We start from the raw sequence: 56,617 nt of genomic DNA, 5'->3' as shown, positions 1-56,617 counted from the left end.
GGCTGGCGATGTTTTGCCTCATTTTGCTGCTGGTGATGGCGGTGTGGTGCATTGCCGGGCCGTTTTATTCGCCGTGGCGCGATGATGCCACCGATGCGCTGATGATCAACAAAGCGCCGAATGCGGAGCACTGGCTGGGGACCGACTTCCTCGGCCGTGATGTCTATACGCGGCTGCTGCTGGCGGGACGCATCTCACTGATTATCGGCATGCTGACCATGTTGTTGTCCGTGACGCTTGGCTATCTGATGGGCGCGGTGTCCGGCTATCTCGGGGGCATCACCGATAAAATCATTATGCGATTTGCCGATCTGGTGATGACCATTCCGAGCCTGCCGCTGCTGATCGTGATGGGGGCAATGTTGTCTGAACTGGATTTCTCACCGGACTCCCGGGTGTACATGGTGATCGTGATGCTCAGTCTGCTGGAGTGGCCGAAACTGGCGCGCCTGGTGCGCGGGCAGATCCTCTCCCTGCGCGAACGTGATTTTATGCTGGCGACCCGGGTTCTCGGGCTGTCCTCGCGGCGACGCCTGTTCGGACATCTGCTGCCAAATACCGTGCCGATTCTGGTGGTCATGGCCACGATGGCGGTGGCGAATGCCATCCTCAGCGAATCCGCCCTCAGTTATCTCGGGCTGGGCGTGGTGCCACCGACCCCGTCATGGGGAAACATGATGGATGCCGCCAACAGCCTGATCGATTTCCAGCGCCGTCCGTGGTTATGGATGCCGCCGGGCGTGGCGATTTTTATTACGGTGATTGCCATTAACGTGCTGGGCGATGGCCTGCGTGACGCGCTCGATCCCAAAATGAAACGGAGCAAAAAATGACGCAACCGTTGATCCGTTTTAATCAGCTTTCCCTTTCCTTCGCCAGCGATCAGGGCCGTGTCCGCGCCGTGCAGGATGTCACTTTTGACGTTCAGGCCGGGCAAACCGTCGGGGTTGTCGGCGAATCCGGCTGTGGCAAAAGTGTCACGGCAATGTCGCTGATGGGATTATTACCCCCGCAGGCCGCCCGTATCGATGGCGGTGAAATCCTGTTTCAGGGACGTGACCTGCTTAAACTGCGCCCATCCCGGATGGCGGATTTGCGCGGTAACCAGCTGGCGATGATTTTTCAGGAGCCGATGACGGCGCTCAATCCGGTGCTGACCATTGGCGAACAGCTGGTCGAGCCGCTGATCCGCCACCGCGGTGAATCCGCGAAAGCCGCGTGGTCGCATGCGACGCAGATGATCACGGAAGTCGGGCTGGCGCGGGCAGAAAGCCTGATGACCAGTTATCCGCACCAGCTTTCCGGCGGGATGTTGCAGCGCATCATGATCGCGATGGCGCTGAGCTGTAAGCCGCAGTTACTGATTGCGGACGAGCCGACCACCGCACTGGATGTCACCGTGCAGGCGCAAATCTTGCGTTTACTGCGCGACCAGGCGCAGCAACATCATATGGCGCTGATGCTGATCACCCACGATTTGGGGGTGATCGCACAGATGGCGGACCACGTGGTGGTGATGTACGCCGGTAAGATTGTCGAGCAGGGTGCGACAGCGGAAGTGCTGCGCAACCCGCTGCATCCTTATACTCAGGGGCTTATCGCCTCCAGACCGACCCCCGGAGAACGCCGTCGCCGCTTATATTCCATCCCCGGTCAGGTACCGGATCTGGCCGCGCTGCCGCCGTACTGTGCGTTTACCGAACGTTGTGCCCGCGCCACCGACCGGTGCCGTCAGGGGATCCCGCCGCTGGAAGGGCAATACCGACAGGCGGCGTGTTTTTACAGCGGACTGAGTCCGGCGGGTGAGATCAATGACAGGGAGTTACAGCCATGAACGCTGACTATCTGATTGAAGTGGACGGCCTGAAAAAGTATTTCCCGATCCGCGACGGCGTGTTCGGACAGGAAACCGGACAACTGCGTGCCGTGGATGGCGTCAGTTTTAACATCCGCAAAGGCACCATATTCGGGCTGGTGGGCGAATCCGGCAGCGGGAAAACCACCGTCGGGCGCACGCTGCTGGGGCTGTATGACAAAACGGCGGGCAGGGTGATGTTTCGCGGTGAAGACCTGCATGGCCTGAAGCCGAAACAACTGAAAGCATTGCGTCCGAAAATCCAGCTGGTGTTTCAGGATCCGTACAGTTCGCTGAACCCGCGTATCCGCATTGGCGATGCCATCGGCGAAGCGATGCTGGAACATAAGCTGTGTACGCGGGCGCAGCTCCACGGCAAAGTGACGGAAGTGATGAAGATCTGCGGCCTGTCGCCGCTGCATTACAACCGCTTTCCCCATGAGTTTTCCGGCGGACAGCGCCAGCGTATCGGCATTGCCCGTGCGCTGATCCTGCAACCAGATTTTATTATTGCGGACGAACCGATTTCCGCGCTGGACGTGTCGATCCAGGCGCAAATCATCAATTTGTTCTCGGATTTACGTGACGATCATGGCGTGACATTTCTGTTTATCTCGCACGATCTCGGCGTGGTGGAGCATCTTTGTGATGACGTGGCGGTGATGTATCTCGGCCAGTTAGTGGAAACGGCCAGCCGCGATGCGTTATTCCAACGGCCCCTGCATCCGTATACGCAGGCGCTGCTGGCGGCGGTACCCACGCTGGATCCTGACAGTGAACCGGTGGCGATGGTCAGCGGGGAAATCCCGGATCCGTCAAAACCGCCTGCCGGATGCCGGTTCCACACCCGTTGTCCTCAGGCCACGGCGCGCTGTCGGGCGGAAATCCCGTTACTGCGTGATATTGAACCCGGGCACCGCGTGGCCTGTCATCTGGTTTAACCCCCTCACCGCCGGATTCAGTCTTCCAGGATCCGGCGGGCCTCCATCTGCATTTTCTGCCCGATGCTTTTGGTCACGTCGATCACTTTCTGCGTGGCCGGAGATAAAAACGCGCCTTCCAGCCAGGTGATCCCGACGCGCCGTTCCATCACTAACTGATCGTTATCGATACGGACCAGCCGCGAGATAAACTCCTCTTCGACCAGAATGTTCTCGGATAAAAAGCTCAGTAATCCGCTTTTGGCGATCAGCCCCGGCACAGACGCCAGCGAGCTGATTTCGACTTTGACGTCGGGCGCCGGACAGTGATTCTCATAGAACATCTTGTCCAGCCACTGGCGCATCGACACTGTTTTTGCCGGTAAAATCCAGCCGTAACGGCTGAGTTCGCGCAGGCTGGCCGGTTTGCCCGCCAGCGGATGATCGCTCGACGCGGCAACAATCACCCGGTCGGCGGTCACCGGTAACTGCACCACCGGGCTGTCGTAATTCACCAGCGGCCCGATGATCACATCGATGGCATGGCGTTCCAGCAGGGCGAACAGCACGTCATTCATGCCGATCTGGATTTCCAGTTTCATGTTCGGCACCTGCGATTGCAGCATTTTGCAGATTTCAGGCAGTAAGAACTGCGTCGCAGAACCTGAGACGCCCACGCGAACGATCCCGCCCGCGCCGCTGCTCAGTTCATTCATGATCTCGCCGATTTCGAGATAGGCACTTTGCAGCGACAGACCGCGCTGATAAAGCACGCGTCCCGCTTCGGTCAGCTCAAGCCCGCGACCTGCCCGTTTGAACAGTTTGATGTTCAGTTCTTTCTCAAGACGGGTGATAGATTTCGAAAGTGCAGGCTGAGTTATATTTAAATTTTGTGACGCAAGTCTCAAATTCATCATCTGCGCAGCGGTGACGAAATAGTCTAAGTCTCTGTTATTTAACATTGATTCCTGAAATTCATCGATTAGGTAATAAAATATAGTAGAAGGCATGAAAGGCAGGGTCAATAATCTCGCGATCTTCACGGCGGCCCGGGCGTCATCGCGAAGACAACGCCAGCGAATTCACCTGTTTTAAGTAAAATAAGAAACTAAGTGCATCTATGAAAATTGTTAATTTCACCATCAATAAAGACCAGACCAAAAGCTTCGGCATCTTTCAGGCAGAGGGCATCATTGATGTCGGATACCATGCGGGATGCCGTGACATTAACGAATTCATGGCACGCCATTCGCTTGAGGAACTGCACCGCTATGTCGGGCTTCCGGCGGATCTTCAACTGAACGACATCACTTTCCTGCCGGTGATTGACCGTCCGGGGAAAATTTTCGGTGTGGGCATGAACTACGCGGAAAAACGTAAAGAATTTAATGAAACCAGCGATGCGCCGACATTGTTTGTTCGCTTCGCGGATTCCCAGGTGGGCCACAATGGCACCATTATCAAACCGGCCTCTTCTGAGCAGTTTGATTATGAAGGGGAACTGGCGATTGTGATTGGTCGTACAGGCCGCAATATTTCAGCCGACGATGCGCTGGATTATGTCGCCGGTTACAGCTGCTATATGGATGGCTCGGTGCGCGACTGGCAGCATAAATGGTATACCGCCGGTAAGAACTGGCCTTCCACCGGCGCGTTTGGCCCGTGGATGGTGACGCCGGATGAAGTGGGTGACCCGCAAAATCTGAGCATCAAAACCTGGCTGAACGACCGTCTGGTGCAGGACGATACGACCGCCAGCATGATCCACACTATTCCGCAGATGATCGCTTACATCAGCACCTTTACCCAGCTTTCGCCGGGCGACGTGATCATGACCGGCTCACCGGGCGGCGTCGGTAAAACCCGCGTACCGCCATTGTTCCTGCATGAGAATGACAAGATTGAAGTGGAAATCGAAAATATCGGGCGGCTGACCAACCTTATTCAGAACGCACCGCTGTCTGAGATAACACATTCCAGAACAGCGGCCTGATCCCTTAACGAACCGCATCCACCAAAGGCACCGTTTCTCCGGTGCCTTTATTTTTAACGACCATCAGATAGGTCAGGGTGAATGACAGCCCGAGCGACAGTATCACGCCCATCACAATGTAGATGAAATACGGACCGATGTAGGCGGGCAGGCTGAAAATGCTCGACAGAATATAGCCATACAAGCGCACTCCAAAGAAGGCGATAAATGCCGAGGCCACGGAGCTGCTGAGGGTGGTGGCAATAAACGCTTTTTTGTAGCGCGTCAGTACGCCGAACAGCGCCGGTTCGGTGATCCCCAGCAAGCCGGAAATTGCCGCAGACAACACCACAGATTTCTGTTCGCGGGTTTTAACGTGGAAGTAAATCGCAAAGGTCGAACCGGCAATCGCCATGTTGGCCATAAACATCATCGGCATCAGCATATCCCAGCCCTGATCGGTGAAGTTCTGCAACGCAATCGGCGTCATCGCATGATGCATACCGGTGAGGATCGCCACCGGGCGGATCGCGCCGACAATAAATCCGGCAAAGACCGATGACACGTCGAACAATCCCTGAATGCCGAACGCCAGCAACTTACCGAGATAAATTCCTGCCGGACCAATCAGCGTCAGCGACACCAGCGCCGCAATAAACAAGGTCAGCGTGGGGGTAAATACCGTTTTCAGCACTTCCGGCATGATTTTATCCACCCAGCGGTGGATGTAACTCAGCGCCAGCACGGAGAAAATCACCGGGATCACGCTGGCCGAATAGTTGAAGACAGACACCGGCAGTACATCCATAAAATACAGCGCGGTGGGCGCTCCGGCGGTATGACTGGCGAGTGCTTTCGCGGCGTCCATCAGCGTCGGGTACATCAGGCAGGCGGCGACAGCAGCGGCCAGATACTCATTGGTTTTGAAGATCCTCGCTGCGGATACCGCGAGGAAAAACGGCAGGAAGTAAAACACGCCGCTGGCGATCAAATCGATGATCATTACCGTTTCGCTTTTCGACGAAATCACCTTTAAGGCAATTAATCCGGCCAGCAAGCCTTTGATCATCCCCGCGCCGGCAATGGCCGGAACGATCGGGCCGAACACGCCGGAGACGGTATCCATGAACATCGATACCAGGCTTTTTCGTCCTTTTGTGGAAACATTTCCTGTTGCTGTTTCTGAAACACCGGACACCGGATCAAGCTGCGACACGATCGCCTCGTACCAGACATTCACTTTCGGGCCGATGATGATCTGCACCTGATCACTCTGGCTTTGCGCACCGAGAACGCCGGGCAGATTTTTAATCTCATCCCAGGCCACTTTATTTTCATCGCGCAAATCGAAACGCAGACGGGTCATGCAATGCCAGACTTTATTAATATTCTCCGCACCACCCACCAGTTTTATCACTGATTGCATTATTTCTGTATTCACCCTGAACCCCGCTACGACCCGTTAATTATTCATTGTCAGATGGAAGGGGAGTGTAATGACGCCCATTTTTAAAAACAAACCAATAAAATAGGATCTGCGTCACAAATCTTCACTGACAGGCCGTGTTTAAAGGCGTGGAGGTTAAATTGGTCTGTTTTTGGTGAAGAATACGACCTGCTTTTAAACCAAAATAAAGTCATGAAATTAAGGTTTACAAGCAGGATAAAAATACGGTGAAATAACCGCAATACGAATATTCCCGCCGTCTTTTTTTTGAAAAGGCATCACGGTTTTTATTAAGGATGAATATGCAGCCTGCGCTGATTACCAATATCGAATGCCAGATAACCCGCCCCGATCGCCATAATTTAGTGGTGGTCAGAATTGAAACCGATCGTGGTGTTTTTGGTCTGGGCTGCGCAACGTTCCAGCAGCGCCCGCTGGCGGTCAAACTGATGGTCGATGAATATCTCAAACCGCTGTTAACGGGGCGCGATGCGAATCACATTGAAGATCTCTGGCAACTGATGATGGTAAACGCCTACTGGCGTAACGGGCCGGTGATCAATAACGCGATTGCGGGCATCGATATGGCGTTGTGGGATATTAAAGGCAAGCTGGCGAATATGCCGCTGTATCATTTGTTTGGCGGTAAATCGAAGGATGCGGTTACTGCCTACAGCCATGCGGCGGGCGAAACGCTGGAAGATCTTTATGGCGAAGTGGATCGTTTGCTGGCCGAAGGTTACCGCCATATCCGCTGCCAGCTGGGTTTTTATGGCGGCAATGCGCGTGATTTTCACAGTACCCGCGAACCGACGGCGGGGGCGTATTACGATCAGGACCAGTACATCGACAACACGCTGGCGATGTTCAAAGCGCTGCGTGAAAAATACGGCAATCAGTTCCATATTTTGCACGACGTTCACGAACGGTTGTTCCCGCAGCAGGCGGTACAGTTTGCCAAAGCCGTCGAACAATACCGGCCCTATTTTATTGAAGACATTCTGCCGCCGGATCAGAACGAATGGCTGGCGCAGATCCGCAGTCAGACCGCCGTGCCGCTGGCGACCGGCGAACTCTTCAATAATCCGGCGGAATGGAAAGATCTGATTATCAACCGTCGGATCGACTTTATCCGCTGCCACGTTTCGCAAATCGGTGGCATCACCCCGGCGCTGAAACTGGCGCATTTCTGCCAGAGTTTCGGTGTACGTCTCGCGTGGCACTGCCCGCCGGACATGACGCCGATTGGTGCGGCAGTGAACACGCACCTGAATATTCATCTGCACAATGCGGCGATCCAGGAGTTCGTGGCATATCCCGCCAATACGCAGCAGGTCTTTCCGGGCGCACAGGCACCGGAGAACGGCTATTTTTATCCGGGAGAAGAAGCGGGGATCGGTGTGGGCTTTAACAGCCAGGCCGCCGCAGAATTTCCGGTGGTGTACAGGCCGCACGAATGGACGCAAAGCCGCCTGCCCGACGGCGTGATCCACACGCCTTAAGTCTGGCGAAAGGCCAGATTGTCCTGATTAAACGGGATGACGTAGGTGCAGGAATAATCGATATCGATGATGTCGCTGAACGCATAAACCTTGCCGCCCTGCAAAATGCCTCTGTTGGTAATGTGCATGGCGGCAATGCCTTTTTTACACCTCAGAATTTGCGCCTGTTCCTTGCTGACCGTTACCGCCTGATAACGGGTGAGGGAGTGCGAAATCACATAGCCTTTGCTCAGTACATATTGCTGGATCGAATGCTCAATGGTTTTCTGGCTCAGATCGCCAAACTCCCGTGCCGGCATACGGGAATATTCAATCTGCACATTGCGCAGATTAATCCGCCGCAAGCGGGTGAACGCCCAGATAAAGTCGTCGGTGCTTAAACCGAATACCTGTTGTTCCTCTTTATCTGGCCGGCGCTTGTGCAATTCGAGCATTTTGAAACTGATTTCAGCGAATTTTTTCTCGGTCACAGAGTTGTAAATCAGCGGATTGCTGCTGACGCCCGCATTGATGTAAATGCCCGAACCCTGCACGATATGCACAGCTCCGATACTGACCAGCTTTTCCAGTGCCTTACGCACGGTAAAGCGCGAAACCCCGTATTCTTCCGCCAGCTGGCGCTCCGGAGGTAACTTCTCCGGCACCGAACCGCTGTTCTGATAAATCTTGCTCAGTAAATCCTGAGCGATAAATTCGCTTTTTTTCATGAGGTTTCATCCGTGCGTGGAACAGGCATTTGAGCATGAGGAGGCGGTAGTGGGCAAATTACAGCGTATAAACTGTATTTATATTTTACAGCTTTCAGGCTGTATTTTGATTTTACAGCTTTTAGGGTGTATTTTGATTTTACAGAGCATCATCGTATGGAACATTCGCTTCTGTGTTATCCCCTGATAGGGATATGCTGATATTATCCGCCAGGGAGGATAATATGAACATTACTTCTGCAAAAATGCTTGCCAATGCGCTGCGCAATGAGCGAAAAAAGCGCAAACTTAGCCAGAGTAAAACGGCTGAGACCATTGGCATGAAGCAGTCTACGGTTTCTGAGTTTGAAAATTATCCGGACGGCACCCGTCTTGAAACACTGTTTAAATTATTGGCGGCGCTGGATTTAGAGCTACAGATCACGCCAAGGGATAGCAATCCGCAGGAAAAGTTTACCTGAGATCAGGAGTGGTAATATATGGATAAGTTAACGCTCGCATTAAATGGCATTGCTGTCGGAATCCTGGAAAAAGGCGGCAGTGGTGAAATGTCATTTATTTATCATCAAAGCTGGCTCGATCGCCCCGGAGCCCGCGCCATTTCATTATCATTACCTCTGCATGCAGATAAATTCCGTGGCGCAGAGGTATACAACTTTTTTGACAATCTTCTGCCGCCACCAAAGAGCCCGTTGGTTGGCACCAGCGCGGGCGATCTTATTTAGAAAATTCAACTTCTTCCTCCCTGAAGGTAACTTCATAATGACTTCGTTATTTCATGGATAGCAGTTTTTCGTAATTAGGATAAATATACGGAATTTTTTCGGTACTCCCATCAGGATAAATCGCTGAAAAATCTCTATCCTCTGTTTGTTCAGGCGGAATGAGCGTAACAACTTTTGTTAAATGAATATTCGGTTCAATAAATATTTTCTGCGTATCATGGAGCTTATATCGCCTTCTCCATTTTTCATATCCTGTTTCACCGCCAAAAAACTCCAGGCTAATATCATTCTCATCCAGATGAGTCACCACCGGAAAAAAATCCGTTTTTAAATGAAGATCACCCCTGGCTTCCTTCGCTTTACCGGTACCATAACCATCGCTAAATCCATAATCATCGAAATCGAAAATATAACTAGTCGCAAAAACATTTTTTCCGTGCACCAAAGGGTTAGTACCAGCAATCCTAAAACTGACCTTGATAGAATTAAGCTGCCACTGGCATGGCCCGCCGCCATCAATGGCAATCCGTTGCTGTCTGATATCACTGTTTGCCCGCGGGATGAATGCCTGCATGAAACCGTTATATCCGCGAATTTCATAGGCTTCATTACTCGAGTTATAGCTTTTAGTCTTGCACCGTTCAGAACGGTAAAGCATTTGCAATGGCAATAGTGTAATGCCTTCAGGAACCCTGACGGCTATGGTCACGCGCCGGGCATTTTCCGGCGGTGACAGCGTCTGGTCTGTTTTGCCATAACAGGCGGAAAGCAAAAATACTGTCGGCATCAACAGGGCTGTTTTATTTAGAAAATTCAACTTCTTCCTCCCTGAAGGTAACTTCATAATGACTTCGTTATTTCATGGATAGCAGTTTTTCGTAATCAGGAAAAATATGAGGGACCTGTTCGCTACTACCATCAGGATATGTTGCTGTTAAATTCCCAGGTCGTATAACTGGAGGATTCAATACAACTACTTTATTGAATCTAATTATTGGTTCAATGTTGATGTTTTGGGTTTTATTTAGTCTATATCGCCGTTTTAAATGTTCATATTCTGTATTCCCGCCAAAGAGTGTTAAATCCACTTCATTATCAATATGATGAGTAATCATGGGGAAAAACACGGTCTCCAAATCAAGATTGCCATTCATTTCTTTTGCTCTTCCTGTGCCATAGCCATCACTGAGACCGTAATCATCAAAATCAAAAATATAATTATTTTCAATAACCTGTTTTCCTTTCACTAAAGGGCTTGCAGAACTCAGCATAAAACTTACTCGTATGGAATTAAGTTGCCACTGGCATGAGCCGCCGCCATCAATGGCGATATGTGTCCGCCAGATATTGCTGCTTTCTTGCTGATCGTATTGTTTTTCAAAATCGTTATAACCGGGAATATCATGAGGCTCATTACTCGAGTTATAACGCACTGTTTTGCATTTATCTGAACGGTAAAGAACTTCCATTGGTAAAAGAACGGTATCTGCCGGAAGCGTGAAGACCACGTCGACCCACTTTGCATTCTGAGGTGGCGACAGAGTGCGGTCGGGAGTGTTATCACAGCCATAAAGCAGCACGATAAAGGATATAACCGCATAATTCTTATTTAGAAAATTCAACTTCTTCCTCCCTGAAGGTAACTTCATAATAAATTTTTTATTTTATAAATAACAGTTTTTCGTAATCTGGTTTTGTATGTATAGCTTTTCCAGTACTGCCATCAGGATAAGTTGCGACCGTGTTTCCTGGTGGTGGATTTGGAGTTTCGAGAATTACAGGTTTATCCATATGTATTATTGGCTCAATATAAATCCTATTGGTGTTAGATGATTTGTAACGGCGTGTCCATTGCTCGTAATCTGTATCACCACCGAAAAACTGTAATGACGTACTTTTGAATAAGTTATTTATAAATATCATCGGAAAAAAGTTAGTTTTTAAATCAAGGTCGCCACTAACCTCTTTTGCTCTTCCTGTTCCATAACCATCACTGAATCCATAATCATCAAAATCGAAGATATAATTAGTAGCGAAAACCTCTTTTCCTTTAACGAGAGGATTGCCATCAGCAATCTTAAAACTGACTTTAATGGAATTAAGCTGCCACTGACATGGCCCGCCGCCATCAATGGCAATCCGCTGCTGTCTGATATCACTGTTTTCCTGCGGGGGGAATGCCTGCATAAAACCGTTATATCCGCGAATTTCGTAGGCTTCATTACTCGAGTTGTAGCTTTTAGTCTTGCACCGTTCAGAACGGTAAAGCATTTGCAATGGCAACAGTGTAATGCCCTCAGGAACCCTGACGGCTATGGTTACTCGCCGGGCATTTTCCGGCGGTGACAGCGTCTGATCTGTTTTGCCATAACAGGCGGAAAGCAAAAATACTGTCGGCAGCAACAGGGCTGTTTTATTTAGAAAATTCAACTTCTTCCTCCGTAACTGCAGCAAAACGTAGCAGGGCATTTTTGCCCACCTCTTCTGAGCGGGTGCGGGTTAGTGCCACAGGCAACATATCCTGAAGTGCTATAAATTCCTGGTTGCGCTGTACTTCATCCTGATTAGCACTTCCTTTGGCAGTTGCTTCAATCTCCTGCCTGAACTCAGCCCGCTTCTCCTTCCGGTCCATCTCAAGATCCGGATTTGCCAGCTCAAGTACCTGATTATGGATATAGGGCAGGTAGCGGTGTGCCATAGAATGGCTGGAAGGGTTACTCAAAAGTCCGTCCAGTTCGGGATTAGTGTTTCTGGGGAAGGTTTTTCTTAGGTTAACGGTATCCAGACACCCGATAAACTTCGCCTGATGTTCGCCGGTGGCTTTAAGGCATTCTTCATTCAGTGAGGGCACCAGAAAGAGTTTCACCGACTGCTTATGGCAGGTGCTCACCACGCTGGGTGCCGGATTATCACTGCCTCCGCCGCCTATCCACGGCACATTCTGATGACGTGATTGCATTACGCACTGCTGAGCCTGGAAAAATATCACCGTATTACCTTGATGCCAGTAGGGATCTTTTTTACCGGCAATTCCTGTGGACTGAAAAGCCAGGTCGCGAACAGCCACCCCCAACCCGGCTACCGTTGTCAACGACCAGTCGAAGCCGAGTTTGTCGCCCAGCGGTCCCCATTTCTCATAGAAAATATTGTCTAAATCGGCATCGGGAGGAATTTGGGCGACTGAATCATTATCATTGACGTGGCGGTAGTGAGTTACTGCGTCCAGCCTGAGCACTGCCGCACGGGTGAAGGTGCGTGGCATGCCGTAGGTATACAGAATAGGGTGGCTGTTCTTCATCTCGGCAGCATAGGTTAATGCCAGCGCACCACCGAGACTATGGCCGCAAATAAATAGTGTTTTCTCCGTCTCTGCTAATACTCCCTTAACTGCATCCAATTGAATGCCAAATTTCTGTTTTGCTAATTCATAAGCTTCCAAAAAACCGCCGTGAATATTACCTACACCACCAAGTTCTGGCAGACATTTTTTGGGCGCAAAGGAGATATCTGTCAGAGCGTTAAGCAGGCTGTCAGTACCGCACCATGCAACGATTATGTGCTTGCCGCATTCAACCGTGAATAACCGGGTATCGCCTTTTGGCTGTTCCCCTTCAGTCGTATTTAAATAAACGGCTTTGAGATAACGTTCCCGGAAAGGTACATCTACGGCCAGTGTATGGTAATAAGACGGAAATTCGGCAAACTGCGGGATTGCAGACAGATCCAGGCATTTTTGCCCGAAAAAGTATGCCACGGCTTTATTCTCTTTTTCTGCCGAATAGGCGAGGTCAGCCATAATGCCGAGGTTGAGGCTGTTGGCAAGGTCAAACGCGGTGGTGTCATGCAGTGCCAGTACCCACGCCCGGAACGGACAGATTTCAATGACGTGCCGCTGCTTTAGCGCCTGACACGCTATCTCTGTGCCTTTCAGCGAACGCCCTTGCTGAAAATGAAACTCCGGTGGCTCCTTCTCCTCCCAGCCTTCAATGTGAGGCAACTGATCGCAAAGTTCACCGATGGTCACGTAATGGTGGATATGTCCTGCGGCCTCGGCTTTTTTCTGTACGTCAGATCGCCAGCTTTTATCTCGCGTTTCCCGACGAAAGGCATTTTTGCTCACCGGCTGGCTGTTAGGATTGCGCCGAAGTCCCAGCGGGCGCTGCTCCATTTCGTCGGCCAGCTGCTGCGCATCTGCTTTTACGTCGACCGTTATCCAGGACAAATCGTCGAACCTGACCAGTCCCTGGCTGTCTGTCACTCCGGCAGGGGGATTAGGTGGTGGTGTGGGATCGTAGTGGTGATTACTATATTTTTTCCACATCGCGACGTCTTGCGCGGATGCCAGCGGATGGTATTCCAGTGTGACCTTCAGTCCGGTAACGGGGAGATTATTCTCATCGACGAATTGCAGTTCCAGCCAGAATCTGGGGGTTTCGCCGCGGCAGTAAACAACTTTACCTTTGGGTGCAATACTGGTGATAACGCTGTTGTCTCCGATGATTTCCATGCCAATTCCTTTTGGTTAACAGGGGTAATGGCGACATGATACTCGCCATCATCCTTAACCAAAATTTTTTGTTTAGTATGTTTTAACATTATTGTCGTGGAGACAGGAACATCACCAGAGGTATCAGCAGATTACGTTTAACAAAAAAGCCCGCCGGTCTGCACCGGCGGGCTTTTCATTTACTGCTAAATCTTACTTCTCGTCAGGCAGTGCGTAGGCAATCACGTAGTCGCCGCGTTCTGCGGACTGACGTGCGCCACCGGCGCTGATGATGATGTACTGTTTACCGGTTTTCGGTGAAACGTAGGTCATCGGGCCAGACTGGCTGCCGACCGGCAGACGGGATTTCCAGATTTCTTTACCGGTTGCGGTATCGAACGCACGCAGATAGAAATCCTGCGTACCGGCGAAGAACAGCAGGCCGGATTGCGTTGACAGGCTCGCGCCCAGTGTTGGCATACCGACTTCCATTGGCATGCGCATTTTGATGCCCAGCGGACCGGTGTCTTTCACCGTTCCGACCGGCACCTGCCAGACGATTTTACCGGTTTTCAGGTTAACCGCAGACATGGTACCGAACGGGGGTTTCTGGCACGGAATGCCCAGCGGAGACAGGAAACGCTCGCGGACTGCGCCGTACGGCGTACCGTCCATCGGCACCATCCCCATCTCGATACCGCTTGCGCCGGTCGGAACCTGTGCACGCGGCACCATGTAGTTCGCCAGACCCAGACGCATATCATTCACGAACATGATGGCGTTGTTCGGGTCAACCGAGACGCTGCCCCAGTTCATGCCGCCCAGAGAACCCGGGAATTGCAGGGAACGATCCAGACCCGGAGGCGTGTAAACGCCTTGGTGACGCATACCTTTAAACTCGATGCGGCACAGCAGCTGATCCATTGGTGTCGCGCCCCACATATCAGACTCTTTCAGCGTCTGGTTGCCGATGTTTGGCATACCGACAGAGAAAGGCTGCGTTTTGGAGTAGCGTTCACCAGGGACGTTACCCTGCGGTACTTCACGGTTTTCGACTTTCGCGACCGGCTGGCCGGTTTCGCGGTTCAGCATGAAGATCATGCCTTGTTTGGAGGTCTGCACCAGAACCGGCGTGCTGCCACCTTTACCGTCCGGCAGGTCATACAGCAGCGGCTGAGACGGCAGGTCGAAGTCCCACAGGTCGTGATGCGTGGTCTGGAAGGTCCAGCGGACTTTACCAGTGGCCACGTCTACCGCAACAACAGAAGAACTGTATTTGTCATCCAGCTCGGTACGTGTGCCGCCGAAGAAGTCCGGCGTCGCGTTACCGGTTGGCATGTAAATCAGACCCAGTTTTGGATCGTATGACATTGCCGACCAGACGTTTGGCGTACCACGGGTGTAGGTCTGACCTTCCGGTGGCAGTTTGGTGATGTTCGGGTTACCCGGATCCCAGGCCCACATCAGTTCGCCGGTGTGCACGTCAAATGCACGTACCACACCCGGAGGTTCGCCGGTGGAGAAGTTATCCGCTACGCGACCGCCAACGACAACCACGTTACCCGCGACCAGCGGGGTAGAGGTTTGCTGGTAGTAGCCAGGTTTCACTTCGCCCATGCCGACTTTCAGATCAACCACGCCGTTGTCACCGAAATCAGCACAAGGCTTGCCGGTGTCAGCGTTGATGGCGATCAGACGCGCATCGATGGTTGGCAGGAACAGACGACGTTCGCAGGTGCCGCTGACGGTACCGCCGGTCGCAGCAGGCGTTTGCGGAGCATTAGTGGCTGGCGCGGCAGCTTCTGAGGCTGCGTTCGGGCTTGCCGGCTCAGCAGCAGGTACGGCGGCAGGTTGTGCCGCGGGTGCCTGTGGCGCGGCGCTGTTCTCGTAATAGCCCAGACCACGGCAACGCTGCCAGTTAGGCGCGGTGGAGTTGGAATCGTAAGACCACAGCTTTTTGCCGTCATCAACGTTCAGGGCGATCACTTTGCTGTATGCGGTACACACAAACAGCTTGTCACCGATTTGCAGCGGGGTGTTCTGATCTTCAGCGCCGGAGCCGTTGCTCTGCGGGATATCGCCGGTATGGGCAGTCCACGCAACCTGAAGTTTATCCACGTTGGATTTGTTGATCTGATCCAGTGCAGCAAAACGGTCGCCTGCGGTGGTGTTACCCCAGTTTTCCCAGTTCTTCTGCTCAGCACCTTTGTCTACCGGTTTCACCGGCACCTGATCGTTGTCGGCGCTGATGATTGGCGTTGGCACGAAGGTGTTACCGAAAGCAGCAATCAGCGCGACAGCCAGGACAGCCGCCAGCGAGAAGCTTGGCCCTTTACGCGCCACCAGACCTGCACGTGCTTTCAGCAGCGGATAAGCCAAAGCGACCAGAAACGCCAGCACGCCGAAGGTGAACAGGCGGGAGAACAGCGGCCAGAACGTGAAGCCCGCGTCCCAGACAGCCCAGATAACAGAAAGCACAAAGGCCACGGCATACAGCCAGGCACCTGAAGGCTTACCTTTGAAAATTAAAACGGCGGAAACGATGAGCGCCAGACCCATCAGCAGGAAGTAAACACTTCCTCCCAATGTCGCCAGATACGCGCCACCGATACCGAGTGTCAGACCGATGACGACCATCAGCGCACTCAGCAGCCAGAGGAGCCAGGTCCACTTGCTATTTGTTGTTGGCATGATTTATCTCACTGCATAGTTGTAGAGAACTGTTGATGAAAAGCTGGTAACACTTAATGACCACCCGTTATTAAATGAACCAAATAGAACAATTTCGCGCAAATAGTAATACTTCTCATCGAGGTTGTGAATGTGTAACGAAGAGTTTGAAATTAGGTAAATTATTATAGATTAGATTAATCTTTATGCAGGGAATTTTTATGCGTTGATTTTAAAGAATAAAATAAAGTGTGTTATTCAATATATTAATGATTTTTAGATTATATATACGTTTTTTATCTAATAAGTCGCACTTAACATCCACGCCCTTTTTTGCATAAAAGCAGGAATGTCACATTTTGGACTCACTGGTACGATTTGCGCGAACCTGACGGGGCGTTTTACAGATAGCCTTCGATTAATGTCTTCATTTCACGGGTGATATGTTCCACCAGACGGCTTTTGGGGATCTGCGGCGGGAAGACGGCGAGATAAGCAATACTTATGTCTGGCGTAAAAGGTTTGAGCACGATGTCGCTTTTGTGGCTGCGTGCGGTGATGAAATCGACCACGCCGATCCCCAGATTATTGCCCGCCATCACACAGCAGTTATGCAGCGAGGTTTCGATCGGGTTATTCATATAAAGGTCGAGACGGCTCATCACCTGGTCGAGTTGTTCACGCAGCGGCGTTTTGCGTCCGGGAATAATCGGCCGGTAACGTGTCAGATCCATCGCCGTGACCACGTCCTGTTTCGCCAGCGGATGACGCGGCGACATCACGGCCACGGCATTCGCCCGCGCCAGCATCTCCGCTTCCAGCCCTTTCACATCCGGCTTGCCGAAAATAAAACCCACGTCGTACTGATTGCCGGTCACCACATCGGTGATGTGCGTGGTGCTTTCGATATCCAGAAACAGCGAAATATCGCCAATACTCTCGATCAGCGGCGGCAGAATGTGTTCGACGCACAACGCGGAGAGCGCCGCCACGGTGCCAATACGCAATACGCTGCCTTTGGAATGGCGGATTTCATCGGCGATACGTGAAATATGTTCAAGTCCGAGGTACAAACGCTCGACTTCACGGTACAACTTGATGGCATCATCACGCGGGATCAGCCCGCGTCCGTCACGGTCAAACAGCTTCAGATCGACGGCATATTCGAAGTCACGGATCAGCCGGCTGACCGCGGGCTGCGTGATGTTCATCATATTTGCCGCTGCGGTGATACTGCCGGTGAGGATCACCTTATGAAAGGCTTCGACCTGTCTTGGATTAATTTTCATAATATATCCTCAAAATCCATAACATTTGTTTATGGATGTAACACAAAATACAATTTTCAATTCAGAAGTCCACCCCCTAGACTCGAATTCACGATCTGACACACATTGCCTGAAAATCTAAAAAAATTAAGGGTTAAATGCATGAGAAAGTCCGTTCTGGCAGGAGTGCTTTCACCGGCACTGGCCACTTTTTTCGTTTTATCTTCCCCCTCTGTGCAGGCCGCTGATCTGAATATCGGCCTGGCTGCCTCAACGACGTCAATGGATCCGCAGTTTTACGTCGGCGGTGCCAACAGCGCGATGGCGCGTAACATCTTCGACGGACTGGTGAATCAGGATGAAAAACAACATATTACGCCTGCCCTCGCCGTGTCATGGAAAGTCATTAATGACACCACCTGGGAATTCGCCCTGCGCCCCGGTGTGAAATTCCACGACGGCAGCGATTTCACCGCCAAAGACGTGATTGCCAGCGTGAAGCGCGTGGCGCTGGCCTCGAAAAACAGCCCGAGTGCTTATACGCCGTACGTTAACGATATTGCTGACGTCACCGAAGTGAATCCGCTGACGGTGAGAATTGTCACCAAAGCGCCCACACCTTTATTGCTGAACAACTTAAGCCGCGTCGCGATATTACCGGCGCGTCTGGAAACGGTAGGATCGCCAACCCTTAATGAAGGGAAAGATGTCATCGGCACCGGCCCGTTCAAATTTGTCAGCTGGACGCCCGACGATAATGTGGTGCTGGCGCGCAACGACCAGTACTGGGGCGGGAAAGCGCAATGGGATAAGGTCACGCTGCGTGTGTTCAAAAACCCGAGTGCCCGCGTGGCCGCCATGCGTTCCGGCGACGTGGATTTGATTGAAAGCGTGCCGACGGCAGACGGACGGGATCTGGGCAAACAAACCAGCCTGCATCTGGAATCCGTGGCCGGTAACCGCATTTTGTATTTACACCCGGATCAGGACCGCGATGCGTCGCCGTTCGCCAAAGGGCCGGACGGCAGCAATCCGCTGAAAAAACGTGAAGTGCGTGAGGCGATGTCGCTGGCGATAAACCGTCAGGCGATTGTGGATCGCATTATGGACGGGCAGGGCGTACCGGCGTCGCAGCTGGTGCCGAAAGGCTACTTTGGTTACACGCCGTCGATTGCCGCACCGGTGTACGATCCGGCGAAAGCCAGACAGTTGCTGGCGCAGGCCGGTTATCCGGACGGTTTTACGCTGACGTTCCATGCGTCGAACGACCGTTATCCGAACGATTCTAAAATTGCGCAGGCGCTCGGCCAGATGTTCAGCCGTGTCGGCATCAAAACGGATGTCGTGACCATGCCGGGCAGCGTGTATTTCTCACGGGCGTCTAAACGCGATTTCAGCCTGATCATGGGCGGCGCGGCGATTGAAACCGGGGAAGCCTCCGGCGTGCTGGGACCGTTGCTCGAAACCTTCGGGCCGAACGGCGGACAGGGCAATCGCGGGCGTTACTCGAACCCTGAATTTGATAAAACGCTGGCACAGGCGCGGGAAACCCTCGACGACGGCCAGCGTGAGAAGTTGCTGCAACACGCCACAGAGATTGCGATGAAAGACGAAGGCACGATCCCGTTGCTGTTCCTTTCCTACACCTGGGCGATGAAGACACCTTATACCTACGTTGGCCGCTCCGACGGCTACACGTTGCCGTACTTTGTGCATGAGAAACAATAAGTCGCGCAGAGTGCATACCGAACCAAGGCGGGAATAGAGCACCAACACCAGGGTTGTTCTAAGAAAAGAGAGAGAAGCTATGACTTCTTTTAGCGGTGTGTATCCCTATCTGGTTTCGCCGGTCACCCCCGGCGGCCAGATAGACAAACCGGTGCTAACCGCACTGGTTGAACATCTGATTAACAGCGGCGTGCAGGGTCTGACGCCACTCGGCAGTACAGGTGAATTTGCATACCTCAGTGCAGAACAGCGCACAGAGGTGGTCAGAACTGTCGTCGAAGCCGCACGGGGGCGCGTTCCGGTTATTGCCGGAGTGGCGGCCACCACCATTCAGGACGCTGTGGCGCAAACCGCTCGCTACGTCGCTCTGGGTGTCGACGGTATTCTGGCGATACTTGAGGCCTACTTCCCGGTGCCCGAACAGGGCGTCGAGGATTATTTCCGTGCCATCGCGACCGCCGCAGGCAAACTGCCGGTCGTGCTGTACACCAATCCGCAGTTCCAGCGTTCGGATCTCAGCCTGCCGGTCATCGAGCGGCTGAGCCACGTGGAAAATATTAACTATATTAAAGATGCCTCGACCAATACCGGCCGGTTGCTGTCGATCATTGAACGCACGCAGGGACGGATGCAGGTGTTTGCCGCATCGGCGCATATCCCGGCCTGCGTGATGCTGATTGGCGGCGTGGGCTGGATGGCCGGTCCGGCCTGTATTGTGCCGAAGCAAAGTCTGGCGCTGTATGAAGCTGCAAAACAAGGCGACTGGAAGAAAGCGATGGAGTTGCAGCGTCCGCTGTGGCGCATCAACGAAATCTTCGCCAAATACTCTATCGCCGGGTGCATCAAGGCGGCGCTGCAATTACAGGGCTTTGAGGTTGGCGATCCGCTGCCGCCGCAGGTGCCGCTCAACGACGCCGCGCGTCAGGAAATCGCTGACGTTTTACGATCTGTGGGGGCGCTGTGAAAACCATACCGGTGATCATTGACTGCGATCCGGGCATTGACGATGCCATCGCGCTGCTCAGCGCGTTCGTCGCACCGCAACTGAATATCCTCGGCATCTGCACCGTATGCGGTAATCAGCCGCTGGCGAATACCACCCGCAATGCGCTGCAAATCACCGAGCTGGGTTACCGGCTGGATATCCCGGTGTTTGCCGGTTGCCACCAGCCGCTGTTGCGCGCGCCGATCCACGGCCAGTTCCACGGCGAGAACGGTCTGGGCAATACGGCCTTTCCCGCGCCGCAAAAACAGGCCGAATCCCTTCACGCCGTTAACTTTCTGATCCGAAGTTGCGAACAGGCCGCAGAGAATAATCAGCCCCTGACGTTGTGCGTGCTCGGACCGCTGACCAATCTGGCGACGGCGCTGCGCATGAAACCGGGCATTGCCGCCGGTATCGGTCGCGTGGTGCTGATGGGCGGCGCATACCGTGAAGCGGGCAACCGCACCATGACCTCCGAATTCAACATGCTGGCCGATCCGCACGCTGCGCATGTGGTGTTTTCTTCAGATCTGAACATTACCGTGTTGCCGCTCGATGCCACGCATCAGGTGATCCTGACGCCGGAACATGTGGCGAAATTCATCAAAGTCTCAGGACGGATTTCCGCGCAGTTAGGCGAGCTAATGGCGTTCTGGGATCGCAACGACGTCCGCCGTTACGGTTCACGCGGCGGGCCACTGCACGATCCGCTGGTGATGGCTTACGTGCTGGCACCGGAACTGTTTGGCAGCGAAAAAGCGCGGGTGTTTGTCGAACATGACAGCGAGTTGTGTATGGGACAAACCGTCGCCGACTGGTACGGCAAGTCTGGGCAGACGCCCAATGTCGATATCGTCACGCGCGTGGATGCCACTAAAGTCTTCACGCTGTTTTACGAACTGCTTTCACGTTATGCCGGGAAATGATCTTATGAGCCAGCGCATCATTATTGATACCGATCCCGGCGTTGATGACGCCATCGCCCTGTGGCTGGCGCTGGCCTCGCCGGAACTGGACGTCCTTGGCGTCACCGTGGTGGCCGGCAATGTGGCGCTGAAAGATACCGTGCGAAACGCCTGCAAAATTGTCGCGTTATCCGGCAAGACCGGCACGCCGGTGTTTGCCGGTGCGCCGGGACCGCTGGTGCGTGAACAGGTTTACGGCAAATACGCCCACATCGGCGCGTTTAACGATGAACTGGTGCCGGACAGCCATCTGCAACCCCAGGCGGAACACGCGGTGGATTTTCTGGTGCGCACCTTACGACAGGCCGCAGAAGACAACGATCCGGTCACGGTCTGCGTGATTGGCCCGATGACCAATATCGCGCTGGCGCTGGGTATGCATCCTGACGTGGCCCGCGGCATTAAACACATCGTGACCATGAGCTGCGCGTTTACTGCCCTCGGACACCGCGTCCCCTGGGCAGAATTCAACGTCTATGCCGATCCGCACGCGGCGGAAAAAGTGTTTAACAGCGGCGTGCCGCTGGTGATCATGCCGCTGGATCTGACCTTTCAGGCGCTGATTGGCGCGGATGATATCGAGGCACTGAAACAGGACGGCGGCCTGCCGGGCAAGGCCATAGCCGCCTTACTGAACGCGTTTGACCGCAGTGATCTCAACCGTTTTGGCCGTGAAGGCGGGCCGGTTCATGATGCGGCGACCATTGCGTGGCTGTTGCAGCCGGGATTGTTCTCCGGTCAGCCCGCCCGCGTCGGGGTGGCGGTATCCGGCAACACCGCCGGATACACCTACGCTGATTTCTGGCACAAACTGGCGACGCCGCCCAATGCGATGGTCATGCAGACCGTCGATGAATACGGCTTCTTCAGCCTGCTGCGCCGCGTGCTGTCCCGTTATGGCGATGCGCAGGCATGAGCCGTTACCTGCTGGGACGTTGCGGACAGACACTGCTGACGTTGTTCGTGATGTCGCTGCTGGTGTTTGGCGGCGTGTATCTGGTCGGCAATCCGGTGGATTTGCTGCTCAGTACCTCCGCGACGCCCGCTGAGCGCCTGAGCGTGATCCAGTCTTTTGGCCTCGATAAACCGGTGTGGGAGCAATACGGCCTGTTTGTGGTCAACGCGCTGCACGGCGATATGGGCAGCTCCTTTATCTACAATCAGCCCGCGCTGCACCTGATTTTTCAGCGAATGCCCGCGACGCTCGAACTGGCGCTGGTGGCCTTTGTCCTGGCGCTGGTGATTGGCATTCCGCTTGGCGTCTATGCCGGTCTGCGCCCTGACGGCGTGTTATCGAAGTCGATCATGACCGTCTCGATTTTAGGCTTCAGCCTGCCGACGTTCTGGATTGGTCTGATGATGATCATGCTGTTCAGTGTGAAACTCGGTGTGCTTCCGGCGTCCGGACGCGGCGCGACGGTGGAGGTTTTCGGCGTCCCGCTCAGCCTGTTTACCGCCGACGGCCTCGCGCATCTCATTCTCCCCGCTTTCAATCTGGCGCTGTTTAAAATCTCGCTGATCATCCGCCTGACCCGCGCCGGTGTGCTCGAATGTCTGCAACAGGATTTCATTCGTTTTGCCCGCGCCAAAGGCTTATCCGAAAGCCGCATCGTGCTGGTTCACGTATTGAAAAATACCCTGATCCCGCTGATTACCGTTATCGGCCTGGAACTTGGCTCGCTGATCGCCTTCGCCGTGGTGACCGAAACCATTTACGCCTGGCCGGGGATGGGCAAACTGATCATTGATTCCATCGCCGTGCTCGACCGCCCGGTGATCCTGGCGTATCTGATGATCACCGTGGTGATGTTCAGCCTGATTAACCTGCTGGTGGATGTGCTGTATGTGCTGGTCGATCCGCGTGTGCGGCTGGGGGGCGAACACTGATGGCGTCTGATTCCGTTCACTCGCGTACCGCCGTGCAGGGTAAACCGCACTCCGCGTTTTACCAGACCGTGCGGGCGTTGCTGCGTAACAAATTCTCACTGTGCGGCCTGATCATTTTAGGCATCGCCATTGTGCTGGCAGTGCTCGCGCCGTGGATTTCGCCGCAAAACCCTTACGATTTATCACAGCTCGATATCATGGATGGCCGCCTGACACCGGGCACCGCCAGTATGAGCGGCATGACCTATTGGCTCGGAACCGACGATCAGGGGCGCGACTTGCTGAGCGCCATTTTGTACGGCACCCGCACCAGCCTGCTGGTTGGCGTCTCCAGCGCGCTGATCGCGCTGACGATTGGTGCGGCAGCCGGGCTTATCAGCGCCTACGCGGGCGGCAAAACCGATGCGCTGATCATGCGCATTGTTGATATCCAGCTGAGTTTCCCGCCGATCCTGATTGCGCTGATTTTGCTGGCGGTGCTCGGGCAGGGCGTCGACAAAATCATTCTGGCGCTGGTGGTGACGCAATGGGCGTATTACGCGCGCACCATTCGCGGCTCGGCGCTGCTCGAACGCCGCCGCAGCTACGTGGACGCCGCGCGCAGCATGGCGCTGTCGAACCCGCGCATTCTGTTCCGTCATATTCTGCCCAACTGCCTGCCGCCGCTGATTGTGGTGGCGACCATGCGCATTGCCTACGCCATCATGCTGGAAGCCACGCTGTCGTTTCTCGGCATCGGTTTGCCGGTCACCGAACCTTCGCTCGGCCTGCTGATCGCCAACGGCTTTGATTACCTGATGTCCGGCGACTACTGGATCAGCGTCTTCCCCGGCATCACGCTGCTGGTGCTGATTGTGGCAATTAACTTAGTCGGTGACGCCCTGCGCGACATCCTCAACCCGCGCAATAAGGATTGATGATGCAAAATCCGGTGTTACAGGTCGATAAACTCAATACCGCGTTTTCCGTGGAAGGCGAATGGCTGAACGTGGTGCGGGATCTTTCCTTCTCGATTGGCCCGAAAGAGACGCTGGCGCTGGTGGGTGAATCCGGTTCCGGCAAAAGTGTCACGGCGATGTCTGTCATGCGTTTGCTGGATGAAAAGCACACCCGCTATTCCGGCCGCATTCAGTTTGACGGTCAGGATCTACTCAGCCTCAACCGTTCGCAGATGCAAAGCATTCGCGGCAACCGCATCGGCATGATTTTTCAGGAGCCGATGACCAGCCTGAATCCGGTGCTGAAAATCGGCGTACAAATCACCGAAGTGCTGAAACGCCATCGCGGCATGGATGACGCCACCGCCCGCGCCGAAGCGGTGCGTTTGCTGGAAAAGGTCCGCATTCCGGCGGCTGCCTCGCGACTCAATGAATATCCGCTGAGCTTTTCCGGCGGTATGCGTCAGCGCGTGGTGATCGCCATCGCGCTGGCCTGTAATCCGCGCCTGCTGATTGCCGATGAGCCAACGACCGCGCTGGATGTCACCATTCAGGCGCAGATCCTGGCGCTGATTAAATCGTTGCAGGAAGAAGAGGGGATGTCCGTTCTGTTTATCACGCACGATATGGGCGTGGTGGCGGAAGTGGCGGACCGCACGCTGGTGATGCACCGGGGCGAAGCGATTGAACAGGCGACCACGCGGGAAATCTTCCATCTGCCAAAACAGCCTTACACGCGGGCGCTGTTGTCAGCCGTGCCACGGCTCGGCGCCATGAACGGCGTGGCGTTGCCGAAGCGTTTCCCGCTGACTGACATGCAAACCGGACAACCGCAACCGGTCGCAGAATCGGTCGACACCCTGCGCCCCGGTCAGCCGGTGCTGGAGGTGAAAAACCTGATCACCCGTTTCGATGTGAAATCCGGCCTGCTGCGGCGGGTGTCCGCCCGCGTGCATGCGGTGGAAGATCTGTCATTCAGCCTGCAACCGGGCGAAACCCTGTCGCTGGTGGGCGAATCCGGCTGCGGTAAATCCACCACCGGACGCACCATTTTGCGCCTGACCGAAGCGACCGCCGGCGAGGTGCTGATCCGCGGGCAAGATATTCGCCGCGCAGACAGCGCGCGGCTGGCGGAAATCCGCACGCAGGCGCAGATGATTTTTCAGGATCCTTACGAAAGCCTGAACCCGAGAATGCGTATCGGACAGGCGATTGCCGAACCGATGGTCAGCCTCGGATTGCACAACGCGGAAAGCGCGAAACGCCGTGTGGCGCAACTGCTGGAACAGGTGGGATTGCAAAGCAATATGGCGACACGGTTCCCGCATCAGTTTTCCGGCGGCCAGCGGCAGCGCATCTGCATTGCCCGCGCACTGGCGCTGGAACCGAAAATGATCATCGCCGATGAAGCCGTGTCGGCGCTGGATGTGTCCGTGAAAGCGCAGGTGATCAATCTGATGCTCGATCTGCAACAGCAACTCGGGCTGGCGTATCTGTTTATCTCGCATGACATGGCGGTGGTGGAACGCATCAGCCACCGTGTGGCGGTGATGTATCTGGGAGAAATCGTCGAAATCGGTTCGCGGGCGGATATTTTCGAAAACCCGCAGCACGCCTACACCCGCAAACTGCTGGCTGCCGTGCCGGTGCCCGATCCGGATGTTCACCGTAAACGCACCGTGGTGCCGGAAGAACTCGCCAGCCCGCTGCGCGCAGCGAATTATCAGCCGCCAGCCCGCCATTACCGTGAAGTCAGTGACGGGCATTTCGTGCAGGTTTAGCGGGGGCATTTATTGGGTGTTCTTGCGGTACTTTATACTGAAATCGCTTTTACATTCCATTTTTGGGATTCAAAAATGGGAATTCATGCCCTTTAAGCAATTGCAGGCAAAAAAAACGTTTTTTTTCTGGGATTATGGACTGCGTTTATAATAACTCTAAAATAATTCCCTGTGAGAAAATATGTTGCCACTTAATGAATTATGCTGGTTGCCTGGTCGTATTTCTTTAAGGCCATTAAGTACGCTTGAATCATCTCATAATTTAAAAACAGGCGCACGAAAGGTACTTGAACGTTATTACTCTCTGAGCACAGTAGGAATGTTTTCGGGTAACCATACACAGATGTTACAGGAAACCCTATCAACGCTGATGGCGGGCAATCTAAATATCGCTAAAGGCCAGGGGTATTTGGTCTATGCAAAAACACAAACCCATAATACTTTCTTTGATGCCCGCTGGCTTGATGAGATAGCGACCGGTTGCGGAATAGGACACTGGGAACAATTAACCGTGAGTCTGAATCATTGTGCCTCCGCTTTGTCGGCGATTCATTTGTTGAAGAGCAGGGTAATAAAAAGTCAGCTGCCAATGATCCTCATTACCGGTGAAAAGGCTTTCCACAGTGATATTAATAAGCTTGATAATAGTGTTATGGCGGAAATTCCTGCTGCCATGCTGCTCAATGCGGGACATTCACAGTGGCAAATCAACAACACTGCCGTGCGGCATCTGCCTTCATTTTATAATAATCACAGAGAGTTTCCGGCTGCCCGACGGCGGGAGCTTTTCTCATCACTGGAACAAGATTATTATGACTTTTATCTTTACGTCCTGAAAAAGTTTAACCTTACCATTGACCATATAGATGCCATTGTTCCGGGTAATATAGATATGCCAATGCTCAGGCGTATTGCCGGTAAATTGAACTTTAAGGGTGAGCTTTTTACTGAGCATATATCAGGTTATGGGCATGCTTATTGTTCTGATATTTTATTTAACGTGTCGTCGTTATTAAAGCGTTTCGAAGGAAAAAGAATACTCTGTGTTGCTATGGGGATAACGATGTCCTGTATCCTGATTGAAAAAAACGAAAATAATGAGGTAAATCATGTCACAACTTCTGTTAGCCGTTAATGATGCTTTAAACGATGTCATGTCTGCAAAAATCAACATAACGTCGGAAACTGATTTCAATGAAGATCTGGACCTCGATTCAGTATTATTTGTTCAGTTCTTATTAACCCTGGAAGAAAAAATCCCCGGCCTCATGTTTGAACCTGATCAAATCAATCAGGATGCATTCACCACGGTCGGAAAACTTATTCAATGGATTGAGCAGCACCTGCAGTTGGAGAGCTCTGATGTCTGAAGAAGAGTTTACCCGACTTTACTTTCTGTTCAGGGACTATGAGCCGTCAGAAGCTTTCCGGCAGATGCGCCGGAAATGGGCCGACACGGCAAGCGGCGTGTTTTGCGGCGGGTATCAGTTGCTGGCTGCGGAAGGTGAAACCTGCGCGGAACAGCATGCTGAATCTGATCGTATTCTGGCGTCACTGGGCATGTCTTTGCAGCACACAGGCACAGAAAACATCACCGACGATCCGATCCCGCTTATGGCATCTTTTGCGGCACGCCTGGGGCTACTGAGCCAGATCCTGGCCGTGAGCTGGAAGCATTTATCCGGGAGGAAAAGCTTTGGCGTAAAAACGACCCGACATCAGTTGGTGAAGGCGGATTTCGCCGATCTGAGCAGTCAAACAGAGGTGTTATTGCTCCAGTGGCAGATGCGTATTGCGATGCAGGACTTTGCTGATCCGGAGACGGATCACTGGCAGCTCACGATGCTGACCAACCGGGCAGAAAAGTTGATGGGCGGACATGGCTATTTATCCGGCTCGACGCACAGCCTTTCTTACCTTTCGATGATGATTTACAGCCTGTATGGGAAAACCGCAGCCGTTGCCATGGCTGCTTTGCCGGAACGTCGGGAGCTCAGAGTATGAATACTTCACCTGAAATGACGTTGCCACAACGTCATAGCCTGAGCAAAGATATCGCCGACCTGCTGAAGTTAGCCTGGCCGATGATCATCGTGGCCATTGCCGTCTCATTTTCGCAAAACATTCAGACCGCGATTCTGGGGCACGGTAAAGAAACCAGTTCAATTTATGTGCTGTCAATGCTCCAGCCTTTCAGCTTTCTATTTCTTGCGATTCTGGAATGTCTGGCTATCACTAATCAGGTTTTCAGTGCCCGTTCACTGAATCTGTGGTCGCGTCAAAAGGTCCTGGCGGCGACTTCACTGCTGGCGACGCTGGGTATCCTGATTGTGGCACTGCTAAGTGGCGTGACGGCGCTTTGTGCGCCTCTGTTGCAGACCCTGCTGCCTGTCGCCGGGAATGCATTTTATTCCTCAGCATTACCGCTCTATTTCCTGTCCATGCTGCCCTTTATTCAGCTTGAGATGTGTAACAGCGCGCTCCGCGGGCAGGGGAAGAGCGCGTTAAGCATGCTGTTAGTCATCGCGTATATCGTGCTGAATGCGCTGATCTGCTACATCGGCTATCAGGTTTACGGATTAGGTTTTAATTCGATTATTGTCTCAAACGCGCTGGCTTCGTCTCTGCTTATCCCTGTCGCGCTTTGGCTGGTATGGCGTACAGGCTGCAATGCGCAAGATGACCGGCCAGGGGCATTTATTCCGCGTCTCAGCGGACTTCTGTTTCAGGTTGGCGTGCCCATTTTTGCCTCGCTGGTGGTGCTGTTTTTCAGTTCCCTGCTGATATTCCCGTTAATTGGCACGCTGGGTGAGCAATATGTTGCCGGTTTTTTGATTGTGACCAAGATCCGAATGTTTATCGTCATCCCCGCTGTGGCTTGTGGATCCGCGCTGGCGATATTAATTAACCAGCGGCTGGCGATCAGTAGCGGTGAAGAATTAAAACGGTTGCTGCACCGGGGGTTGGCCTTTATTTGTATTATTTATCTTCTGCTGACATCGGGTGTTTATTTCACCGAGGCCAGCCTGATAAAAATTCTGTCCGGTGACAAAGTGATTCAGGACGTCAGCAGCCAGATTATACTGATTCTGTTACCGACGTTTTTCCTGACTTCTTTCGTCGCCTCGCTTCAGGCATTACTGGAACAATTAGAACAGGCCCGACGGGTACTGGTATTAACCGTAATCATTGAATTACTGACTGTTATCACTTTACTGGTGGGCTGGGATAAATTTTCGCAACTGCACACTATCATGAATCTGATTATTGTCTTTAATGTGGTGTACTTTATTGCGTTCGGCAGGGAGTACTGGCGACTGGCCAATAAAATAGGGAGTGAAAATGTTTTATAGCTTCTTTTATCCCGTCCTTTTATTTCTATCGCTGGTGCACCAAAATTACCTGCGGATTTTGGTCATTATGCGATTGCGTCCGACGTTACTGATGAAAGCGAAAATAAGACCCGCAACACATTATACGAGGGCATGCAAACTCATCAGTTTAGTCGATTTATATTCCCTGCATGTCATGTCTTCCTATCTTTCAGCATTATACGCATTACGTCTTTTCGAAAAGACCCGGCCTTTACCCTATAAGCAGGGGGAAATCATGCTGCTCAGCCGCTGCGTGCAGCAGGAGATTTTTTGGCGTAAATCTTTTGTTAAGGTCTTCATTTATCCTCAGGCGGATCCGCAGGCCGAAAAAGTCTTGCTCCTTCACGGGTGGGATGGCCGGAGTATTATGTTACGGCAGATGGCGCAGCGGTTGCAGGAAAAAGGCTATGCTGTTTTTGCGCCTGACCTTCCCGCACATGGTATTTCTCCCGGAAAAAAAGTGTCTTTCTATGATTTGTCTCGGGCCGTCATGGAAATGGAAAACCACTATGGCCATTTTTCGGTGATTATTGGTCATTCGACCGGCGGCTTAATTGGCTGCATGGCCGCCCTGCAAGGGCTGCTTTTTAAACGGATGATTTTAATCGGCAGTCCGTGCAGCTACGGAAAAATGATGGACAGATATGTCAGCAATAATAAATTGCCAAAGCGTATTGCCGGATCAATGAAAAAACTTTACCAGCACCGCTATGGTGTTCATCCTGATGTTATTGGACCGGAGCTTATCGGGTCAATAACACAACCGGTCATGATATTACATGATAAAAACGATCTCAGTATTGAATTGGATGAAGCGGTAATACTGAGCCATTCTTTGAAAAAAAGTGAATTAATCGTTACAGAAGGAAAGGGCCACAACGGCGCATTACGTGACCCAGCTGTATTTAATTATATTTCAGATTTCCTGAGAAATACCTTGCATGAAGACTTTTCATCTTTCCGTGAGCCTAAACTGATATTGCGTGCAGTGAATAATAAAAAGTGGCATAAGAAATCTTTTTGATAATTATAAGCAATGCAGGTTACTGATTAACATGCTTCTTGAAAAGTTGTTTCTTTGAACCCCGAAAATGAAATCATAATCTGACGACTCTTTTTTAATTTCCGGACGCATTGTCCTGATGACATTCTGCTTAAATTTGAGCGGAGACTCGCTATAAGTCTTACTGAAACTTCGGGAAAAATGCGGCAATGACGAAAATCCGCACGCATAACTGATATCCGTTAATGACCACTCAGGGGCTAAATGGATAAATTCTCTGGCCAGCGCCAGCCTGACTTTCCACATCCACTTTATGGGAGTGACATCATAGAAATGTTTGAATATACGGCAAATATCAAAACGGGTTTTACCACATATTTTTTCCAGATCTTCCAGTGTGATCTCGTCAGAAATATTCTCCAGCATATAATTAATAATCTTAACAATGCATAAGGCTTTTTCTGTATGAGCGTGTTTCCCATAGACAGTCAAATGACGATTATCCAGATCCTCGGTTATTTTTTGTGTAAAAAGCGTTTTTTCAGCGTTCGATAGTTTGCGTTCCCACATACACACCCCTTCTGCGTAATTAATGAGTGATGAACATTTTTTTGAAAAGTGGAATACCGTACCCGTAAGGATTAAAGCAATTACTATGCCATGTTTTTATTTGTTTCAACTTGTTGTTTAAAATGGATATTATTATTCATCCCTGTTATGGGAACCGTAAAATCCCATTTTCGACACGCGTTAATAAATTGAACTGATCTAATATCCCACTATTGGGAATACCTGATATGAGTGGGACGACACAGGGAAAAACAGACAATCAGGCCACGCCGTCCCATTTTTCGTTCCATTAATGAGATAGAAAATAATGATGGGAAAAGGTCTTTTTTGTGGTTTCCTGAAAAAACAATAAAAATCAGCATGTTAATGAGATTTAAAAGATTGGCACGATTTGTGCTCATCAGTAAGGAGTTATCAGAAAAGGTATTATTATGGACATTTCAATCCCGCAACCCGGGAATAAATTCATACTGAAGCGATACCGCAAATTTTTGGTTGCGGGAGCACTTTTTTTAGCCACGCTGGCGGCAATCTATAATTACCGGTTTTCGCCTTATCAGATTTCCCGCGGGAGTATCGCCGTCGGACAGGTGCAATATGGAAATTTCTCGGTAGAAGTGAGGGGCAACGGAGTACTGTTACCGCGTGATATCAATTGGGTTGCCGCCAATGTTGATGCCCGTGTGGAAGAGGTTATCTACAAACCCGGGATGAAGGTGAGTAAGGGGCAGTTATTGGTGAGAATGAGTAACCCTACGCTGGAACAGAAATTACAGGAAAACCGGCTCGAGCTGGATGCCCGCCGCGCTGAAACTGATGCGACGAATGCAGAATTACAAAATAAAATTCTGAGTCAGGAAGCGCTGGTTCTGGATGCAAAAAGCCGGCTACTCAGCTCTACAATGCGGCTTGCTGCGCAAAAGAAATATATAGCGGCAGTGCCGATGCTGGAATACGAAACAACCCGTATTAATACTGAACAATATCGTCAGCAGGTTGTGCTTGAGGAAAAACGATTAAAAACGCTCAAGCTGAGTATTGATGCTGATATCAAAGCCAGTGCGATGCGTCTTAACAAACTGGAATCGCTGGTGCTGCTGAGCCAGCAGGAAGTCGATTCGCTGAATGTGACCTCACCCATCGAGGGAATTTTGCAGGATGTGAAAGTCCAGGTCGGGCAGCGGGTCACCACCGGAACCAGTATTGCCCGTCTGGCGAAAGAGAAGGAACTTTATGCTGAACTCAAAGTGCCAGAATTACAGTCCCGCGATCTTGCCGTCGGGCAACAGGTGACCATTAACACCGGGCGCAGCCAGTTTGCCGGCGTGTTATCACGTGTTGACCCTGCGGTGACCAATGGCACCGTTAAAGTGGATGTGACATTTACTCAGCCGCTGCCGCAAGAAGCCCGTCCTGATCTGAGCGTGGATGGTTTAATCGCAGTGACAAAAATTAATGATTCCCTGTACGTTGAGCGCCCACCGTTCGCACAGAATAATTTACCTTCGATGCTTTACCGGCTCGATGACAAGGAACGTTCAGCCACTAAAATGAAGGTCAACTTTGGGCAAGGATCTGCGGATTATATTCAGGTGACCAGCGGGTTGCGTGCGGGAGATAAAATTATTCTCAGTGACGGCAGCGCCTGGCAAGGGGCAGATCAGATTGAGATTACTAAATGATGCCGGCTCACCTGCAAAAGACGCCTGCAAACTGTATAAAGCGATGGAGATAAAAAATAATGGAATCACTGGTAGAACTCACTGATGTGAATAAGATATTTTTGACGGATGAAATTGAGACACACGCCCTGAGCAAGATCACGCTGAGCATTTCCAAAGGGGAATATGTGGCGATTTCCGGGCCGTCAGGCTGTGGAAAATCAACGCTGTTGTCGATTCTGGGGCTGCTGGATGTGGCCTCTACCGGTACTTATCAGCTGGCCGGGCATAATGTAGAGAATATTTCTAAAAAGCAGCGTGCTCTGGTAAGAAATCGCGATATCGGCTTCATCTTCCAGTCATTTAATCTCATCAGCGATTTAACCATTGAGGAAAATGTCTCCCTGCCACTCACTTACCGCAAGGATATCTCTAAGACTGAACGACAGCAGAGGGTGGCGGAGGCTTTAGACAAGGTCAATATGTCCCACCGTGGACGGCATTATCCTTCACAGCTTTCCGGCGGACAGCAGCAGCGTGTGGCCGTCGCGCGGGCTATCGTGGGCAATCCTTCCATTATTCTGGCGGATGAACCGACGGGTAACCTGGACTCCCACAATGCCGAGGCGGTGCTGAATATACTCGATAAGCTGCATCAGGAAGGGGCCACTATCTGCATCGTAACCCATGACCCGCGTTCAGCCGAACGGGCGCAACGCAGCATTGTGCTCTCTGACGGACAGGTCGTCGGAGACGGACATGTGGCACGGGAACTGACCCTGATAAAGGAAGCATAAAATGCTTTTTGATATCCGATATGCCTTACGCCTGCTACTCAAAAGTCCGTCATTTACCTTCATCACGGTGCTGATCATGTCCTGTGGTCTGGCACTGACGCTTTATATGTTTTCAGTGATTAATACCATCATGTTTACGCCACTTCCTTACCCGGACGGGAAAAACATGGTGTTAGTTAACCCGACAGTTAATGGCGTCAGTCTGAGTGATTCCGGGGTCAACTTCCTGGACTACAAGGACATCAAGGCGCGCAACACCACGCTCAATGATGTTGGTTATTTTTATGCGGAACGTGCCGATATCAGTGACGGTACGAAAGCGGTTTCCTATATGGCTATCCGTAATACGCCGGAGATGTTTTCTTATGCTGGCGTCCAGCCCTATCGTGGCAGGGTGCTGAACAGTGAAGATGTCCAGCCTGGCGCGACGCCTGTTGCTGTCATCAGCTATGGTATGTGGCAAAACTACTTTGCTGCCGATGAACAGCTTATTGGCCGGGATGTACTGGTTAATGGCATACATACACGCATTGTGGGGATCATGCCCGCCAATTTTGCCTTTCCCTTCTTTCATGATCTCTGGCTGCCTTCTAAGCTGGATCCCTCACAGTATCTGGTGCGCAAAGGCGCGCCGGAAGTGTCGGTTTATGCCCGCCTGAAACCCGGTGTTCCGCTCGCTGACGCTGACCGCGATCTCGCTCAGGTGATGCAGTCGCTGGCCTCTGAGTATCCTGAAAGCAATAAAGGGCTATCGGCTCAGGTACTGACATTCCAGGAAAATTTCATGGGTGAAGAGACCATGCCGATATTCATCGTCATGCTTTTTGCCGTCGCTTTTGTTCTTGTGCTGGCGTGTTGCAATGTCGGCAACTTGTTACTGGCCAGAACCACAGAGCGTTCAAAAGAAATCGCTATCCGTGTCGCCCTGGGGTCACCTTCCGGTCGTCTGGTCATGCAAATGATGTGGGAAAGCTTATTTATCTGCACCTTCTCGGGCGTCATCGCCGTTCTGCTTGCGGCGTGGGGACTGGAGATCACCAATACATTACTCCCGACTTTCGTGCCGAACAAAATTCCGTTCTGGTGGCACTTGTCACTGGATAACGTCATGATCCTCAATGCCTTAGTGCTGGTCATCATGACCGCTGTCGTCACCAGTGCGTTGCCTGCCTGGAAAATCACCCACGGCAATTTCAACGATGTGCTGCGGGACGGAACGCGTGGCGCACAAAGCCGCGGAGCGGGCAAGGTTTCCCGTATTCTGGTGACGTTTGAAGTCGGATTATCCTGTTCCATTTTGTGTATCAGTGCGTTGCTGGCGCTGCTGGTCTACCAGGCAACCCGGGCCGATTACGGGGTGGTGACGCAGGGCTATCTAACCGGTCAGATTAATCTCAATGCCAACCAGTATCCTGATGATGCGAGCCGGATCCTGTTCTACCAGCGACTGCAGTCGTCCCTCAGCGGGATACCTGGCGTTGAAAAAACGGCCATCACTACCAGTGCCGTCGGACAATTTACCGTTCCCCGTCAGGTGGATATCGATTCGTCGGGTAACAACAGCAAAGACCGCTGGTCTTATCCTCTCGTCAATGATGTACAAGTGATGCCGGGAAGCCTGGTGGGAATGGGCATCACGCCGGTAGCCGGAAGGGAGTTTGCCAGCAGTGACACGCAGGACTCGCAACCCGTTGTGGTGGTCAGCCAGTCGTTTGCGGAGCAGTTCTGGCCCGGTGAGCGGGATGTGATCGGTAAGCGTCTGCGTTTTCGTGATTCGGATGATCAGCGCTGGTTCACGGTTATCGGTGTGGTGCCTAACGTTATTCATGGCCGGCCTTTCAGCGCGTTTCGTCAGCGGGTCACGGTTTATCGCTCGCTGACGCAAATACCGGCGGCTTCATTAACGCTGGTGCTCGGCGCTCAGAATCCTGATACGTTAGGCCCTGCGCTGATCAATGCGGTACGTCAGATTGACAGCACGCTGTCGGTCAATCAGGTGCAAACGCTAAATCAGCGTCTGGCCAGAAATACCGCCGGGCTGCATTTCATCGCTAACCTCTTTATGCTGTTTGGCGTGGTCGCGGTAATACTGGCCGCTACCGGTATTTATGCGGTGATGCGCAATGTGATAAATCAACGTATTCAGGAGATCGGTGTGCGTATGGCCATGGGGGCCACGGAAGGGGTTCTGTTGCGGATGCTGATGCTGCAGGGCAGTAAGCAATTAGGCATTGGCCTGATTATCGGGCTGCCTCTGGCCTTCTTTGTCGCACCCAAGCTGACGCGTATATTGGGCAACGGGCATACATCCTTTGCACTGCTCTTCTGGGGCGTAGCCATTATGATCTCTTTGATTGTGGCGTTAGCGGTGTGGTTGCCTTCCCGACGCGCCATTCGTATGTCGCCTGCGGATGCCATTCGCTACGAATAATTTGACGCCGCGCCTGACGGGTGCGGCGGCACAAGCCGGATGCTTTAATGAACGAAAAAAAACGTATTCTTGTTATTGATGATGATGCAGGCATTCTGACCAGCCTTGACATGCTGCTCCGTCTGGAAGGGTATGACGTGACGCTGGAAACGCAGGCTGACCGTTTATTGTCACATTTGTCCGCAAAGCCCTTTGATCTGGTGTTGATGGACATGAACTTTCAGAAAGACACCACCTCGGGTCTGGAAGGTTTGCAACTGCTGGATGAGTTAAAGAAATTTGATGACTGCCTGCCTGCCGTGGCAATGACCGGTTGGGGAAGCGTTGACATCATCGTCAGCGCCATGCGGGCCGGCGCGGCGGATTTTATCCAGAAACCCTGGGATAACGAACGCCTGTTAAGCATTGTTCAGCAACAGATCGCATTGAGTCAGGCAAGACGTTCCGGGAATTGCCTCAGAGAAGAAAATAAGCTGCTGAAAATGGCGCTTGAAGATGACATGGGCAATGAATGGGTTGTCCGTTCTCAGGCCATGAAACAGTTGATCAACGTGGTTGAAACGGTGGCGGCTACGGATACCAGCATCCTGATCCTGGGTGAAAATGGCACCGGCAAAAGCCTGCTCGCCCGCTATATACATCAGTTATCCTCCCGCCGTGATCACAGCATTGTTGAAGTCAACATGGGGTGCATCAATGAGCAGTTGTTTGAAAGTGAAATGTTCGGACATGTGAAAGGCGCGTTTACCGATGCGCGGGAAAACCGCATTGGCCGCTTTGAACTGGCCGATAAAGGCACATTATTCCTCGATGAAATTGGCAATTTGCCGTTGTCCCAGCAGGTAAAATTACTGCGCGTCCTGGAAGAACGGCAGTTCGAACGCGTGGGTTCATCGCGCACACAAAGCACCCAATGCCGGATCATTGCGGCCACCAATACGGATCTTGAAAAAGCCGTGGTGGAAGGGAGATTCCGGCAGGATTTGCTTTACCGGCTGAATGTCATACAAATTCCGTTACCGCCGCTACGTGAACGGCAGGAAGATATTGAGCCGCTGGCCGAACGTTTCATGCAACGCTTTGCCCGCAAGTACAATAAACCTAAACCGATATTATCGGCGATGGCGCGGCAAGGACTGCATGAATATTCATGGCCGGGCAATATCCGCGAACTGAGTCATCTGCTTGAGCGAGGTGTATTGCTTTGCCGTAATAATACGATCGACCTGGCGGATCTTTGCCTGCCACTGCCGGTGAAGGAGCAAAATACGGGTCATGCGTTACAGCATAAGCCGGTGACGCAACTCGAGACGGGCACGCTGGCAGAAGTGGAAGAAACGGTGCTTTTACAACGCCTGCGTCACTATGACGGAAATGCAGTGAAAGCGGCAGAATCGTTAGGGCTGAGTCGCAGCGCTTTTTACCGACGACTGGATAAATTAAAAATCTGTCATGAGTAAACTTTTTCGATCCTTTGAGACGCGTCATTTAATCCTGTGCAGTTTGTCCCCGCTCGGGGGCGTTGTTGCCTATCTGCTGCTGTGGTGTTTCCCGCAGCAGTCTTTCTACCTGAAATGTCTCACGCTCTTTATCCTGTGCGTCACGTTAGTGTATTTTTCCTATCACTTTTTCCAGCAGCTTCTCTATAAAATCAATGTGATTTCTAACCTGTTAGAAGCCGTTGAGCAGGAAGATTTTAGCCTTCGCGGTGTGACCAGCGGGGAAGGGGTGTTTGAAGGCGTCATTGAACAGATCAATGCGATTTCTGGTCAGTTATCACGCCACCGCCAGCAGCAAAGAGAAATGGATTTTCTGCTGCAAAAAGTGATTTCCAATATCACTGTGGCCATTTTCGCGATTGACGGCAATAACCGGCTGGTCTGGTGTAACAATGCGGCCTCGCGGATGCTGGGTACCTCGCTGGAAAAGCTGATCGGCGAGAAATCCAGCCACTGGCAACTTGATACGCTGTTGCAAAATGCCAACCGGGAACATCCGGTGGAGTCTCATCATGAAGGGCGTCCGGGGCGTTATAAAGTGTCCAGTGATACCTACATGGTTGACGGGATCCAGAACGTGTTGCTGTTTGTCAGTGACGTTGATGACATGCTGCGTCAGGAAGAACAAAAAGCCTGGCAAAATCTGCTGCGCGTGATCAGCCATGAAATAAACAATTCACTGAGCCCGATTGCCTCTATCAGCCAGATGCTCCAGCAGCACTATCGCCGGCATACAGAAAACCTGCCGGAGGGCTTTGCGGAAGGTATCGATCTTATCAACCGCCGGGCTAAAGAGCTTATCGCGTTTGTCAGCAGTTACCGCCAGCTAAGCAAGCTCGCGCCGCCCGTTAAAGCACCGCTTGATGTCGCCGCCCTGATTGCAGAACTGCCGCTGTTGTTCGCGCACCGTAAAATTACCCTGAAAGGCCCCGCGCCGCTGATAGTGGATGTCGACCGGGTGCAAATCCACCAGTTGCTCATCAACCTGATTAAAAATGCCGATGAGGCAATGAGCGATACCACGGCGCCGGTTTGCATTGAATGGTCAGAGGAAAAAGGGCGGCTGTTTGTGACTATTCTTGACCAGGGGGTCGGGCTGACCAACCCCAAAAACCTGTTTGTTCCTTTCTATACCACCAAACCCAACGGCAGTGGCATCGGACTGATTTTGTGCCGGCAAATCGCTGAAAGTCATGGCGGGTATCTGTCTCTGGAGAATCGCCATGATCGCACCGGTTGCCGTGTTACCCTCAATTTACCACGGTGATCCCCTCCCTGAACTGAAGACAGGCGAAGGATTTTGCCTGATCCGTCACTTTGCGCCTTCGCTGTCGGGAAAACTGCTGCGACAGCAGGCGCATTGCTGGCTGCGTCAGATACTGACGAGCTGCTTACCGGTGACCGATACGCAGTTAATTATCGCAAGAACCCCTGAGGGTAAACCCTGGCTGCCTGATTTTCCTCAGTGGCACTTTAACTTATCCCACAGCGGAACATCGGCGGCGATAGTGCTGTGTCGCGGGGCCGAGGTCGGGGTCGATCTGGAAAAAGTCAGCGGCAAAGTGGAGGTGAAAAAAGCCATCGCCCGCCGGTTTTTCCACCCAGATGAACAGCGCTGGCTGGCAGAAGATGAGGCCGATTACCTGCTGCGGTTTACCCGGTTGTGGAGTGTGAAGGAAGCCTGGCTCAAAGCGCGGGGAACCGGACTTACGCAGTCGCTGGCCGGTTTTTGTGCCATCCCTCAACACTGCGGCATTGCGCAGGTGTCCGGTGCGCATCAGGCACAAACCGGCCTGTTACATCACCAGCTGATTGAAAACGACGGCGTATATTGCCTGGCGTATGGTGCCTGTTCTGCGCAAAAAGACCTGCCGGTCAGATGGCAGGTCTTTGTTTATCTGGCAGACGTTAAGCCGTCATTACGCGCAGCCGGAATTTGAAATCTCGCTGGCAAACGAGCTGGCAGCGCCGGTATCCACCTGCGCAGAGGCGCTGACGGAAACGCGTGCGCCTGCCGCCAGCGTGCCCTGAATTTTGGGAATATGACACAGCGAAGATTCCGCGCCCATGCTCATGCGCACGTTAGCCGATTCCGCCGTAAAATCCTGCGGCTTCTTGTTAAAACTCCCGCCCATGGCCAGATCCAGATTCAGCTCAGCCGTTTTGCCTTCAGCCCGGATGTCCGTGCCCATGCTGCCGGAAACGGCCAGTGTTTTAGGATCCACCGCACAGGCCGGCACCGCTATTTTAACACCGGCTTTTCCGGCCAGGCTGTTCAGCGGGCCGCTGGTGTACAGGGTGATATCCAGCGTATGCGAGATAAAACGATCATTTTCGGCGGCGTCATTGACCAACAATAACGCGTGACTGTTATTGGTGACTTTCAATTTATTCAACGAGTCTTGCGAACCGGAAACCACCATAGACGGTGTCGCGGCACACTTAATGGTGAGATTAATGCCCTGTCTGGCTTCTACTGCGCTAAAAGCTTCCAGGGGAAATGTTTTGTCTGCGGCGAAGGCAGAATTGCTGGTGACACAGACGAACAGGGTAAGCGCCAGGAGGGTCTTTTCCATCATAATTCCTTGATTTCATAATAATGTAGCAAGTGTACGAAGCGTTTGTTCCACACTTGATTGAGGCATTCCAAAATCCATCAGGCACGCAACTTCATCGATGCCTTCCTGCCTGAGCCGGGCAAGCTGATCCGCGCATTCTTGTGCCGAACCAAATAAACCGCAGTGGTTGAGATATTTCTCCACTCCCCATTTCAGTGTGTAGGCTTGCTTCTTCTCATTTTGCTCCGCATCGGTGGCCGGTGATTGACTGAGATTGTCGGAAAGCGCCATAAACGCCCGCAGATATCCGGTGAGTGCCGGTCTGAGGCGTGGCAGCAGTCTCTTTCTTTCTTCTCCGGCCTGCGTGTGCAACATCAGCGTGACGGTGCCTTGTGCGGGATCAAAACCCGCCTGACGGCGTGCGAGACGATACACCGCGCAGTTCTCCATCAGTTTTTTCACCTAATAAATCGGTGGGTGTACACAGCGGGCCGGTCACCTGATACCGATGTTGTGTACCGGCAGGGGTTTCACCCAGACGGGCCATCGGGAAATTACGCCGGATCAGCGAGTTGATGCCTGCCGCACTGCCGTGACAGTTGGCTCCGCCATCACATACCGCGAACCATTCATCACGTGAGGGTTTGAGATAATTAACGCGGGTGACAAAAATGCCTGCGCGGGCAATCAGGTATCTGCCCAGTTCGACGATGATCTTACAGCGCGGAAATTTGTCATGATAATTGCGGATAACCGGAGCCAGTGCCTCACCCAGCGCAACAATATCCAGCGGCTTTTCTTTATCGAAATACCTGACGCCGAAACCGCCGCCGACATCGACAAAATCAAAATCGATCTTGTAGATATCCTGCAAAGATTCAGCCAGTGACAGAATATTCAGCGTATTTTTGGCCAGCGCCTGCCAGTCGAGGATCCGTGTACCGAGATAAATGTGGATCCCTGCAAGTCGTACATTGCTTTGCTGCCCGACACAGGCAAATGCCTGCGGCAAAAGTTGTTCATCTATGCCAAATTGCCGCGGTTTGCCACTCATCACCAGTTTGGCTTTTTCGCCAGTAAAGTCAGGATTGATACGCAGGGCGATGGTTTGTATGACGCCCATGCTGGCAGCGATATCATTAAGAAGCTTTATTTCTTCAATGGATTCGATGACGACAGCTTTAATACCAATGCGACAACATTGGGTTAATTCAGCAATATGTTTACCGGGACCAACAAAAATAATATCCCCCGCGGGGATCCCCTGACGTATTACTGTTTCCAGTTCCGCCAGGGAACACACTTCACAACCCGTTCCTTCCCGGCTTAACAACTGAACGATTGTTTTATTGGGATTGGCTTTGAGCGAATAAAAATAATGAATCTCATCAGGAAGTGATTTTTTTAAAGCTGCAAAGTCTGCCTTTATTTGCGAGGCACTGTAGGCATAAAACGGCGTCGGAACCTTGTCAGCCAGACGCTGATAAGGAATATCGTCGATATTTTCTGCGCTAATAAACTGGCTATCAGGAGGAAAAGCTGACATCGCTAAACCTCCGGAATAACAGGGATTCAATCTGATGAATATTGCGGAAGTTTTCGAAAAGATCGCCATCGAGGATATCGAAAAAGCTCTCAGAAGCATTGCTTCTGGCTTCCAGCCATTCGCCCATCTCTGCGATAAAACCCACCAGATGGATCGAATCCAGCAGCCCTTCAGGCCCGTAGATTTCAGCGCCTTCTGCAATAGCTGCCAGCTTCCTATTGTCAACACCCACTTTTTCTAATGAGGAGAGTATAAAATCTTTCGTCGCCGATGAAATAGTCATTAGTTTCGCCACGTTAAAAACTTCGTGCCGACATCTTATCCGGCCTACTCAGAAAGATTTGCTTGAAATTGCGTCCGCAATAAAAGAAGAAATTAAGGGACGGGATAAGTTCACCTGTGTCATGACGGCTCACTGACATAATAATTGGGGGGATTCGAGGAATTCGTATTCGGTTATTTTATGAAGACAGTAAAATCAACCATGATTGCCGTCAGGACTATTTAATGTAAGACTCTGCGGGGTAAAGCTTTATTTTTCAAATCTCATATTCAGAAGGTCATATGTTCAAAATATATCTCATCCTTGCCGTTTCTATCTGCGCCGAAACGCTGGCGACCACGATGATGAAAGCCTCCAACGGATTTACCCGCCTGATCCCGAGCATTATTGTCGTCGTGGGGTATTCAGTCTCGTTTTATGGCCTTTCTCAGGTCGTCAAAGTGATGAATATCGGTATCGCCTATGCTATCTGGGCGGGGATGGGGATTTTCCTGGTCTCTGCCATGTCATTCTTTTTCTACAAACAACGGCTGGATACGCCCGCGCTGATCGGCATGGCGTGTATCGCCATCGGCATCATCATTATTCAGCTCTGTTCCAAATCGGTAACACATTAACATTTCCTGATATTACTCCCCGCAAAATGATCGCTGCCGGCCTGACGGCCGGTTTCTTCACTGCGTAGCAACTTAGTTACAACATACCTAAATGTGGAAGGATTTTCTGATCGGCGTTATCTGTATGTGCCTTTTTCGTTTGCGGCACCGGATGCCTCTGTAGCCCGCATCGCAGGCGGGGACTGGCTTATTCTTCCGACAGATAAGAAATACCCTAACAGTCATTATGAAAATGCCTTGACCCTGTGATAGTGATCACGTTTATTACGTTCTAATAACAAAACAACATACCCGAAATAATTCGAATTGCAGGAAGGCGGCAAGCGAGTGAATCCCGATGAGCTTACTAAAGTAAGTGATTCGGGTGAGCAAGTGCAGCCAACGCATCTGCAATTTGAAGAATGAAGGGGATAAGGATAATAAATGACTGAGTGCACATCAGCTGACACCCGGCCAGACACGTCTGCTTTCCGCCGCTGGCTGGCGGTCTTTTCACTCGCTTGCGGCACGTTCGTGCTGGTTAATACTGAATTTCTGCCTATCGGCTTGCTTTCGCCGATCGCGCAGTCTCTGGGCGTAACCGAAGGTCACGCCGGGCTGGCGGTCATGCTGCCCGGTATCATTGCGGCGATTTCCGCCCCCCTGATTATGCTGTTCGCCAAAAAAATGGATCGCCGCACCTTGCTGTTGCTGCTTTCAGCCACGGTGATCCTGGCAAACGGGATTGCGGTGATGGCGGAGTCGTTCAACATTTTGCTGATCGGACGCATTATTCTCGGCGTCGGGGTCGGCGGCTTCTGGTCGTTTGCCATTCCGTCAGGACGGCGGCTGGTGGCGGAAGAGCAGGGCGCACGCGCCATTTCGCTGATCACCGCAGGCGTGGCCGTCGGCACCGTCGCGGGGGTGCCGGCAGGCGCCTTTATCGGCGATCTGTTCGGCTGGCGGATGGCGTTTACGCTTAACACCGTGCTGGCGCTGGTGTTCTTCATTCTGCAATGGCTGGCGCTGCCTTCGTTACCGGCGCAGCAATCCATCGGCCTGCGCGCCATGCTGGGCGTCACGAAAGTGGCAGGGATCCGCTATGCGCTGATCATCGGCGTCTTTATGGCGGGCGGCCATTTCGCGGCCTACACCTACCTCGAGCCGTGGCTGCGGTTCAACCTGCAACTCTCTGCCAGCAATATTTCTCTGCTGCTGATGGGGTACGGCGTCGCCGGGCTGATCGGCACACTCACCACTGAAATTACCGTGCGGGAATTCGGTGTGAAGCGGGCCTTTATGCTCAACATGCTGCTGCTCAGTCTCTCGGTTCTGGTGCTGTCGCTGTTTAACGTGCCGTTGCCTCTGGCCAGTGCGCTGGTGATTTTGTGGGGACTCGCGTTTGGCGCACTGCCGGTGTGTCTGAATATCTGGACGTATCAGGCGTCGCCTGCCTTATTTGAAACCGGTTCGGCGCTGCTGGTGTGTGTGTTTCAGACGTCACTGGCGCTGGGCGCGTTGTTTGGCGGGATCCTTGCGGACAGCGCCGGTGTCAGCAGCGCCTTTTTGCTGGGAGGAGTACTGACCCTGCTGGCGGGCATCACGATTTTCCTGTCGCGCCCGCAACCGGTCACCCTGCACGGGGCGAAAGAATGACCTGACGGACGATCAGGAAATCTTTCCACATATCAATATTTGTCCTTCTGAAGCCCGCGCATTGCGGGCTTTGTTGGATATCAGGCTCTCTCTTTCGCATAGTGCCGGTAAATAACGCCATTTTTTCATTAGGTTATTTCTTTTTCGTATTTGCTCAACGTGTAGTGCTTTGAAACACTGGGGTCTTTGTTGAAGCGACTTCAACGTTTTCATTATTCACGGAAAGAGTAAACCTGTATGCGCATAGCAATAAAACTTTCAGTTCTGGCGTTATCTCTGGTTGGCGCACTGGCGCTGAGTGGTTGTGATCAAAAATCTAATGAGCATCACATCAAGGTCGGTATCAGTGCCGGTATCGATCAGCAAATGTGGGAAACCATCAAGAAAACCGCCAAAGACAAATACAACCTCGATGTCGAAGTGGTCACCTTCAACGATTTCGTGTTACCTAACTCTGCGCTGAGCAGTGGCGATATCGACGTCAATTCTTTCCAGCATCGTCCGTACCTGGATAAGCAAGTCAAAGAGCGCGGCTACAAACTGGTGGAAGTGGGGAAAACCTTCGTTTATCCGATCGCCGGTTACTCCCGCAAAATTAAATCCCTCGACCAGTTAAGCGATAACGCGCAGGTGGCGGTGCCAAATGATCCGACCAATCTCGGGCGTTCGCTGCTGTTGCTGCAAAAAGTCGGGCTGATCAAACTGAAAGACGGCGTTGGCCTGCTGCCTACTTCGCTGGATATCATCGAAAACCCGAAACACCTGAAGATTGTTGAAATCGAAGCGCCACAACTGACCCGCGCCATCGACGACGACAAAATCGAGCTGGCGATCATCAACACCACCTATTCAGGCCAGGTCGGGCTGACGCCGGGCAAAAACGGATTGTTTGTGGAAGACAAAGATTCGCCGTATGTGAACATCATCGTGGCGCGTGAAGACAACAAAGACAGCCAGACAGTGAAGGAACTGGTTGAGGCTTATCATACGGACGCGACAGTCAAAGCGGCGGATGAAATTTACCACGGGGATGCGGTGAAGGGCTGGTAAGTCGGGCAGGATTAAAGGGCTATCATTGAATCCTGAGATTTTATAATCTCAGGATTCAATGTGGGGTATTATCAGATATCGTTCAACATCTGCGAACGCTGATTCATGTTATTGAATACGGCGCTTTTCACACGGGCACAAATGAGTGTCTGCTTATCTTTTAATTCAAGCGCAAACATCTCTTTGGAATCTTTGTTAATCAGCGAGGCATTGGTTTTGTAAACGGCGTACGCCTCATTGAGCTGACTAAATTGTTGCTTATAAACACTGAAAGCCTGTTTATCCAGCGTCTGAAGCGCTTTGAACTCAGTGTAGCAACGGTTGTTAAGCGCTGACGGGTCCTGCTCAGCGGTCCTGGCCGTTGGTTGCGCGCACCCTGTTAAAAAGGCCGCAGCCAGAAACACTGACAGACACGCAAAATGCTTATTCATTATGGCCGGTTCCTTCATCCGATTATTCTCAGTTAATTCCGACTACTATATTCAGAAGTTTACATAATTGGAAATTATGATTACAGATAATCAATCATTACCGGTGAATAATTTTAGCTGCGTGAAACTGCATGTTTATTCAAAGTAGAACCACGCCGTTTTAATCAGCCCATTTTCCACTTCAAATACAGCGATGCTGTTCACCGGCTGGTCATAAATCCCGTAAATCATTTCATGATCGAAGACTTTGTTGCCCAGGACGGTGCGCGAAACCAGTTCAGCGCGCAACGCCTTATTGTTGAACCGGTGGTTTTTATAAAACATTTCGAGCGCTGCTTTGCCTTCCAGGGAAGGCGACAAATTTGGCATTCGGTATGCGACAAAGTCGTCACTGTAGCAGGCCACAAAGGCAGCCAGATCGTGTTGATTATAAGCCTGGAACTGCTTTTCTACCGGGATAACGGCGTTCATTTATCATCACTCATTATGAATTATTATCTATTAATAACGCATATTAATTCATAAAAAGAGGCGTGACAATCAAGGAGAAACAAAAAAGGCCGCCGTAGCAGCCTGACAGGTAAACGATGCGGCGATCAGCACACGCCGAAATCACCGTCTTCATGATAGAGATCGACGGAATCCGCAGGGACTTCGATTTCCTTTTGGGAGAAATCGTCTGCGCGGGCGCACCACAAGGTGTCACCATCAACACGCAGTACCAACATCTTCGGGCCGCCGGTTTTTGACTGAACGAGATCTTGCGGTTTAAACATCTTTTATTTCCTCTGTTTTCAATGGGTTTCTAATTTTGGGAAAGGGGTCGTGCAGGCCGCATAGCCCGGCCATCCTCGCGGTTCACTGATGAGAAGCTATACTTAATATCAATGTAATACAAACCGGAGGAAAACATGACCATTCATAAGAAAGGACAGGCGCACTGGGAAGGCGATATTAAACACGGGAAAGGTTACATCTCTTCTGAAAGCGGTGCCCTGAAAGATCAGCCGTATGGATTCAACACCCGATTTGAAGGCAAACCCGGCACCAACCCGGAAGAACTGATTGGCGCGGCGCACTCCGCCTGCTTCTCTATGGCGCTCTCCCTGATGCTGGGCGAAGCGGGACACACGCCGGAAAGTATCGATACGGTCGCAGATGTTTCACTGGATAAAGTGGATGGCGGCTTCGCGATCACCAAAATCGCGCTCGACAGCAAAGTGAAGCTGCCGGGGATCGACAAAGACAAGTTTGATGAAATCATCAAAAAAGCCAAAGCCGGATGCCCGGTTTCGCAGGTACTGAAAGCGGAAATCACGCTGACGTATCAGCTGGAAAACTGATGATTTAACAGAAAACATGTTTCTGAAAAAGAAAAAGCCACGCGATCGTTGCGTGGCTTTTGTGTTATTAGCAGATAAGCAATCCGCTGAGGCCGCCATGCATAAGGTATGACGGCCAGCTCCGTTACTCTGGCGCGCCGCCGCTTCCCTGTTGTGACGGCCATTTCCAGTTGCGGACTTCCGGTAAATCCTCGCCATATTCCCGTACGTAACGATGGTGAGCGGCGATTTTCTCCTGCAAATCATCCAGAATGTCATCCGCTTTGCCTTGCAGTTTCTCCGTATGCACAATGGCTGCCTGCGCCAGATGGAAGCGATCCAGCTCGTTGAGGACCGTCATATCAAACGGCGTGGTGGTGGTGCCTTCTTCCATAAAACCGCTGACGTGGAAATTGCGGTGATTATTACGCTGATAGGTTAACCGGTGGATCAGGCTCGGATAGCCGTGGAAGGCGAAAATCACCGGTTTGTTCTGCGTGAAGATATCGTCGAACGCCGCCTCGCTCAGTCCGTGAGGGTGCTGTTCCTCTGTCTGCAATGCCATGATATCCACCACGTTCACCACCCGCACGCTGAGATCCGGCAGATATTCCCGCAACAGATCGACGGCGGCCAGCGTCTCCATGGTTGGCACATCCCCCGCGCAGGCCATCACCACATCGGGTTCGGTGCCGTCCTGCTCATTGCCCGCCCACGGCCAGATGCCCATACCGGTCGCACAATGCGCGGCGGCTTCTTCCGCCGACAGCCACTGCGGCGCAGGTTGTTTACCGGACACAATCACGTTGATGCGGTCCCAGGTTTGCAGGCAGTGATCCGCCACCCACAGCAGCGTATTGGCATCCGGCGGCAGATAAATCCGCACGATGTCGGCTTTCTTGTTAGCAACGTGATCCATAAAGCCCGGATCCTGATGGCTGTAGCCGTTGTGATCCTGCCGCCAGACGTGGGAGGAAAGCAGATAGTTGAGCGACGAAATCGGCTGTCGCCACGGCAGTTTGCGCGTCACTTTCAGCCATTTGGCGTGCTGGTTAAACATCGAGTCGACGATATGAATAAAGGCTTCATAGCAGTTGAACAGCCCGTGCCGTCCGGTGAGCAGATACCCTTCCAGCCAGCCCTGACACTGATGTTCACTGAGAATTTCCATCACCCGGCCATCCGGTGACAGCTGCTCATCGTAAGGTTCGATGTCTTCCAGCCAGGTGCGGTCAGTGACATCAAACACATCGCTGAGCCGGTTAGAGGCGGTCTCATCCGGGCCGAACAGGCGGAAATTATCGTGATTGAGGGTAAAGATATCCGCCAGATAGCGGCCGAGCATTTCCGTCGATTGCACCTGCGGTTCACCGCGCGAGGTGAGTGTTACCGCGAATTTCGCCAGTTCCGCAGGCACCAGTTCGCGCCGCAGCCTGCCACCGTTGGCGAAAGGTGATGCGCCCATGCGTTTATCGCCCTGTGGTGCCAGCGCGCGCAAAACCGGTTGCAGCCGCCCCTGCTCATCGAATAAATCCTCAGGCTGGTAGCTGCGCATCCAGTCTTCAAGAATCTTACGGTGCTCGTCGTTTTCACGGCAGGAGGAAACCGGCACCTGATGCGCACGCCAGAAACCTTCGACTTTTTTGCCATCAACAGTTTTTGGCCCGGTCCAGCCTTTCGGACTGCGCAGAACGATCATCGGCCAGCGCGGCACGCCCTGGGTCGGCGTACCGGCACGGGCGCGCTGCTGATGATCTTTAATGATATCCAGCGCAATGTTCAGCGTCCGCGCCATCTGAATATGCATCTGTTCCGGTTCGTGGCCGCTGACGAACAACGGCTCGTAGCCGTAACCGGAAAACAACTGGCGCAAGTCTTCATCACTCATCCGCCCGAGAATGGTCGGGTTAGCGATTTTATAGCCGTTAAGATGCAGTACCGGCAGCACCGCGCCGTCGCGTACGGCATTGAGGAATTTAATCCCATGCCAGCTTGAGGCCAGCGGGCCGGTTTCGGCTTCCCCGTCGCCAATGACGCAGGCGGCAACCAGATCCGGGTTATCAAACACCGCCCCGAACGCATGCGACAGCGAATAGCCTAACTCGCCGCCTTCGTTAATCGAACCGGGGGTTTCAGGTGCGGCATGACTGGGAATGCCACCGGGAAACGAAAACTGCCTGAACAGTTTTTGCATGCCGCTGGCATCCTCACTGATATCGGGGTAAATCTCGCTGTAGCTGCCTTCCAGCCAGGTATTGGCCACCATCCCCGGTCCGCCATGTCCGGGGCCGCAGATATAAATGACATCCAGATCCCGCTGACAGATAGCCCGGTTGAGATGGGCATAGATAAAGTTCAGTCCCGGCGTGGTGCCCCAGTGACCCAGCAGCCGTGGTTTGATGTGCTCAGGTTTCAGCGGCTCCCGCAGCAGCGGGTTATCCATCAGGTAGATTTGTCCGACAGAGAGGTAATTTGCCGCCCGCCAGTAGCGGTCAACTTGTCTGAGTTCCGCTTCTGCGGACTGCGGTGAAGAGGGTTGCGTCATCGTTTTCCTCCGGTTTTTCTGCTGGGGGTGTCTTTTAACCCTAATAGAAAAATGCGATCCCGGCCAAGTTGACGGGGGTGTGAACTCTGACAACTCGCGCAAGATCAGCTATAGATACTGTGCATTGCCTTAAAAACTAAAATAATTTACCGGGGTAAAAATGAAGGACGAAAACGAAAAAACAGGATTAATCGGACTGGCCATCGGTGCCGCCGTGATGGGACTGATTACCAGCAGAACGATGATCTGCCGGGAAAGCATTGTTGAGGAATTACGACGACTCGGACGCAAAAAAGGGGACGGGCTGGAGGATGAAATTTTTGTGCAGGCGGCGCTGCTGGTGAGTAAGGGACTGTGAAAAACGGCAGGGGAAAACAAAGAAAGCCCGGACAGGGCTTTCTTTGCTGAGGTTACTTGCGACCTAAAAGCAGGCCCAGCACCACGCCAATCGCACCGGCGGCAATCAGTCCCGACAGCGGATTCTCTTTGATCTTATCCGCCACATCAGAAACCACTTCACCCGCCTGCGCGGAATATTTGCGGGCAGCACCTTTCAGCTGGTGTTTAGGAGAATCGACAAAATCTCCAAATTGCTTTTGTGCCTCACCGGCGAACTGGTTAACCGTGTTTTCTACTTTATCTTCCACACGGTTAGGATCTTTATCAAAGTCTTGTGATGACATATCGCGCTCCTTTTTGGGTGGAATTTAAGTCTAGCCGAAAAGTCAGGATCTGCATGGCCTGCCAGCCGGATGCCGGCAGATATCAGACTTTTCTTGCCAGCAGCGTCGCAAAGCGCAGCTTGTAGCGATCGCCGTTTTCGTCTCGTTTATGCAATTCGCCGACGTCTTCGTTGTACTTCACGATTTCCCAGCCACGGTAATAATCACGTAATTCTTCCGGCCGGAAGGTAAACGGGAAGGGCAGCGGACACGGATAATCCGGGCTGTCCATCGCTGCGACAATAAGGTTGTAGCCGCCGGTTTTGGTGGCGGCATGCATATCGGCAATGATGTGCGGGATGCTGTCACGTTGCAGGAACATCATCACCACGGTGGAAAAGATAAAATCGTATTCGCCCTCAAAGCGATGAGTGTTCAGATCCTGTTCGCTGATATGGATATGTTGCAGGGATTCGGCCGCAATAATCTCATTCACTTTTGCGACGCTTAACGGGTTGTTATCCCAGCCCGTGACATCAAAGCCTTTCAGGTTGAGATACAGCGAGTTACGCCCGCTGCCACAGCCCAGATCCAACGCCTTGCCGGGCTGAACATACTGTGCGGCGTGGAGGATTTCAGAGTGGGTACGGGTCAGGCCGTATTTTTCGGTGTAATAGTCTTCTGGCGCAAGTGGCTGAGTCATTCCGTGGTTTCCTAAAAAGTGAATCGAATACCGCGATTATCCTCCAAACTGGCGTCAGCGCCATGACTCTTAAGGATCAGCAGGGGGGTTATTCATAACCGTATTGGAAAGGGGAATTTATCCATTGTGCTTTTTTCGTAAGTTAAATTTCTGTTATCGTGAAGGTTAACACTCAGCCTGTCCTGGAAAACCTCAATGCTTTTAACCCTCGTTTATCGCAGCCACATCAGTGAGTCTGTGCAGCCTGCCTCGCTGGACGATATGGTGTCGCGCGCTAACGTTAAAAATGAAATATCCGGCATCACCGGTATTCTGCTTTTTGATGGTACGCATTTTTTCCAGTTGCTCGAAGGGCCTGAAGAGGCCGTCGATGCCATATATCAGACGATTTGCCGGGATCAGCGACATAATAATGTGGTCACTCTTATGCGCGATTACGCGCCCTCACGCCGCTTCGGCAATGTGGGAATGGAAATTTTTGACCTCAGACACCATCACGAAGATGTCGTCCTGCAGGCGGTTCTGGATAAAGGAACGTCCAAATATCGGCTGACTTATGAAGACCGTGCGCTTCAATTTTTATGTACCTTTGTGCAGGCGCGGGAAAAAGAAAATTATCTCGAAATCCTGCCCGCCAGTACATGGTCTTTCATCGCCGATGAGCCACTGAAACCAGAAGCAGGGTTACTCTTCCCGGAGATGCAGGATTACAGCTTCACATTTCAACCGATTGTCGATCCGCTAAGTCGCGAGATTATCTCCTGGGAGGCCAATCTGTGCGGTCCGGGCGGGCGTTCACCGATGGAATATTTTTCCACGCTTTCCCGCACCACCATTTATGAAGCCGATCTGAAATCTAAAAAACTGGCTTTTGCGCTGGCACAAAAGATGGGGCTCAGCGATAACACGCTGTCCATCAAACTTTTGCCGATGACGTTATCCCGATTGCCGGATGCGGTGGATTTTTTGGTTGAGGAAATCACGGCGCATGGTCTGGTGCCGGAGCAAATCGTGGTGGCCATCACAGAGAATGGCGTCGTCACCCGCGAAGAGAGTTTCACCCGTGCGCTGAAGCAGCTCAAAGCCTCAGGAATGCGTCTGGCGATTGATGACTTCGGCGCAGGATCGGCGGGGTTGCTGCTGCTGACCCAGTGCCAGCCTGACAAAATTATGATTGATCGCGAGATGATTTGTGACATCCACACCAGCGGTTCCAAACAGGCCGTGGTTCAGGCCATCATCAGATTTTGCTCTGCATTGGAAATTTCAGTGATTGCGACGGGGGTAGAAAAACCGGAAGAATGGATGTGGCTCGATGCGGCAGGGGTGTGTAATTTTCAGGGCGCGTTGTTTGCTGCGCCAAGGCTAAATGGCGCGCCGGTGGTGACCTGGCCGGAAGTTAAATCAGAATATCCGTCCGGCATCCTTAACCTGTAATATCCTTATTCGGATTAAGGTATTCTTAGTGGCATTAAATTAATCAGTCCGCAAAACAGGCTCTGTTTGCGGACTGATTCACAAATTCCTGTCGCTACGCCGCTGATAGCTTAAATCGTATCATCGTCCGGCGTGCGGTAAACCACGTATTCAAGGGCTTCTAAGTAAATATTCTGCTTGCTGTCGTCACTTTCCTGCTCAATTCTTTGTATCAAACAAAGAATAATGTCTTTATGGGTGACCTGTTGTTTATGCTTTTTTAAATGATTATAAATACGGATGACGGTTTCATTGCCGAGCAGAAGTTCCGGATCTTCCGTCAGAATATAATCCGCCAATTTCACATGAGTATAAGACACATCTTGCATTTTAATACCCTCCGCACTTGCTGTTGATGAGAATGCACGCCAGATTTAACACTGAGCGTGAAGATGATTAAATGAACCCGCGTTTATCAGACAGTGAAATCATCGGGCGTCATGCCCACCACCATTTCCAGTGCACTGCGCAGAATATCTAATTGCACGACATCCGTCGTGCATTCAAGCCGGGTTATCAGATGTAAAATAATGGCCTTATTAGTCACTGTGCCTTTCTCGGCCAGAATCTGACGAATAGCGGCACCTAATACTTCTGTTTCGCTTAAAAAGAGTTCGCCTGCTTTGCTAAAATATTGATACACGTCTGAATTACGCACAGAGTCTGTCACTGACTGTGAGGGGTTTAATGACATCGAATCGCTATGGCTTGTGGCATATGCGTTTGATGTATCAATGTTTTTTCTTGTCATCGGACGGCCCTTCAGCATTGAAAAAGTGTCGTACATTGTCGACGTCCCGCACCTCGTAACTGATTCGCGCACGCTTATCAGCCAGATCATGGCGGATCTCATTAATAATCCGTTCGCAGGCACTTTTTCGATTTATGTTGTCTGCGCTTACAGCCATAAACTGTAATTGCGCAATGAGTCGGTCGGTGGATATTGGACTCTTTGATTTAAGCAAGGAAATAACAGCCTCACCTATCAGCTTATCAGTCAGTCTTTCTTCATTACTTCTATACATATTAGCAGCCTCTGAATATACGCCGGCCAAAGGTCTTGGGCAGATTAGCTTCAGGTTCAGAGTAAATATTCTACGCCTTCAGGCATAAAATAGGGGTAGGCCGTGAATAAATCATGCCCGCATAATATGTCGAACTGAAATGCTATGAAGCCAATCGTTGCACTACGAAATTAATTAAAGAGGATCATGAATCCCGCTCAAGAACCATACGGATAAGCTTCATATAATGCTTTTCCTCTTCTTCACTGCCAGCGGCTTCAACACGATTTAAAAGTTTTGAACATAACGCTTTGCGATTAAGGTTTTTTCCTGCCTGCAGAATTTCAACGACAACGCGCCCCATGGTTTCCTCTTCAGAAAATACCTGATTGTATAAGGAAGGTGACATGTCCGCAGACATACCGTTGTGTCTGTTCTGACGCATAATTAACCCTTATGTTAATAGATGTGTGAGTAATGATTACCAGTGTGATTATAAAGTTATACAAGATGGGCGAAGTTGTACAGGTATTTTCAGGAAAAAAAAGCCAGTGATGCCTGAGACTCGGATTTATCTGAACTCAGGCCGGAGGGCGTCCTGAGATTCAGCGCAGCAGGCGTCTGTCGGTCTGCCGGTAAAGATAGCTGCCGATGCCGTGCAGCGGGTCGCCTTCGAAACCGACTTTCTCCATACCGATTTTTTGCAAGACGCGCTGTGATGCCAGATGATTTTCACGCACCGTGGCGGAGATCCGCGTGATGCCGAGTTTCTCAAAACCGGTATTGAGTGACGCACTGGCAAATTCCGTCGCCAGCCCTTTTCCCCACGCGGATGTCGCAAAACGATAACCGAGGAACACCCGGTGATTTTCGTAGCCTTCACGCACGCCAAGACCGCCAAAACCGATAATTTCCTCCGGATTATGACTCCGCGCAATCGCCCAGTGTCCGAAACCGTGATCCCGCCATTCCTGTAACCAGCCATTCAGTTTTTCTTGTGCCGCTGCCCTATCCGCAAGCGGGCCACGCGGATTAAACAGATGGGTTTGCGGATCACCGTAAATGGCAAAAAGTGAACCGATATCTTCAGCCTCCACCGGCCTGAGCCGCAACCGCGATGTTTCGATGATCATAATGAACATTTCCCTTACGTTAGCTGAATTAAATCTTAGCCTGAGCGGGGAAGAGTGCCAGCCTGCTTTGCAGAAAATCAATAAACCGCCGCACCTTTTCCGGCACGTGGCGGGTGTTGGGATAGAGCGCAAAAATGCCCTGTGGCGGAAAACGATGATCGGGCAGCAAAGGGCATAAACGTTGCGCGTCGATTTCCGGCTGCACCAGCCAGTCCGGCAGCAGGGCGACGCCTGCGCCTGCCAGTGCAAACGCCAGTAACGCCGAGGCGCTGTCCGCTACAATGGCGGGCGGAGTGGTCACGCGAAACGGGTTTGGTTTTCCCGCCCTGTCGGTTACCGGCCAGTTCATCGGCAGCGGCAGGCGGCTGTGGGCGATCCATCTGGCCTGCGCCAGTTGCGCCAGCGTTTCAATTTTGCCTGCCTGCTGTAAATACGGTGCAGAGGCCACGGGGCGTATTTCAAAACTGCCGAGTGTGGCGGCATGGTGACTTGAATCGGCGAGCTGGCCGAGACGGATCGCCAGATCAAAGCGTCCGGCGATCAAATCATCGTGTTGTGAAGACGCGACATGCTGAATGCGCAGTTGCGGATGCAGGGCAGCAAAGGCCGCCAGCGCCGGAACCACCACCCGCGCGCCGTATTCCGGCGTACTGGTGATCCGCAACTGGCCGCTCAGTCCGCCGTGATCGCGCCGCACGTCGTCCAGCACCGCTTCGGCTTCCTGCAATAAATCCTGACAACGCTGATAAAAACGTTCGCCCGATCCCGTCAGCGCCAGCCGCCGTGTGCTACGGGTCAGCAGGGCGACGCCGGTTTCACTTTCCAGCTGCTTCACATTAAAACTCACTACCGCTTTGGTCAGCCCGAGTGAGGCCGCCGCGCCGGTAAAACTGCCTGCGTTAACCACCGCGACAAAAATCTCCAGCCGTTGCAAATTCAGCATGTCACGCTTCCTTACTGTCAAAATTATTTTGACAGTGTAACTGCGCCGCGCCCGTTTATCCCGGACATTATCTCCGGTAGATTGCCCGCCTTAACCAACCGTGGATGAGTGCAGATGAGTCACAGGGCGCGGGTTGCCGCGGTGTATTTGCTGGGTTTTTTCGTTGATCTGATCAACATGTTTATCGCTAACGTGGCGTATCCCGGTATCGCGCGGCAGTTTGCTGCGCCGGTCAGTGCGCTGGCCTGGGTCAGTACCGGCTATATTCTGGGCCTGACGCTGGTTATTCCGCTCAGCCGCTGGCTGGCTGTGCGTTTTGGCGCAAGGCGGATATTCACCTGTTCGCTGATGATTTTTATGCTTGCGTCAGCGGGCGCGGGAAGTGCGCAGAGTCTGGTTTCGCTGATCAGCTGGCGTATTGTGCAGGGGATCGGTGGCGGGCTGCTGATCCCGGTCGGCCAGACGCTGACCTATGCGCTGTACCGCAGCCATGAACGCGCCCGACTTTCGGCGGTGATCATGCTGGTCGGGCTGCTGGCTCCGGCGCTTTCCCCGGCCGTCGGCGGCATTATCGTGGACAGCTTTAACTGGCGCTGGGTATTTCTCGCCAGTCTGCCGCTGGCATTTCTGGCGTGGATCCTGGCGCTTTGCTGGTTGCCAGAAACGCCGCGTGAACCGGCAGGGCGGTTCGATCTCAAAGGATTTGCGCTGCTGAATGGCGGACTGGCGCTGGTGTTATGGGGGCTGACGTCGCTGGGTGACAACAGTGAATGGCTGAGCGGCAGCGTTTTATTGCTGGCGGGTGCCTGTCTGATGACGATGTTTGTGCGGATATCGCGAAAACACCCTGCGCCGTTGCTGGATCTGACGCTGATGAAAGATCCGTTACTGCGCACCGGTATGGTGATTTATCAGTGCATTCCCGGTGTGTTTACCGGCGTCAGCCTGATCGCCATGCTGTATCTGCAAAATGAGCAGCATTTCACGGCGGCGCAGTCCGGCGCGCTGATGTTGCCGTGGTCGCTGGCGTCGTTTGCTGCCATCAGTTTTACCGGCAAAATGTTTAACCGGATCGGGCCGCGGGCGCTGTTCATTCCCGGCTGCCTGATTCAGGGCGCGGGCATTGGCTTGCTGGCGCTGCTCAGCGGGTTTCCCGCACAATCCTGGCTGGCGATCGCGGCGTTCACGCTGATGGGGGCGGGCAGCAGTTTGTGCAGCAGCACGGCGCAAAGTGGCGCGTTCTTACATATTCCGACGCAGCAACTGGCTGATGCCAGCGCATTGTGGAACATCAACCGCCAGCTGAGTTTTTGTTTGGGCGTGACGCTGGTCAGCGTGATGCTCAATATTTTGCAGATTTACCTGCCGCAATCTGCCTTCCGGCTGGCGTTTATTTTTGCCTCCGTCAGCGTTATGGTGCCGGTCGTGTTGTGTCTGCGGCTGCCGGGGCGTGACATTGTGCAGGAACGGCATCAACAGAACTATTAACAGGAAAGAAAATGAATCGTTTTGTGAAAGAAGTGTTTGATGCGCATGTG

The 56,617-nt window shown here is 52.1% G+C and carries 57 protein-coding genes (1 of these 57 cut by a window edge); 32 read left to right on the top strand and 25 right to left on the bottom strand.

Annotated elements, in window-relative coordinates; all coding sequences use genetic code 11:
• The 3 genes in view from opp4C to EYY67_RS21565 are tightly spaced (each overlapping or abutting the next) and all read left to right on the top strand, a layout consistent with a single transcriptional unit that may run on beyond the window.
• Positions 1–833, top strand: partial view of an oligopeptide ABC transporter permease gene (opp4C, locus tag EYY67_RS21575; protein ID WP_165497991.1) — the 3' portion only. It extends 115 nt beyond the left edge of the window; 833 of the gene's 948 nt are visible here — the last part of the coding sequence; its start codon lies off the left edge, out of view; it ends in the stop codon at positions 831–833.
• On the top strand, positions 830–1,834 hold the full coding sequence (locus EYY67_RS21570) for an ABC transporter ATP-binding protein (RefSeq protein ID WP_131694359.1): 1,005 nt from the start codon (positions 830–832) through the stop codon (positions 1,832–1,834). Before opp4C ends, EYY67_RS21570 begins: the two co-directional genes overlap by 4 nt.
• A complete protein-coding gene (locus tag EYY67_RS21565; protein ID WP_095925416.1) occupies positions 1,831–2,796 on the top strand; it encodes an ABC transporter ATP-binding protein in 966 nt (321 codons plus the stop codon). The genes EYY67_RS21570 and EYY67_RS21565 overlap by 4 nt, the downstream gene beginning before the upstream one ends.
• A gap of 17 nt (positions 2,797–2,813) precedes the next feature.
• Here the strand turns inward: EYY67_RS21565 and EYY67_RS21560 are convergent, their stop codons facing one another.
• Positions 2,814–3,737 carry a LysR family transcriptional regulator gene (locus tag EYY67_RS21560; protein ID WP_131694358.1) on the bottom strand — a complete coding sequence of 308 codons (924 nt, stop codon included), beginning with the start codon at positions 3,735–3,737 and terminating at the stop codon, positions 2,814–2,816.
• Between the two features lie 158 nt (positions 3,738–3,895).
• Here EYY67_RS21560 and EYY67_RS21555 point away from each other — a divergent pair, with 158 nt between their 5' ends.
• The gene (locus EYY67_RS21555; protein ID WP_095925414.1) at positions 3,896–4,768 is read left to right on the top strand and encodes a fumarylacetoacetate hydrolase family protein; all 873 of its coding nucleotides are present in this window, start codon (positions 3,896–3,898) and stop codon (positions 4,766–4,768) included.
• Positions 4,769–4,772: 4 nt separating this feature from the next.
• Here the strand turns inward: EYY67_RS21555 and EYY67_RS21550 are convergent, their stop codons facing one another.
• Positions 4,773–6,173: a PTS transporter subunit EIIC gene (locus tag EYY67_RS21550; protein ID WP_131694357.1), complete on the bottom strand. Its 1,401-nt coding sequence runs from the start codon at positions 6,171–6,173 to the stop codon at positions 4,773–4,775.
• 323 nt (positions 6,174–6,496) lie between these two features.
• Here EYY67_RS21550 and EYY67_RS21545 point away from each other — a divergent pair, with 323 nt between their 5' ends.
• Positions 6,497–7,696, top strand: a complete 1,200-nt coding sequence (locus EYY67_RS21545; protein WP_131694356.1) for an enolase C-terminal domain-like protein — start codon at positions 6,497–6,499, stop codon at positions 7,694–7,696.
• Here the strand turns inward: EYY67_RS21545 and EYY67_RS21540 are convergent.
• Positions 7,693–8,403 (bottom strand): GntR family transcriptional regulator, encoded by a 711-nt coding sequence (locus EYY67_RS21540; RefSeq protein WP_131694355.1) that lies wholly within the window; start codon positions 8,401–8,403, stop codon positions 7,693–7,695. The genes EYY67_RS21545 and EYY67_RS21540 overlap by 4 nt on opposite strands.
• A gap of 194 nt (positions 8,404–8,597) precedes the next feature.
• On the opposite strand from EYY67_RS21540, the gene EYY67_RS21535 reads away from it, so the two are divergent.
• Positions 8,598–8,864 (top strand): helix-turn-helix domain-containing protein, encoded by a 267-nt coding sequence (locus tag EYY67_RS21535; RefSeq protein WP_165497990.1) that lies wholly within the window; start codon positions 8,598–8,600, stop codon positions 8,862–8,864.
• Positions 8,865–8,882: 18 nt separating this feature from the next.
• A complete protein-coding gene (locus EYY67_RS21530) occupies positions 8,883–9,128 on the top strand; it encodes a HipA N-terminal domain-containing protein (RefSeq protein WP_242675626.1) in 246 nt (81 codons plus the stop codon).
• A 46-nt stretch (positions 9,129–9,174) separates the two neighbouring features.
• On the opposite strand, the gene EYY67_RS24545 is transcribed toward EYY67_RS21530, so the two are convergent.
• From EYY67_RS24545 to EYY67_RS21500, 6 genes are all read right to left on the bottom strand, one after another.
• Complete coding sequence (locus EYY67_RS24545) at positions 9,175–9,972, bottom strand: hypothetical protein (protein ID WP_242675625.1); 798 nt, start codon at positions 9,970–9,972, stop codon at positions 9,175–9,177.
• Between the two features lie 10 nt (positions 9,973–9,982).
• A complete protein-coding gene (locus tag EYY67_RS21520; RefSeq protein ID WP_242675624.1) occupies positions 9,983–10,777 on the bottom strand; it encodes a hypothetical protein in 795 nt (264 codons plus the stop codon).
• A gap of 10 nt (positions 10,778–10,787) precedes the next feature.
• A complete protein-coding gene (locus EYY67_RS24780) occupies positions 10,788–11,558 on the bottom strand; it encodes a hypothetical protein (RefSeq protein WP_242675623.1) in 771 nt (256 codons plus the stop codon).
• Entirely contained in the window at positions 11,542–13,635 is a 2,094-nt protein-coding gene (locus tag EYY67_RS21510) for a lipase family protein (protein WP_131694353.1), read from the bottom strand. Before EYY67_RS21510 ends, EYY67_RS24780 begins: the two co-directional genes overlap by 17 nt.
• 192 nt (positions 13,636–13,827) lie before the next feature.
• Complete coding sequence (locus tag EYY67_RS21505; protein WP_131694352.1) at positions 13,828–16,305, bottom strand: membrane-bound PQQ-dependent dehydrogenase, glucose/quinate/shikimate family; 2,478 nt, start codon at positions 16,303–16,305, stop codon at positions 13,828–13,830.
• A gap of 380 nt (positions 16,306–16,685) precedes the next feature.
• Positions 16,686–17,573 carry a LysR family transcriptional regulator gene (locus EYY67_RS21500; protein ID WP_131694351.1) on the bottom strand — a complete coding sequence of 296 codons (888 nt, stop codon included), beginning with the start codon at positions 17,571–17,573 and terminating at the stop codon, positions 16,686–16,688.
• 141 nt (positions 17,574–17,714) lie between these two features.
• Here EYY67_RS21500 and EYY67_RS21495 point away from each other — a divergent pair, with 141 nt between their 5' ends.
• The 12 genes from EYY67_RS21495 (at position 17,715) to EYY67_RS21440 (ending at position 30,234) form a co-directional block, all read left to right on the top strand.
• Positions 17,715–19,280 carry an ABC transporter substrate-binding protein gene (locus tag EYY67_RS21495; RefSeq protein ID WP_095925406.1) on the top strand — a complete coding sequence of 522 codons (1,566 nt, stop codon included), beginning with the start codon at positions 17,715–17,717 and terminating at the stop codon, positions 19,278–19,280.
• A 79-nt stretch (positions 19,281–19,359) separates the two neighbouring features.
• On the top strand, positions 19,360–20,244 hold the full coding sequence (locus tag EYY67_RS21490) for a dihydrodipicolinate synthase family protein (RefSeq protein ID WP_119825760.1): 885 nt from the start codon (positions 19,360–19,362) through the stop codon (positions 20,242–20,244).
• Positions 20,241–21,191, top strand: coding sequence for a nucleoside hydrolase (locus tag EYY67_RS21485; RefSeq protein ID WP_131694350.1), 951 nt, complete (start codon positions 20,241–20,243; stop codon positions 21,189–21,191). The genes EYY67_RS21490 and EYY67_RS21485 overlap by 4 nt, the downstream gene beginning before the upstream one ends.
• A 4-nt stretch (positions 21,192–21,195) precedes the next feature.
• Positions 21,196–22,146 carry a nucleoside hydrolase gene (locus EYY67_RS21480; protein ID WP_095925403.1) on the top strand — a complete coding sequence of 317 codons (951 nt, stop codon included), beginning with the start codon at positions 21,196–21,198 and terminating at the stop codon, positions 22,144–22,146.
• A complete protein-coding gene (locus tag EYY67_RS21475) occupies positions 22,143–23,117 on the top strand; it encodes an ABC transporter permease (RefSeq protein WP_131694349.1) in 975 nt (324 codons plus the stop codon). The genes EYY67_RS21480 and EYY67_RS21475 overlap by 4 nt, the downstream gene beginning before the upstream one ends.
• Complete coding sequence (locus EYY67_RS21470; RefSeq protein ID WP_131694348.1) at positions 23,117–24,034, top strand: ABC transporter permease; 918 nt, start codon at positions 23,117–23,119, stop codon at positions 24,032–24,034. Before EYY67_RS21475 ends, EYY67_RS21470 begins: the two co-directional genes overlap by 1 nt.
• A gap of 2 nt (positions 24,035–24,036) precedes the next feature.
• Positions 24,037–25,836 carry an ABC transporter ATP-binding protein gene (locus tag EYY67_RS21465; protein ID WP_131694347.1) on the top strand — a complete coding sequence of 600 codons (1,800 nt, stop codon included), beginning with the start codon at positions 24,037–24,039 and terminating at the stop codon, positions 25,834–25,836.
• Positions 25,837–26,017: 181 nt separating this feature from the next.
• Positions 26,018–26,971, top strand: a complete 954-nt coding sequence (locus tag EYY67_RS21460; RefSeq protein ID WP_165497989.1) for a beta-ketoacyl-[acyl-carrier-protein] synthase family protein — start codon at positions 26,018–26,020, stop codon at positions 26,969–26,971.
• Positions 26,946–27,206 carry an acyl carrier protein gene (locus EYY67_RS21455; RefSeq protein WP_095925399.1) on the top strand — a complete coding sequence of 87 codons (261 nt, stop codon included), beginning with the start codon at positions 26,946–26,948 and terminating at the stop codon, positions 27,204–27,206. Before EYY67_RS21460 ends, EYY67_RS21455 begins: the two co-directional genes overlap by 26 nt.
• Positions 27,199–27,840, top strand: a complete 642-nt coding sequence (locus EYY67_RS21450; RefSeq protein WP_095925398.1) for an acyl-CoA dehydrogenase family protein — start codon at positions 27,199–27,201, stop codon at positions 27,838–27,840. The genes EYY67_RS21455 and EYY67_RS21450 overlap by 8 nt, the downstream gene beginning before the upstream one ends.
• Entirely contained in the window at positions 27,837–29,189 is a 1,353-nt protein-coding gene (locus EYY67_RS21445) for an MATE family efflux transporter (RefSeq protein WP_095925397.1), read from the top strand. The genes EYY67_RS21450 and EYY67_RS21445 overlap by 4 nt, the downstream gene beginning before the upstream one ends.
• Positions 29,179–30,234: an alpha/beta fold hydrolase gene (locus EYY67_RS21440; protein ID WP_119825777.1), complete on the top strand. Its 1,056-nt coding sequence runs from the start codon at positions 29,179–29,181 to the stop codon at positions 30,232–30,234. Before EYY67_RS21445 ends, EYY67_RS21440 begins: the two co-directional genes overlap by 11 nt.
• A 3-nt stretch (positions 30,235–30,237) precedes the next feature.
• On the opposite strand, the gene EYY67_RS21435 is transcribed toward EYY67_RS21440, so the two are convergent.
• Positions 30,238–30,783 carry a helix-turn-helix transcriptional regulator gene (locus EYY67_RS21435; protein ID WP_095925395.1) on the bottom strand — a complete coding sequence of 182 codons (546 nt, stop codon included), beginning with the start codon at positions 30,781–30,783 and terminating at the stop codon, positions 30,238–30,240.
• A gap of 431 nt (positions 30,784–31,214) precedes the next feature.
• Between EYY67_RS21435 and EYY67_RS21430 the strand changes: the two genes are divergently transcribed.
• From EYY67_RS21430 to EYY67_RS21405, 6 genes are read left to right on the top strand one after another with little or no spacing between them, the layout of a single operon-like run.
• Positions 31,215–32,465: an efflux RND transporter periplasmic adaptor subunit gene (locus tag EYY67_RS21430; protein ID WP_119825781.1), complete on the top strand. Its 1,251-nt coding sequence runs from the start codon at positions 31,215–31,217 to the stop codon at positions 32,463–32,465.
• Between the two features lie 59 nt (positions 32,466–32,524).
• On the top strand, positions 32,525–33,241 hold the full coding sequence (locus EYY67_RS21425; RefSeq protein WP_037033254.1) for an ABC transporter ATP-binding protein: 717 nt from the start codon (positions 32,525–32,527) through the stop codon (positions 33,239–33,241).
• A 1-nt stretch (position 33,242) separates the two neighbouring features.
• Entirely contained in the window at positions 33,243–35,672 is a 2,430-nt protein-coding gene (locus EYY67_RS21420; RefSeq protein ID WP_095925393.1) for an ABC transporter permease, read from the top strand.
• A gap of 47 nt (positions 35,673–35,719) precedes the next feature.
• Positions 35,720–37,132, top strand: a complete 1,413-nt coding sequence (locus EYY67_RS21415) for a sigma-54-dependent transcriptional regulator (RefSeq protein ID WP_095925392.1) — start codon at positions 35,720–35,722, stop codon at positions 37,130–37,132.
• Positions 37,125–38,438, top strand: a complete 1,314-nt coding sequence (locus EYY67_RS21410; protein WP_095925391.1) for a sensor histidine kinase — start codon at positions 37,125–37,127, stop codon at positions 38,436–38,438. The genes EYY67_RS21415 and EYY67_RS21410 overlap by 8 nt, the downstream gene beginning before the upstream one ends.
• Positions 38,395–39,111, top strand: a complete 717-nt coding sequence (locus tag EYY67_RS21405; RefSeq protein ID WP_095925390.1) for a 4'-phosphopantetheinyl transferase family protein — start codon at positions 38,395–38,397, stop codon at positions 39,109–39,111. The genes EYY67_RS21410 and EYY67_RS21405 overlap by 44 nt, the downstream gene beginning before the upstream one ends.
• On the opposite strand, the gene EYY67_RS21400 is transcribed toward EYY67_RS21405, so the two are convergent.
• The 4 genes from EYY67_RS21400 to EYY67_RS21385 are packed head-to-tail and all read right to left on the bottom strand — an operon-like array spanning position 39,091 to position 41,558.
• Positions 39,091–39,747 carry a GIN domain-containing protein gene (locus EYY67_RS21400; protein ID WP_131694346.1) on the bottom strand — a complete coding sequence of 219 codons (657 nt, stop codon included), beginning with the start codon at positions 39,745–39,747 and terminating at the stop codon, positions 39,091–39,093. The two genes, EYY67_RS21405 and EYY67_RS21400, sit on opposite strands and share 21 nt — an antisense overlap.
• A 15-nt stretch (positions 39,748–39,762) precedes the next feature.
• A complete protein-coding gene (locus EYY67_RS21395; protein WP_242675622.1) occupies positions 39,763–40,164 on the bottom strand; it encodes an LLM class flavin-dependent oxidoreductase in 402 nt (133 codons plus the stop codon).
• Positions 40,130–41,275, bottom strand: a complete 1,146-nt coding sequence (locus EYY67_RS21390) for a type III PLP-dependent enzyme domain-containing protein (protein WP_242675621.1) — start codon at positions 41,273–41,275, stop codon at positions 40,130–40,132. The genes EYY67_RS21395 and EYY67_RS21390 overlap by 35 nt, the downstream gene beginning before the upstream one ends.
• Complete coding sequence (locus EYY67_RS21385; RefSeq protein ID WP_095925371.1) at positions 41,256–41,558, bottom strand: hypothetical protein; 303 nt, start codon at positions 41,556–41,558, stop codon at positions 41,256–41,258. Before EYY67_RS21385 ends, EYY67_RS21390 begins: the two co-directional genes overlap by 20 nt.
• Positions 41,559–41,839: 281 nt before the next feature.
• Here EYY67_RS21385 and EYY67_RS21380 point away from each other — a divergent pair, with 281 nt between their 5' ends.
• The 3 genes from EYY67_RS21380 (at position 41,840) to metQ (ending at position 44,860) form a co-directional block, all read left to right on the top strand.
• On the top strand, positions 41,840–42,175 hold the full coding sequence (locus EYY67_RS21380) for a DMT family transporter (protein WP_095925370.1): 336 nt from the start codon (positions 41,840–41,842) through the stop codon (positions 42,173–42,175).
• Between the two features lie 423 nt (positions 42,176–42,598).
• On the top strand, positions 42,599–43,810 hold the full coding sequence (locus tag EYY67_RS21375) for an MFS transporter (RefSeq protein ID WP_131694345.1): 1,212 nt from the start codon (positions 42,599–42,601) through the stop codon (positions 43,808–43,810).
• Between the two features lie 237 nt (positions 43,811–44,047).
• Complete coding sequence (metQ, locus tag EYY67_RS21370; protein ID WP_095925368.1) at positions 44,048–44,860, top strand: methionine ABC transporter substrate-binding lipoprotein MetQ; 813 nt, start codon at positions 44,048–44,050, stop codon at positions 44,858–44,860.
• A 71-nt stretch (positions 44,861–44,931) separates the two neighbouring features.
• Here metQ and EYY67_RS21365 read toward each other — a convergent pair whose 3' ends face one another.
• The 3 genes from EYY67_RS21365 to EYY67_RS21355 form a co-directional block, all read right to left on the bottom strand.
• Positions 44,932–45,291, bottom strand: a complete 360-nt coding sequence (locus EYY67_RS21365) for an outer membrane protein assembly factor BamD (protein ID WP_131694344.1) — start codon at positions 45,289–45,291, stop codon at positions 44,932–44,934.
• A gap of 135 nt (positions 45,292–45,426) precedes the next feature.
• Positions 45,427–45,762, bottom strand: a complete 336-nt coding sequence (locus EYY67_RS21360) for a nuclear transport factor 2 family protein (RefSeq protein ID WP_131694343.1) — start codon at positions 45,760–45,762, stop codon at positions 45,427–45,429.
• Positions 45,763–45,887: 125 nt separating this feature from the next.
• Positions 45,888–46,067, bottom strand: coding sequence for a DUF2158 domain-containing protein (locus tag EYY67_RS21355; RefSeq protein WP_131694342.1), 180 nt, complete (start codon positions 46,065–46,067; stop codon positions 45,888–45,890).
• Between the two features lie 135 nt (positions 46,068–46,202).
• Between EYY67_RS21355 and EYY67_RS21350 the strand changes: the two genes are divergently transcribed.
• Complete coding sequence (locus EYY67_RS21350; protein ID WP_095925364.1) at positions 46,203–46,634, top strand: OsmC family protein; 432 nt, start codon at positions 46,203–46,205, stop codon at positions 46,632–46,634.
• Between the two features lie 124 nt (positions 46,635–46,758).
• Here the strand turns inward: EYY67_RS21350 and EYY67_RS21345 are convergent, their stop codons facing one another.
• A complete protein-coding gene (locus EYY67_RS21345; RefSeq protein ID WP_131694341.1) occupies positions 46,759–49,158 on the bottom strand; it encodes a phosphoketolase family protein in 2,400 nt (799 codons plus the stop codon).
• Between the two features lie 160 nt (positions 49,159–49,318).
• Between EYY67_RS21345 and EYY67_RS21340 the strand changes: the two genes are divergently transcribed.
• A complete protein-coding gene (locus EYY67_RS21340) occupies positions 49,319–49,516 on the top strand; it encodes a hypothetical protein (protein WP_095925362.1) in 198 nt (65 codons plus the stop codon).
• A 52-nt stretch (positions 49,517–49,568) separates the two neighbouring features.
• Here EYY67_RS21340 and EYY67_RS21335 read toward each other — a convergent pair whose 3' ends face one another.
• Positions 49,569–49,841: an ElaB/YgaM/YqjD family protein gene (locus tag EYY67_RS21335; RefSeq protein ID WP_095925361.1), complete on the bottom strand. Its 273-nt coding sequence runs from the start codon at positions 49,839–49,841 to the stop codon at positions 49,569–49,571.
• A gap of 82 nt (positions 49,842–49,923) precedes the next feature.
• The gene (tehB, locus tag EYY67_RS21330; protein WP_131694340.1) at positions 49,924–50,523 is read right to left on the bottom strand and encodes a tellurite resistance methyltransferase TehB; all 600 of its coding nucleotides are present in this window, start codon (positions 50,521–50,523) and stop codon (positions 49,924–49,926) included.
• Positions 50,524–50,718: 195 nt separating this feature from the next.
• Here tehB and EYY67_RS21325 point away from each other — a divergent pair, with 195 nt between their 5' ends.
• On the top strand, positions 50,719–51,960 hold the full coding sequence (locus tag EYY67_RS21325; protein ID WP_131694339.1) for a diguanylate phosphodiesterase: 1,242 nt from the start codon (positions 50,719–50,721) through the stop codon (positions 51,958–51,960).
• A 110-nt stretch (positions 51,961–52,070) separates the two neighbouring features.
• Here the strand turns inward: EYY67_RS21325 and EYY67_RS21320 are convergent, their stop codons facing one another.
• The 5 genes from EYY67_RS21320 to EYY67_RS21295 all read right to left on the bottom strand — a co-directional run bounded on the left by EYY67_RS21320 (position 52,071) and on the right by EYY67_RS21295 (position 55,079).
• Positions 52,071–52,328: a biofilm development regulator YmgB/AriR family protein gene (locus EYY67_RS21320; protein ID WP_131694338.1), complete on the bottom strand. Its 258-nt coding sequence runs from the start codon at positions 52,326–52,328 to the stop codon at positions 52,071–52,073.
• An 86-nt stretch (positions 52,329–52,414) separates the two neighbouring features.
• Positions 52,415–52,786, bottom strand: a complete 372-nt coding sequence (locus EYY67_RS21315; RefSeq protein ID WP_205948432.1) for a biofilm/acid-resistance regulator YmgB/AriR — start codon at positions 52,784–52,786, stop codon at positions 52,415–52,417.
• 422 nt (positions 52,787–53,208) lie between these two features.
• On the bottom strand, positions 53,209–53,448 hold the full coding sequence (gene ycgZ / locus EYY67_RS21305; RefSeq protein ID WP_095925355.1) for a regulatory protein YcgZ: 240 nt from the start codon (positions 53,446–53,448) through the stop codon (positions 53,209–53,211).
• Positions 53,449–53,608: 160 nt separating this feature from the next.
• Positions 53,609–54,136, bottom strand: a complete 528-nt coding sequence (locus EYY67_RS21300) for a GNAT family N-acetyltransferase (RefSeq protein ID WP_131694337.1) — start codon at positions 54,134–54,136, stop codon at positions 53,609–53,611.
• Between the two features lie 28 nt (positions 54,137–54,164).
• Positions 54,165–55,079, bottom strand: a complete 915-nt coding sequence (locus tag EYY67_RS21295) for a LysR family transcriptional regulator (RefSeq protein WP_131694336.1) — start codon at positions 55,077–55,079, stop codon at positions 54,165–54,167.
• A 114-nt stretch (positions 55,080–55,193) separates the two neighbouring features.
• Between EYY67_RS21295 and EYY67_RS21290 the strand changes: the two genes are divergently transcribed.
• A complete protein-coding gene (locus EYY67_RS21290) occupies positions 55,194–56,567 on the top strand; it encodes an MFS transporter (protein ID WP_131694335.1) in 1,374 nt (457 codons plus the stop codon).
• Positions 56,568–56,617: the final 50 nt, after the last annotated feature.

Source organism: Rahnella victoriana (assembly GCF_004330295.1).
Lineage (GTDB): Bacteria > Pseudomonadota > Gammaproteobacteria > Enterobacterales > Enterobacteriaceae > Rahnella > Rahnella victoriana.
The sequence above is the reverse complement of the archived record's forward strand: the minus strand, read 5'-3'. Positions and strand labels throughout refer to the sequence as shown.

Bases quoted from the DNA above. Each gene is read 5' to 3' on its own strand.
- EYY67_RS21570 (WP_131694359.1), top strand. From the start codon at position 830: ATGACGCAACCGTTGATCCGTTTTAATCAGCTTTCCCTTTCCTTCGCC.
- EYY67_RS21565 (WP_095925416.1), top strand. From the start codon at position 1,831: ATGAACGCTGACTATCTGATTGAAGTGGACGGCCTGAAAAAGTATTTC.
- EYY67_RS21560 (WP_131694358.1), bottom strand. From the start codon at position 3,737: ATGTTAAATAACAGAGACTTAGACTATTTCGTCACCGCTGCGCAGATG.
- EYY67_RS21555 (WP_095925414.1), top strand. From the start codon at position 3,896: ATGAAAATTGTTAATTTCACCATCAATAAAGACCAGACCAAAAGCTTC.
- EYY67_RS21550 (WP_131694357.1), bottom strand. From the start codon at position 6,173: ATGCAATCAGTGATAAAACTGGTGGGTGGTGCGGAGAATATTAATAAA.
- EYY67_RS21545 (WP_131694356.1), top strand. From the start codon at position 6,497: ATGCAGCCTGCGCTGATTACCAATATCGAATGCCAGATAACCCGCCCC.
- EYY67_RS21540 (WP_131694355.1), bottom strand. From the start codon at position 8,403: ATGAAAAAAAGCGAATTTATCGCTCAGGATTTACTGAGCAAGATTTAT.
- EYY67_RS21535 (WP_165497990.1), top strand. From the start codon at position 8,598: ATGCTGATATTATCCGCCAGGGAGGATAATATGAACATTACTTCTGCA.
- EYY67_RS21530 (WP_242675626.1), top strand. From the start codon at position 8,883: ATGGATAAGTTAACGCTCGCATTAAATGGCATTGCTGTCGGAATCCTG.
- EYY67_RS24545 (WP_242675625.1), bottom strand. From the start codon at position 9,972: ATGAAGTTACCTTCAGGGAGGAAGAAGTTGAATTTTCTAAATAAAACA.
- EYY67_RS21520 (WP_242675624.1), bottom strand. From the start codon at position 10,777: ATGAAGTTACCTTCAGGGAGGAAGAAGTTGAATTTTCTAAATAAGAAT.
- EYY67_RS21510 (WP_131694353.1), bottom strand. From the start codon at position 13,635: ATGGAAATCATCGGAGACAACAGCGTTATCACCAGTATTGCACCCAAA.
- EYY67_RS21505 (WP_131694352.1), bottom strand. From the start codon at position 16,305: ATGCCAACAACAAATAGCAAGTGGACCTGGCTCCTCTGGCTGCTGAGT.
- EYY67_RS21500 (WP_131694351.1), bottom strand. From the start codon at position 17,573: ATGAAAATTAATCCAAGACAGGTCGAAGCCTTTCATAAGGTGATCCTC.
- EYY67_RS21495 (WP_095925406.1), top strand. From the start codon at position 17,715: ATGAGAAAGTCCGTTCTGGCAGGAGTGCTTTCACCGGCACTGGCCACT.
- EYY67_RS21490 (WP_119825760.1), top strand. From the start codon at position 19,360: ATGACTTCTTTTAGCGGTGTGTATCCCTATCTGGTTTCGCCGGTCACC.
- EYY67_RS21480 (WP_095925403.1), top strand. From the start codon at position 21,196: ATGAGCCAGCGCATCATTATTGATACCGATCCCGGCGTTGATGACGCC.
- EYY67_RS21475 (WP_131694349.1), top strand. From the start codon at position 22,143: ATGAGCCGTTACCTGCTGGGACGTTGCGGACAGACACTGCTGACGTTG.
- EYY67_RS21470 (WP_131694348.1), top strand. From the start codon at position 23,117: ATGGCGTCTGATTCCGTTCACTCGCGTACCGCCGTGCAGGGTAAACCG.
- EYY67_RS21465 (WP_131694347.1), top strand. From the start codon at position 24,037: ATGCAAAATCCGGTGTTACAGGTCGATAAACTCAATACCGCGTTTTCC.
- EYY67_RS21460 (WP_165497989.1), top strand. From the start codon at position 26,018: ATGTTGCCACTTAATGAATTATGCTGGTTGCCTGGTCGTATTTCTTTA.
- EYY67_RS21455 (WP_095925399.1), top strand. From the start codon at position 26,946: ATGTCACAACTTCTGTTAGCCGTTAATGATGCTTTAAACGATGTCATG.
- EYY67_RS21450 (WP_095925398.1), top strand. From the start codon at position 27,199: ATGTCTGAAGAAGAGTTTACCCGACTTTACTTTCTGTTCAGGGACTAT.
- EYY67_RS21445 (WP_095925397.1), top strand. From the start codon at position 27,837: ATGAATACTTCACCTGAAATGACGTTGCCACAACGTCATAGCCTGAGC.
- EYY67_RS21440 (WP_119825777.1), top strand. From the start codon at position 29,179: ATGTTTTATAGCTTCTTTTATCCCGTCCTTTTATTTCTATCGCTGGTG.
- EYY67_RS21435 (WP_095925395.1), bottom strand. From the start codon at position 30,783: ATGTGGGAACGCAAACTATCGAACGCTGAAAAAACGCTTTTTACACAA.
- EYY67_RS21430 (WP_119825781.1), top strand. From the start codon at position 31,215: ATGGACATTTCAATCCCGCAACCCGGGAATAAATTCATACTGAAGCGA.
- EYY67_RS21425 (WP_037033254.1), top strand. From the start codon at position 32,525: ATGGAATCACTGGTAGAACTCACTGATGTGAATAAGATATTTTTGACG.
- EYY67_RS21420 (WP_095925393.1), top strand. From the start codon at position 33,243: ATGCTTTTTGATATCCGATATGCCTTACGCCTGCTACTCAAAAGTCCG.
- EYY67_RS21415 (WP_095925392.1), top strand. From the start codon at position 35,720: ATGAACGAAAAAAAACGTATTCTTGTTATTGATGATGATGCAGGCATT.
- EYY67_RS21410 (WP_095925391.1), top strand. From the start codon at position 37,125: ATGAGTAAACTTTTTCGATCCTTTGAGACGCGTCATTTAATCCTGTGC.
- EYY67_RS21405 (WP_095925390.1), top strand. From the start codon at position 38,395: ATGATCGCACCGGTTGCCGTGTTACCCTCAATTTACCACGGTGATCCC.
- EYY67_RS21400 (WP_131694346.1), bottom strand. From the start codon at position 39,747: ATGGAAAAGACCCTCCTGGCGCTTACCCTGTTCGTCTGTGTCACCAGC.
- EYY67_RS21390 (WP_242675621.1), bottom strand. From the start codon at position 41,275: ATGTCAGCTTTTCCTCCTGATAGCCAGTTTATTAGCGCAGAAAATATC.
- EYY67_RS21385 (WP_095925371.1), bottom strand. From the start codon at position 41,558: ATGACTATTTCATCGGCGACGAAAGATTTTATACTCTCCTCATTAGAA.
- EYY67_RS21380 (WP_095925370.1), top strand. From the start codon at position 41,840: ATGTTCAAAATATATCTCATCCTTGCCGTTTCTATCTGCGCCGAAACG.
- EYY67_RS21375 (WP_131694345.1), top strand. From the start codon at position 42,599: ATGACTGAGTGCACATCAGCTGACACCCGGCCAGACACGTCTGCTTTC.
- metQ (WP_095925368.1), top strand. From the start codon at position 44,048: ATGCGCATAGCAATAAAACTTTCAGTTCTGGCGTTATCTCTGGTTGGC.
- EYY67_RS21365 (WP_131694344.1), bottom strand. From the start codon at position 45,291: ATGAATAAGCATTTTGCGTGTCTGTCAGTGTTTCTGGCTGCGGCCTTT.
- EYY67_RS21360 (WP_131694343.1), bottom strand. From the start codon at position 45,762: ATGAACGCCGTTATCCCGGTAGAAAAGCAGTTCCAGGCTTATAATCAA.
- EYY67_RS21355 (WP_131694342.1), bottom strand. From the start codon at position 46,067: ATGTTTAAACCGCAAGATCTCGTTCAGTCAAAAACCGGCGGCCCGAAG.
- EYY67_RS21350 (WP_095925364.1), top strand. From the start codon at position 46,203: ATGACCATTCATAAGAAAGGACAGGCGCACTGGGAAGGCGATATTAAA.
- EYY67_RS21345 (WP_131694341.1), bottom strand. From the start codon at position 49,158: ATGACGCAACCCTCTTCACCGCAGTCCGCAGAAGCGGAACTCAGACAA.
- EYY67_RS21340 (WP_095925362.1), top strand. From the start codon at position 49,319: ATGAAGGACGAAAACGAAAAAACAGGATTAATCGGACTGGCCATCGGT.
- EYY67_RS21335 (WP_095925361.1), bottom strand. From the start codon at position 49,841: ATGTCATCACAAGACTTTGATAAAGATCCTAACCGTGTGGAAGATAAA.
- tehB (WP_131694340.1), bottom strand. From the start codon at position 50,523: ATGACTCAGCCACTTGCGCCAGAAGACTATTACACCGAAAAATACGGC.
- EYY67_RS21325 (WP_131694339.1), top strand. From the start codon at position 50,719: ATGCTTTTAACCCTCGTTTATCGCAGCCACATCAGTGAGTCTGTGCAG.
- EYY67_RS21320 (WP_131694338.1), bottom strand. From the start codon at position 52,328: ATGCAAGATGTGTCTTATACTCATGTGAAATTGGCGGATTATATTCTG.
- EYY67_RS21315 (WP_205948432.1), bottom strand. From the start codon at position 52,786: ATGTACGACACTTTTTCAATGCTGAAGGGCCGTCCGATGACAAGAAAA.
- ycgZ (WP_095925355.1), bottom strand. From the start codon at position 53,448: ATGCGTCAGAACAGACACAACGGTATGTCTGCGGACATGTCACCTTCC.
- EYY67_RS21300 (WP_131694337.1), bottom strand. From the start codon at position 54,136: ATGATCATCGAAACATCGCGGTTGCGGCTCAGGCCGGTGGAGGCTGAA.
- EYY67_RS21295 (WP_131694336.1), bottom strand. From the start codon at position 55,079: ATGCTGAATTTGCAACGGCTGGAGATTTTTGTCGCGGTGGTTAACGCA.
- EYY67_RS21290 (WP_131694335.1), top strand. From the start codon at position 55,194: ATGAGTCACAGGGCGCGGGTTGCCGCGGTGTATTTGCTGGGTTTTTTC.